The following is a 57,671-nucleotide window of genomic DNA, read 5'->3' as shown; positions in this document are numbered from 1 at the left end:
AGTAGTTCCTTATTTGTTTCTATTTGATTGATAAAACGCACCACTATTTCTTTTGCAGCTTCTAGCTCTGCTTCGTCTGTATTTTCATATTGCAAAATAAGGCGATAATGCCAGTCTGTGATAAAGTTGATGATTGCAGGACGTAGTATGTCCAAAACAGAAAGATGATTCTTTATGAAAAGAAGTGTTTCTTTCCAACCGGAACCTACGGGCAGCAGGATAGAATTGGCCATACCGCTAACATCACTTTCCTTGCAACATGTTGTAATAATATCCATACATCTCTGCATGAATTGTGAATTATTCTCAAGGAGCTCCTTTTCAAAAAGTTTAAAAAACAAGTCGCTGCTATCAGATCTAAAAACTGCCACTAATAACTCATCGGACCAGTATTTTTCAATGCTGTCATCTTGTAATGTAGCTTTGATCAAAACATTTACTTCTTCACTTTCATCATTAAGTAAACTTTCTATCCAAAGGCGAAAGGCCCTTCTGATAGCCGGCTCATTTCCTATAGCAGTGAATAATTCTTTTGGCGTATGATGATCCTCAAATATGGAGGATATGTATCTTTCCAATGCCCAGTCTTCTAGTATATCATGAGTAGGTGCGTATCTTCTATTTAGGTGATCCTGAAAAAGTATTTCATCTTGCTCTAGCATAACTATCGCCTCAGCATCCGCATGAATTGGCTTAGCAAAAAGTTTCATTTCTTTAGCCCTATTCACAGCTATCTCCATGAAGGCTTTTTCTCTCTTGATTGGTAAGCCATTTCTTATATTTGAAGTATCTACGACCAATGCGTCCCACAATTTTGCTTTATAATCAGTCTGTGAAATATTAGAAAAGTCATCTGAACTTTTATTCAGAGCTCTTAATGCAAAATCAAGGTATTTAGGGACAACTAAGAATTTTCTTAGTTGCTGGTTTCTAGTTATGCTTTTGATTTGAGGGAATTTTGCTGATACAATTGCAAGTTCTTCATCAGTAAGAATTGGTACTTCAACTACTTCTAATTGATGATTGGCGAGTTCAAACTTCTGAATGATCAGATCTATAGCATATTTTCGGCATGAACCAATAACTCTTATATCTGGAAAGTCTTTTATTACACTAACTAGCTGATTGAATGCTGATTCAGGATCAGCTTCCAGAAGTTTTTCTAAACTATCAATGAAAAGTACTTTGTTAGGAATTAAGGATATGCAGGAAAAGACGTCTTGAATAGTTTCATTTATACCCTGGCTTGAAAACACATTTGCAATATGAGGTTGATTAAATTGATCTGCTCTAAACACAAACACACTAGAAGTAGGAAAATCATCATTCAGTACATCTTTAATTTCTGCTGATTTGCCTACACCTGGTTTTCCGGTGATAATTGTAAACTGATTGGCGAACAGTGATCTAACTATTGACTCTTTTGTTTCTAATCGATTTAAGTGCAAATCACCAATTGTATTCTTAATGGGTTTAAGGATTGCTGTACTATCGCTCCTTAGCTTAGAGACTGATTTGAAATATGGATGTAGATTCTCTGCGGCAAAATTCTTGTAGAAGTCTTCCTGTCGGATACTATTGGTGGTTGCATTGCCGCCGTCTTTATTTAGCCTAGAGGCAAAACCTAAGATATCATTCCATATTTCTTTCTCGTTCTGGGCTGTGTCCTTTCTTTTAGATAACCGAATTAGATTAAATATATATGATTCGTCTACACTACTCTGATTTAAAAAATCATACTCTAGCACATCAACACATCTTAGGAACTCCCACAGCTCTTTATCTGTGAGGGCAACATTGTCGTTTGCTTCTTGTAAGCAATCCCTAAATACATTTAGCCTCCTGGCTTTTCCTTCAATGCGTGCAACTTCTCTAATGAAGTCTGCTTCCGTTGCATGAGTAACTGCCCAATTGAAAAGTGCCCTCAGATGATTTCTCTCATCTTTGGTTAGTCCATTCTTTACTACGATTAATTTATCCTTGGATCTGTCGAAAATTGCTGTGTTGTTGAAGTCAGCCCAGAAAGCTGCTATTACCTCTTTAAAGATGGTACTTCCCTTAGTGAAGGATATATCATGTTTGATTTGTAATAGTAGCCTGTGTTTTCCTAAGGATGACTGGGCAACGATTAGTAAATCGTCTGTTTGATATCCATGTTTAGTATTTTGAAAACTAACTTCAATGATTTCATTAGCAGTTAAACATGGAGCGTTCCCTCTAATAGCCAGTGTTGTTAAGAATGCAGATTGGACAGATTGTTCGAAATTTGTTCCTCCACCACCTTTTTGAAAGACACTTCCTTGATCCGACATTGAGCTTTATGATTTAACTGCTGAATTCTTATTTTAAAATCGTGCACACAGGCAGCACACAAGGAAGCAAGGTAAAAGTTTTAGTTTTATTTTAACGATATAACTACGGGATTAGCTGAATTCCTCGAAGCTGTAGTTTTGACATCTTTTTGATGATTTAAGCTCTATCCTTACAGTGTAACAGAGGTTGCGGGGATTATTTTAATTATTCTACGCAAATATGCGGAAAATAATGCCGACATTCACCGCATGATCCACTGATATGAGTGTCTACATCTATCAAAATACACACTGGCCTAATTTCACCTGGGAAGAAAGCCGTCTAATAAAACTGCTGGGGGAGGTGCGGTATGTGCAGGGGCGCATTGCTGGTCGTATGGAAGCACTTGGCTTTTCTGTGCGCTCGGAAGCGATGCTTCAAACTTTAACGCAGGATGTTCTTAAGTCTTCCGAGATTGAGGGAGAGTTGCTAAACCTGGAGCAAGTTCGATCTTCCATCGCTAGAAGGTTAGGGATTGATGTTGCTGGTCTTATTCCTTCAGATCGGAATGTGGAAGGAGTGGTAGAGATGATGTTGGATGCGACCCAACATTATCATGAGGTACTTACGAGAGAGCGCCTGTTCGATTGGCAGGCGTCATTATTTCCTACGGGAAGAAGTGGTATGCAGCAGATAGTAACAGGTGCTTGGAGAGATGGAGAGAAAGGTCCCATGCAGGTAGTCTCTGGGCCTATGGGGCGAGAGCGGGTCCACTTTCAGGCGCCTGATGCGGAGAAGGTGGAGAAAGAAATGGAAAGGTTTTTAAACTGGTTTAATGAAGAGATGGATATAGATCCAGTCTTAAAAGCTGGAGTGGCTCATCTGTGGTTTGTGACCATACACCCTTTTGCAGATGGCAATGGCAGGATAGCAAGAGCCATTGCTGACATGCAGTTGGCAAGGGCTGATATGAGTGGGCAGCGGTACTACAGCATGTCTGCTCAGATCAGGAAAGAGAGAGCGGGATATTATGATTATCTAGAGCAAACTCAGAAGGGAGGACTTAATATTACAGCATGGCTAGAGTGGTTTCTGTCTTGCCTGCGCAGCGCATTAGAAGTGGCAGATAATAAGCTGGAGGCAGTCTTGCAGAAAGCTCGGTTTTGGGATAAGCATGTATCCACTTCGTTTAATGAACGGCAGCGCTTGCTCATTAATAAATTGTTAGATGGCTTTGAAGGAAAGCTCACTTCTTCTAAATGGGCGAAGATTGCCAAATGCTCTCAAGATACCGCTGGCCGGGATATTCAAGATTTAATTGTAAAGGGTATCTTGGCAAAAGAAGGAGCTGGGGGGAGGAGTACCAGCTACGTCTTGGTGGGCAACCAGCAGCGAGAGAACTAGTGATAAGAGCCGGTGAAACAGGGGTGAAACAACCGGGTTTTTCCATGGGCTGAAAAATTTCTGAAAATATTTTCTGCTTCACCTGATTTGGACGCGTTTCACCTATGTTTCACCAAAGGGAAAATAAATATTTATAACAAATTGATAATCAGTAAATATAATTACTAAAACAATTCCTGTCGAGGCTACAAAGTTGAGTTTTTTAATTCGAGCCGCTTCAAAAACCTTCGCTAAGGGCCTTTGAAGCGGTTTTTAGTTTCGGCTTGCACATGAACTATACTAATTTTCAACCGCCTCCCGCTCCAGCCACTCTAATTCCCCCGGCAGTTCCTGGTTGTTGAACTCCAGGTGGATCACGCGGCGGTGCTTACTGTTTTCGGTTTTGGAGGAGGCATGCAGGGTAAGGGGCTTCAGCAGGTGTATGCCGCCTTTGTTTACTTTACAAAAGCTGCTCTCTGCACTGTCGCGGAACTGGGCAATTTCTTCATCGCTTAAAATGCTGAAATGGCTCCTGGGGATGATGCGCAAGGCGCCATTCTGCTCATCAGTATCATCCAGATGTATTCGTACGGTGAAGGCACTGTGCAGGTATTCTACAGGTGGGATTACACTCACCAGCCCGGCTTTGTTCGTCCATCCCTTGAATCCATCCATTTCCTTTTTCTCCACCACATTGATGGGCACATCCTGGTGCCAGGTAACGTACCAGTTCGACTGCAGTGGCTTATCGAAGTAAATGGCTTTCGTCAGGAAGTAATCTCCACCGAAGCCTTCCCGAATCAGCGTACAGAGGTTGCTGTTAAAGAGTACGGACTTCAGGTTGGGAATCTCCTTCAGCAGGCTGCGGATGGCAAATAGGTTTTCGCTCCGGGGAAATAGGTCTTCATCTTCCGTTGCCCGGTGGATCATGGAGAGGACCTTTCCTATTTCTCTCTGGGTGTATATATTCTCCAGGATAGCCGAGCCCCGGCGATGCAGCTTTTTCATGCTGCTCTCCAACTCGCTTAGCTTCAGTTCCTTTTCATAGAGCTCGTATGCGTTTTTAAATTTCTCCTGGATACGCCGCTTCAGGCGCTCCGGCTTCAGCACCTTCATGCATTCGCCATAACCCAGGATCTCCCGCTCCAGCTCAAAGTTATGCTTTACCTTCAGCTGAATAACAATGCCGTTCTTACCAGTTTCCAGCAGCTTCTGCGAATGGTGCAGGGGCTTGGTGAGCACATAGGGTGCATTGTAGTTGTCTACATATAGCTCTACCTCCATCGGCTCATCGCCCACATTAACCGTTACACCCAGCACATCGCTGAAGTGGCTCGAAAGATTGTGCGTGGTATTTTCAAGATAGCTAACACCCGATTCCTGAATGCCTATAATCCTGTCCAGTGCCAAGGTGAGCAGGGGCTGGCTTTTTTTCTTGATGCCAAGTACAAACCAGCGGTTGCGGTACTCTTTTAGCAGGTAGGGGTGAAAAGTAAAATGAGAAGCCTCTCTTGCTTTAAAAGACTGGTAGGAAATTTCCACCGCCTGCTTCTTCAAAATGGCCTGGTACAATGCATCGATGTGCTCCAGGCCCTTGAGGTTCTCGTTCTTCTCCAGGTCGATGATGGGTGCCTGTTTGGTTTTGGCGGTGTGAATCCTGTCCTCCAGCCGCTGCACCATGCCGTTCAGCTCATGGAAATGGGTGAAACCCTTGAACTGGCGCAGAATGTTTGCCACCTCGGTTAGCTTGCCCAGATCCTGATCGGTGAGGGGAATGTTGGTGATGGAGTAGTCCGGGTCCTCGTACATGTAATACTTCTTGTCCACCACCACAATGGGTGCGTTGTAGCCCAGCTTATCGCTGCGCATCATCTGCAGGTCCATCTGCACCGTGCGGCGGCTCACTCCTTTGTCGATGCCCTCGTATTCATAGAGCGCCTCCGAGCAGGCTTCTATCAGGTCCTCAAGCGTCCATTGCCGGTAGCGGTTGCGCAGGCAGATATCGAGGGTGCGGTAGCGGATCAGAGCGTTTCGGTTGACGGGCATTTGGGTATGTTTTTGGCGTATGGGTATTGACGGTATGAATGGGTGTATAAAAAACATAGCCCTTGCAGGCAATGCTAAGGTGTGCCGCCCCTTCAGGGCTCAAAGATCCAATCTAATCAGAGCCCTGAAGGGGCGATACATACTAGCATAGCCTGCAAGGGCTATGACTGTGGCGAAGGCCATCAATTCCACACATATCGTTCATCGTATTCCATCTCATATTTTTTTAGAAAGCTTCTAAATTCCTCCTGAAAGCTTTTTTTCCGGTGGTGCTCTTCCTGATTTTTGATATAAGCCGTAACCAGCGGCAGCTGTGAAGGACCCACCGAAAAAGCCCCATAACCATTCTGCCAGCAAAAGCCTTCAAGACTCTTATGCCTGGTTTTAAGCCATTTGGATGAATTAGACTTTATTTTCTCTACCAATTTCATCAAGGCTACCTTTTTAGACAGCAAGCATAAGAGGTGCACATGATCAGTATAGCCACCAATGCACAGTGGATTACATTCCAGCTCATTGCATACACCGCCAAGGTAGGCCCAGAGCTCTTCCTTTACCGGCGAATGCAACAGGGGCTCCCGATGCTTCGTGCTGAAAATAATGTGTATATAGTTTCTTGTAAGTGACTGCGGCATATTTAATGGTATACCTGTAGCATTTATTACAACAATAGAAAATTATTTCCTACTGCGCAAAAACACTGCGTAGTAGCCCTGTAGGTTTGTACCATACTTTCAACCATTAGCTATGAGAACCGAAATCCTAAATGCCCTGCAGCAACTCGAACAGCAACACAACATACGCATCCTGCTGGCCAGCGAAACAGGTAGCAGGGCGTGGGGATTCCCCTCTCCCGACAGCGACTATGACGTGCGCTTTATCTATTGCCATCCGCTGGAGTGGTACCTGGGCATCGACGAAAAGAAGGATACCATAGAGCAGATGGTGGGGGAGCTGGACCTGGTGGGCTGGGACCTCCGCAAAAGCCTGCGCCTGATGCGCAAGTCCAATGCAGCCATGTTTGAGCGTTTGCAATCGCCTGTCGTTTACCTGGAGCAGTCCGGGTTTCGGGAAGAGCTGTTGGCGCTGGCGCCGGAGTATTTCTCCTGCCGGGCGGGCCTGCACCACTACCTTAGCATGGCTTTTCGCTACAGGCAAATCTGCCAGGAACAGGAGGCGGTAAAGCTGAAAGACCTCTTCTACCTGCTGCGCACGAGCCTGGCTTCGCTCTGGATCGTAGAGAGGGGGTACATACCACCCATGGCGTTTCAGCAGCTACTCCCGCTGATCCTGGACCGGGAACTGCAGGCAAAGCTCCTGGCACTGGTGGCCCTGAAAGCCCAGGTAAACGAAAAGTACATGCACCCTAGGGATCCGCAGCTGGAATCCTACGTACAGGAAGTGATGGGCTACTGCGAAACCAGGGCTGCAGCTATGCAAAAAAGGGAGGGATCTTCCGAAGCACTAAACCAATTGTTTAGCAAAATTACGGCAGCCGATGCTGCGGCAGCCGGTGCTGTGACAGCTAAAGCTAAAGAACCAATATGCAAATCACTATAGAGGACCTAAAGGAAAAAGGGCTGCTCCTGTTCGAAAGCATCAGCGGGAGCAGGGCTTATGGTCTCAACACACCTACCTCCGATACCGATATCCGGGGTGTGTTTGTGCTGCCCGAAGCGGCATTCTTTGGCCTGCACTACGTAGAGCAAATCAGCAACGAGAGCCAGGATATTGTGTACTACGAGCTGAAGCGCTTTGTAGAACTGCTGGCAAAGAACAACCCCAACATGCTGGAGCTACTCAACATGCCTGATGACTGTATTCTCTACCAGCACCCGCTTTACAGCCACTTTCGGCAGGAGGACTTTCTCTCCCGCCAGTGTAAGGATGCCTTTGCCGGCTACGCACTTACCCAGGTACGAAAGGCGCGGGGGCTGAATAAGAAAATTGTTAACCCCATAGAACCGCAGCGCAAGTCGGTGCTCGACTTTTGCTATGCCGTACAGGGACAGGGTGCTGTGCCGGTAGAGGTGTTTCTGGAAGAAAAGGGACTGAAGCAGGAATGGATTGGTCTTGCTAAAATTCCGCATATGCACGAGCTCTATGGTATGTACTACAGTCCTGCGGAAAGTTTCAAAGGCATTGTGCAGCGCGAGGGGGCCAATGATATCTCGCTAAGTTCCATTCCGAAAGGGCTGGCTCCACTAGGGCTGATGTCATTCAATAAAAGCGCTTACTCTGCCTACTGTAAAGAATATAAGGAGTACTGGGAATGGGTGGAAAAACGTAACGACGCCCGCTACCAAACCACCCTCTCCCATGGCAAGAAGTACGACAGCAAAAACATGATGCACACCTTTCGCCTGCTCGATATGGCCGAAGAAATAGCCAGGGAAGGAAAGATCCGGGTGCGCAGGCCCAACCGGGATTATTTGCTTCGGATCAAAAAGGGAGATTTCGAATACGAAGAACTGCTGCTGCAGGCAGAGGAGCGCATTGCAGCGATGGATGCACTCTATGCCCAATCCTCCCTGCCGGAAGCACCGGACATGGAAAGGGTGAATAAGGTACTTATAGAAGTACGGAAAAAATTTTACAGTTCCCTTTAGTGCGCAGAAACATTGCGCAGCTGCAGTGTTAGTTTGTAATATGAACCTCACCCAAACCCTCTGACTAGCCGTCCGCCCTAAGGAGAGGGCTTAAACGCCACCTGAAATGCCCACTATCTGTGGCTGTTTCAGTTGGCACTCTCCTCTTCTCCTGGAGGAGAAGGGGCCGGGGGATGAGGTGGTTTAAAAAACCAAAAGCCATGACAAACCAGAAAATAAACGGCAACGACCTATTAGCCATCGGATACGAAGGCAAAGCCATTGGCGAAACCCTGCAAATACTACAAACTGCCTATAAAGGAAAAACCAAAGCCCACCTGCTGGAGCTGCTTCAGCGGGTGCTGGAAACCCCTGCACTCTATAAAAATCACGCAGTGCTGGCGCCCCTGGCCGAGGTACTCCTAATTCCAAAGCCTGCAGAACCCCTGCCGCTGAAGGAAGAGAACCCCTCCTACTCCATCTGGGGAGCTGAAGGCATTGAAGCGGGTGCCCGTAACCAGATGGACATCGCCATGCGCCTGCCGGTTACCATAGCCGGAGCCCTGATGCCCGATGCCCACCAGGGCTATGGCCTGCCCATTGGCGGCGTACTGGCTACCCAAAATGCCGTGATTCCTTATGGCGTAGGGGTTGACATTGGTTGCCGCATGACCATGAGCCTCTACGACCTGCCCGCTCACTTTCTGGAGAAAAAGCGGGATGGGCTGAAGCAGCTCCTGATCGACAACACCCGCTTCGGACGTGCTACCTTTGAGAAACCAAGGGAGCATGCCGTGATTGATCGTCCGGAATTTAAGGAGATCCCCATCATGAAGAGCCTGAAAGACCGTGCCTTCCAGCAGCTGGGCTCCTCCGGCGGCGGCAACCATTTTGTAGAGTGGGGAACGGTAGAGCTGCACGATGCCAACAATGAGTGGGGACTGGAAACAGGTACTTACCTGGCCCTGCTTTCGCACTCAGGCTCCCGCGGACTGGGGGCTACCATTGCCGGGCACTATACCAAGCTGGCCATGGAAACCTGCAAGCTGCCCCAGGAGGCGAAGCACCTGGCCTGGCTCGACCTGGATTCTGAAGCTGGTCAGGAGTACTGGCAGGCCATGAACCTGGCTGGCGATTATGCCTCTGCCTGCCACCACCAGATTCATGAGCGACTGGCGGAAGCCCTGGCTGAGCAGCCCCTGGCGATAATCGAGAACCACCACAACTTTGCTTGGAAAGAAAAAGACGTGGAGGGAAAAGACATCATCGTACACCGCAAAGGTGCCACCCCGGCCGGAAGGGGCGTACTTGGCATCATTCCCGGCTCCATGACCGCCCCCGGCTTTATCGTCCGCGGAAAGGGATTGCCTGCCTCCATCAACTCCGCCTCCCACGGCGCAGGACGTACCATGTCGCGCACCAAAGCCAAAGAAACCATCTCCCCGGAAGCCGTACAACAACAGCTAGCGCAGGCGGGTGTAGATCTTATCGGCTCCGGCCTCGACGAAGCCCCAGGCGCTTATAAGGATATCCGAAAAGTAATGGAATACCAGCAGGACCTGGTGGAGGTGGTGGGCACCTTCTCTCCGAAGATTGTGCGGATGTGCGGAGATGAGAAGTTTATGGAGGTGGATTAGTTATAGCGCCCCTTTTTAAGGGGTGCTATAACTAACCTGAAGATTAAAATTTTAAAAACTGCAATCTAACACCTTTGCTTTTATAGTATTTCTAGGAGTAGAATAGATCTCTGCCTGTTGAATAAGAAAACTTTCCAGCTCGTTCAATTTATTGAAATCTTTATGCGGACATTTCATATTGCTTATATTTTCTTCATGAAACCACCCATGGCCCAACCTCTTTAAGGAACATTAAACGAAACGATTACACGATGCAACTTTTTAACATCCGGAAAACAGCAAACCGTTAACTACAAGGGGATAGGGGTCTGGAAAATGGGCCCTGCTGCTGAATGATATTTTGCATGAGTAAGGTCCGGCTCACGAGTAGCACTAGCAGAACCAACAAGCTGAATAGATTCGGCAGTCATTGGTCTTTTGCAACACAGGCAGAACCTCTCTTGAGCATCATAATTTTCGGGTTCTTTTTTCCATCACCCGTATCCGCTCCAGAAAATATTGGTGAAGTTCTTCAATAAAAGAGAGCGGGTTTTCGTAGGTGGTGAGCACCTGGTAGGTATAAGCACTTTTGAGCTGCTCCAGCTGTTGTAACAAAGCTGCTTTCTTTTTCTTAAGCCCCTCGAGTCTTAGTTTTGGATCTGGTAATTTTACTTCAGTCGCAAAGGCCGGGTTGTTAGCATCTGCAAACATAAGTTGGTGGTAAAAGAGAATCAGTTCCTCCAGATCGCCCCGCTGATAAATGCCGTTAAGCTGGACCGTAAGGGCATGCGCCCGGGCTAAGCGATCGGCTTCACCTGCATGGGCAATTTTATCCGGGTGTACCTGCACCATGGCCTCTTTGTATAGTCTCTTTAATTCGGCTTGTGCTGCCGAGCCGGAGACTGCGCCCTCTTTGTCATTTTTAACGCTCTTCTGGAGCTGGGTCGGTTCTACCCAGTTTTTTCCCCTTTTCTTTTGTTCCAGGCGTTTTGCTTTCTTTTCCTGTTTATGCCGCTTGTACCGCTCGTGGAGCTCCTGCAGCTGTCTCATTTCTTTGCCGAGCCGCTCTTGAATTTGGGCTTCGAAGGCAGCCAAGTTGCTTTTTACGGCCTGCACTTCTCCTTCCAGGGCCTCAATTTCCTGCTGAAGGCCGGAAAAGGAGTCATCGGGCGACGGTTCGTTTTTTATAATTGATAGAGACATTGTTACAATAATAGAGCACTGCCCGCTCTTAGATATTCCTGTTTTTTCAGAGTGGAAGTAGTGGATAAAACAGGTAAGCCTGGTTTTGGTTGCTTTTTTCTAAGCCCTGGCAAATTTTGCATAATTTTTTTCTCTACGCAAAAAGACTGCGCACATGGCCCCAACCTTTGTAAGGAACACTAAACGAAAAGGCCATGCGATTTAACTTTTTAGCATCCAAGAAACAGCAGACGGTAAACCACGAAGGGTCACTGGCCTGGAAAATGGGCCCTGCCGCCGAGCTATACGCTACTGTTGTTACAGCTTCTTTGAGCGATACTTTTTATGAAGCAGCAGATAAGCGACTGGAGCGTATCAGAACGCTGATCCAGTTGAATGATCCCTGCTTTGTGGCAAAGCTGGCGGTGTATGCCCGTACCCAAATGCACCTGCGTAGCATCCCCCTGGTGCTGGTGGTGGAACTGGCGAAGCTGCACAAAGGAGATAGCCTGATAAGCCGTACGGTAGCAGCCGTGGTGCAGCGTGCCGATGAGATTACGGAGCTCCTGGCTTACTACCAGATGAGCAACAGCCGCAGCGGCACCAAAAAGCTGAACCGTCTCTCCAAGCAGCTGCAGAAGGGTCTGGCGCTGGCCTTTACCAGGTTTGATGAATACCAGTTTGCCAAGTACAACCGCGATACTGCTGTGAAGCTACGGGATGCGCTTTTCCTGGTGCACCCCCAGTCCAAAAGCGATAGTCAGCAGGCGCTCTATGATAAGATCGCAGCCAACGCCCTGGCTACTCCTTACACCTGGGAAACCGAGCTGTCGGCCCTGGGCCAGCAGCCCTATGAAAGTGCAGAAGCGAAAACCGCTGCCTTTCGGGCAAAGTGGGAGGAGCTGATCGACAGCAATAAGCTGGGCTATATGGCGCTGCTGCGCAACCTGCGCAACATCCTGGAAGCGGGGGTGTCGGGTGATCATATGCAGAAAGTGTGCAGCTACCTGTCTAACGAGCGGGCGGTTGCAAACAGCAAACAGTTACCTTTCCGCTACCTGGCAGCCTACCGGGAGATCGGACAGCTGGCCTCCGGCTACACCAGCCTGGTGCTGAATGCGCTGGAAGATGCCGTGCAGTTAAGCATCCGTAATCTGAAAGGATTCGGCTTAGATACGGCTGTGGTAGTGGCTTGCGACGTCTCCGGCTCCATGCAGCAGCCCATCAGCAAAAAGAGCAAGGTGCTGCTCTACGACATCGGCCTGATGCTGGGGATGCTCCTGCAAAACCGCTGCCAGAACGTGGTTACCGGCATGTTTGGCAATAGCTGGAAAATTATCAACCTGCCCCAGCGCAGGGTGCTGGCCAATGTGCAGGAGTTCTACCGCCGCGAAGGCGAGGTAGGCTACGCCACCAACGGCTACCTGGTGATCCGGGACCTGATCAAGCGTAAGCTGAAAGCCGATAAGGTCATACTCTTCACCGACTGCCAGTTGTGGGATAGCAGGGGATGGGGAAACCATATTGCCGAAGAGTGGAAGAAGTACAAGCAAATAGCTCCTGGCGCACGCCTGTACCTCTTCGACCTGGCAGGCTACGGCCATGCGCCCATAGACCTGAAGAACAACGATGTGTTCCTCATTGCCGGCTGGTCGGACAAAGTGTTCGACGTGCTGGAAGCCATAGAAGGAGGTGGCAGCGCTCTGGCTGCGATTGAAGGGGTAGAATTATAATTAAAATGCATGGCCCTTGCAGACTACGCGTCCCGGACCATGCTAGTTATATGCCGCCCCTCCAGGGCTCGGAAATGTTTCGCATCAGCAAGCCCTGTAGGGGTGGCATAATTAAGCATGGTCTGTAAGGGCCATGCATCATGCACAGCATGATAACAAAAACAGGAGGTGCCGTAGGTGCGTGTTACTTCGGTTAATCCTTATGGGCTAGCAGGTTCAAGTCCTGCACGCTCTTATGAGCGTAAACATGTGCCGCCTGTAGCCCTCCTGTTTTAAATATTTGAAAAGAGTGGTGCCGTAGATAAGAGGTACTTCGATTTAGGTTCGTGGGGTCGCCAGTTCGAGTCTGGCCAGTGTTCTTTGGAATACTGTAGCTCAGTGGTAGAGCACATTGTTCTCTTGTCGCCTGTTGCCCACTTTTTTCAATTTTTTAGGCATTTTGAAATGAACGGTGCCGTAGATTAGAGTTACCGGGCCGCGGCGGCTTCGCTGGGGTCCGGAAGTGCAAGGTTCGAATCCTTGCTTATCATACTAGATATGAGAATAGTGTAGAGGTTAACACGCCGGAGAAAAAGTCTCTTATCGATAGTAGCCCGTTCTTTTCAATAATAATGAGGTAAGTTTGAATACTAAGATAATTGGTGTCATAATGGTCGTTTTTGCGAGCGTAGCGCGGCAATCTGGTATCTATATGATGAATTTTCAAATGCTTAGTCGTTCCTCCTACTAATGAAGAATTTAGTAGAAGCTTACCAGATGTAGACGCCAGATTGCTTCGTCCTGACGTCCTCGCAAAGATGAGGCCGGTGGTTATTATGAGCTTGTCAGGAAAACTACAAGCTTCTATAAAAACACGTGATTAATTGCAATGATAACTATAGTACAATTTATTAGTGAGGCTTTGAATTTAGCGGTGCCGTAGGCGGGAGTTACTTCGGACCATGAGGTTGTAGCCGGGTGGCCGGTGCCATAAAAATCCTACCAGCAGATATTGCTGCTGTAGCTCAAAAGAATAGAGCACATGACAATAGTCTCCTGCCGTTTGTTGCCCGCTTTTTTATTATTAATTTTTAATGCTAGATCATGCTACTCACCATTACCACCACACATCAACCCGCTACCGATCTTGGATTTTTACTCCATAAGCATCCCGACCGCCTGCAGTCGGTAGAGCTCGCGCATGGGAAAGCCCATATCTTCTATCCGGAAGCAGGAGTGGAAAGATGCACGGCTGCCCTGCTGCTGGACATAGATCCGGTGAGCATGGTGCGGGGAGCCCGTAATATGGGTGGTGATTTTGCGCTGGGGCACTATGTAAACGATCGGCCCTATGTTGCCTCCTCATTTATGAGTGTGGCCATCACAAAAGCCTTTTCTTCTGCCCTGAACGGACAGTGCAGCAAAATGCCAGAGCTGGCGCAGCAAGTGCTGCCGCTGGAGGCGAAGGTGGCGGTGCTCCCGGCACCCAAAGGTGGTGAAATGCTGATCCGGCGCCTGTTTGAACCACTCGGTTATAACGTACACCTGGAACCCCATGTGCTGGACGAGACTGTGCCGGGCTGGGGCAACAGCAAGTACTACACACTCACCCTTTCCCACACCCTACGACTGCAGGAGCTGCTGCAGCATCTTTATGTGCTGATCCCTGTGCTGGACAATGATAAGCACTACTTTGTGAGCCAGGGGGAGATCGATAAGCTGCTGGAAAAAGGAAAGGGCTGGCTGGAGAACCATCCCGAGCAGGAGCAGATCATCCGTCGGTACCTGCTGAACCTGGGCTCCCTGGCACGCCAGGCAATGGAGCGACTGGCAGACGGCCAGCTGGAGGAGGAAGTGGAGGAGGATAGTCCGCTGGAGCAGAGGCGACAGACACTTCACCAACAGCGGCTGGAGCAGGTGCTGGAAGAGCTGAAAAAGAGCGGTGCCGAGCGAGTAATCGATCTTGGCTGTGGCGAAGGAAAGCTCCTCCGCATGCTGCTCAAGGAAAAGCAGTTCAGGCAGATCACGGGTGTAGATATTTCCATTGCCGAACTGCGCAAAGCGAAGCAGCGCCTGCATTGGGATGAAATGGCGCCCAGGCAGCGGGAGCGCATCGAACTGATGCAGGGGGCACTCACCTATCGTGATAAGCGCCTGGCAGGATATGATGCAGCGGCCATCGTGGAGGTGATCGAACATCTGGAGCCCAACCGGCTAAAGGCTTTTGAACGTACTGTCTTTGAGTTTGCCAAACCCAAAACAGTAGTGCTCACCACCCCCAACAGCGAATACAATGTAAAATGGGAAACACTGGAGGCTGGCAGCATGCGGCACACCGACCACCGCTTTGAGTGGACCCGGCAGGAGTTTGAAAACTGGTCCACTGGCGTAGCAGATAGGAATGGGTACAGGGTACGCTTCTCCCTTGTAGGTCCGGAAGAGGAAGAGGTAGGTGCGCCTTCACAAATGGCGGTTTTCGAGCTGGTCAACCATTCAGAACATGTGGCATGAAATCAAAGGGCAGCTGAAGGTGTTTGGAATTATCCTGCTGCTGCCGATCATTATCCCGCTTGTACTTCTGTTCGTATTGGTATTTTTCCTGATCATCCTTCCATTAGATTCAGTTGAGAATCACAAGCGAAAAAGAAAATTAAACAGCTTTTTACAAGAAAATGATTGCACCTACTTCTTCATCTATAGCAGCGGAAGAAAGAAAGCATCCCTCTGTGAAAAACATATTCTTCCAACCATCGCTCCGGGGGTAAAGGTGGTAAAGTTTGATGGATTGAAGTTCGACAGTTTCTTTATCCCTGAAGTGTACTACCAGGTAATAAATCCCTCCGAAAAAGGCTATCCCCTGGTAGGAAAGATCGAAGAGGGAAAAGTTTACACGGCTTCCCTGAAGGAAGAGTTTTCGGAGCTGGTACTGAACAATAAAAACAAAGATGTAAACAGGTTCCTAAACCTGCTGCACTTAAAAATGGAGGCTTTATAACATGACAATAAAAATACCCGAACTGTCCCTTGTCACCCTTGTCGGCATTTCCGGTTCCGGCAAAAGCAGCTTTGCCCGAAGGCATTTCCTGCGCACAGAGATTGTTTCCTCCGACGAATGCCGTGCGCTAGTATCAGATGATGAAAACAACCAGGCGGCTACTGCAGATGCTTTTGAGCTGCTGCATTACATTGTAGCCAAACGATTAAAGCGTGGTCTGCTCACGGTGGTAGATGCTACCAACATTCAGCAGGAGTCACGCCAGAAGCTGGTGGAGCTGGCAAAGCAGTACCACTGCCTGCCCGTAGCCATTGTGCTGGACCTGCCCGAAAAGGTGTGTGAAGCGCGCAACAAGGAGCGTCCCGATCGCAACTTTGGTGGCTATGTACTGCGGCAGCAGCAATCCCAGCTGCGCCGCTCACTCAAACACCTGAAGCGCGAAGGCTATCGCCATATTTATGTATTGAAATCAGAAGAAGAGGTAACTGCCGTTACGGAAATTATTCGTGATCCACTTTACAATAATAAAAAGCACGAAACCGGTCCCTTCGATATCATTGGAGATATCCACGGCTGCTACGATGAGCTGGAGGAGCTGTTGCAACAGCTGGGCTATAGCATTGAGCGGGTGCCGGAAAGGGGAGGAAACTGGGGCTTTGCCGTTACGCCCCCCGAAGGCAGGCGGGCTATCTTCCTGGGAGACCTGGTAGACCGTGGTCCAAAATCGCCACAAGTGCTGCGGCTGGTCATGAGCATGGTGAAGGAGGGAACTGCCCTTTGCGTGCCTGGTAACCACGACCTGAAGCTGCATAAAAAGCTCACCGGCAAAGATGTGCAGGTGAAGCACGGACTGGCCGAAACCCTGGCACAGCTGGAGGGAGAAGATCCTCGTTTTGTGTCTGAAGTAAAGGAGTTTCTATATAGCTTAGTGAGCCACTACGTATTGGATGGCGGCAGGCTGGCCGTGGCACATGCAGGCATACGCGAAGAAATGCAGGGCCGCGGATCCGGGGCCGTACGCTCCTTCTGCCTCTATGGCGAAACCACTGGCGAAACGGATGAATTTGGGCTACCCGTGCGTTACAACTGGGCTTCAGAATACCGGGGCAAAGCAAAAGTAATTTACGGCCACACACCGGTACCAGAGGCAGAGTGGTTCAACCGCACCATCAACATCGATACCGGCTGCGTGTTTGGCGGCAAACTTACCGCCCTGCGCTATCCCGAAGAGGAGTTGGTGTCAGTACCTGCAAGGGAGCAATATGCTGATCCGGTACGTCCGCTCGACTGGAACCAACAGCAAAAAGCGCTAAGCCATCAGCAGGAATATGACGATCTGCTGGATTATGAAGATGTATCAGGCAAACGTATTGTGCAGACCCAGCTGCGGCACAACATTACCCTGCGTGAGGAGAATACCGCCGCTGCCCTGGAGGTGATGAGCCGCTTTGCCATCAATCCGAAATGGCTCATCTACCTGCCGCCTACCATGTCGCCCAGCGAAACCAGCAGCAGGGCCGAATACCTGGAGCACCCGGAGGAGGCCATTGGCTACTACATGAAGAAGGGCGTACAGCAGCTGGTGTGCGAAGAAAAGCACATGGGCTCCCGGGCCATCCTAATCATCTGCAAAGACGAAGAGGCTGCTCTGCGCCGCTTTGGGGTGGAGGGCGAAGGCATAGGCGTATGCTACACCCGCACCGGCCGCAATATGTTCAACGATTCGTTGCTGGAGCAGGAGTTCCTGAAAAGGGTGCGGGATGGGCTGACAGAGGTAGGCTTTTGGGAAAACTTCAGCACCGATTGGGTGTGCCTGGATTGCGAGCTGCTGCCCTGGTCGGCGAAGGCACAAACACTCATCCGCGATCAGTATGCTGCCGTAGGGGCTGCTGCCAAAGGAGCACTGGCCGAAGTGGAAAGCGTACTGCGCCAGGCGGTGGAACAGCGGAACATCGATGGTACAGAACAGCTGCTGGCCCAGGTACTGCAGAAGCAGCAGCAGACCCAAAAGTATGTGCAGGCCTATCGGCACTACTGCTGGCCTGTAAGTTCTGTGGAGGACCTAAAGCTGGCACCTTTCCATATCCTGGCTACGGAGGGTGCTGTGCATACCGATAAGCCCCACACCTGGCACATGGAGCAGATCCATGCCCTTTGCAAAGGTAATGAGCAGCTCCTCCTGGCTACTCCTTATAAAGTAGTAGACACCAGTAATGTGGAAAGTGTGCAGGCTGCTATCGACTGGTGGACGGAGCTTACCAGCAAGGGAGGCGAAGGCATGGTGGTAAAACCCCTTCAGTTCATCCCCTTTGGAAAAGGAGGTTTGCTGCAGCCAGCAATTAAATGCCGGGGTAGTGAATACCTGCGCATCATCTACGGACCGGAGTACGACCTGCCCGAAAACCTGGAACGCCTCAGGAACCGTGGCCTAACCGGCAAACGCTCCCTGGCACTGCGGGAGTTTGCACTTGGCCTGGAGGCCCTGCAGCGCTTTGTGCAGAAGGAACCACTGCGGGTAGTGCACGAGCGGGTATTTGGCGTGCTGGCGCTGGAGAGCGAAGAAGTAGACCCGAGGTTATAGCCAAAAGGAAGCAGCCGGAGTTAAGCCGGCTGCTTTTGCTTTCCCCGAGATGCTGTGTATGTAGGTTTCCGGAGGTGAGTTAGCTTTTAGTAGAATCTCTTTATTAGAAAAGTAAAAAGATTTTAGCTGCCTCCTAACAATATAGTAACGGTAAAATTTTTACTTTTATGGCTCTACTAAAGGTATGTTTCGCCTTTAGTGAAATTGGGCAAACCATGGCCAGTGGTATTGTTTAGCATCCAGGAATGCAGCAATAGCCACCAGGGCTTCCATAAACCTGTTAACTATACAATTAAACTCCTCCTCAGATGAACGAAAATGAAAAATCACTATCAGGCAGTCCTGTCTATCGCTATGAGCATGTACAGCCTAAGGAATTCACCCCGGCCATAGGTGATGGAGAAAATATCGAAGCTATTTCCAACCATATCGAAAAACATGTCGGTACAATAGCCTCGGTATTCCACGAGATTGTTTCTGACCTGGTGCATATTGATGTACACTGGGTAAAGCCCAGCGCCTCCTTTCCGTTTCATACGCTAGTTACCTCGGGCATGAGCGATAAACCCATGACTGTTCCGGAAGGGATGGAGGAGCACCAATATGCCGAACTGTGCATCCTGCTTCCGGCAGACTGGGAGATAAACGGAGATGGTTTAAAACTGATGGAGGAGGTGTTCAGAGACGAGAAAAATTACTGGCCCGTTCGCTGGTTAAAAATTATAGCCAGGTTCCCGCATGAATATAATACCTGGGTAGGTTGGGGCCATACCATACCAAATGGCGAAAATGCTGCTCCTTTTGCAGAAAATACTGCGCTGGGCTGCATGCTGCTGATGCCGGCTGTTAGCCTGCCAACAGAATTCTTGGAGTTAAAGATAAACGACCATAAAACCATTAATTTCTATTGCCTTTACCCGCTCTATAAGGAAGAAATGGAATATAAGCTTAACAAAGGAAGTGATGCACTCCTGGGTAAGTTCGAAAAGTACAACATTAGCAATGTGGTAGATATTAACAGGCCCAACACCTGCAGGAAAAAGGGTTTTCTGGGACTGTGGTAGACACCCTGGCGCTGCTTAGTATAAATAAGTAGCGCCCTTCTTTAAGCGGTTCCACGCTCCAGAGTTCAGGAAATTTAAACTTTCGGATAAGTACCCGGTACGTATATAGGGTATAGTCTGTAATGAAATTGGTTTAAATTCTCTGAGTATGTATAAAGGAATGGAAAGTAGCTGGAGCATCGCCAAAAAAACCTTCAAGGAGTTTTTTAATGATAACCCCCTGGATTATGCAGCCATCATTGCGTTTTATACAATCTTCTCGCTACCCGCTGTACTCATCATCACCATACGGATTGCCAGTGCCGCCTTTGGCGAGGAGGCGGTAAAGGGGGAGATTGAAAGCCAGATCAGTGGTATCATCGGGAGCGATAGTGCAGAGCAGGTACAAAGCATCATTCAAAATGCCGGTCAGTCGGAAGCCAGCACCATTGGCACCATCATTGGCGTATCTGTGATGATCTTTAGTGCTACCACCGTATTTATTGCCTTACAGGATGCACTGAACGCCATGTGGGAGGTGGAAGCAAAACCTGAAAAAGGATGGCTTAAAGTAATCATAAACCGGGTGCTGTCGCTGGCCATGGTGGTGAGCATGGGCTTTTTGCTGTTGGTTTCCCTGTCGGTAGATGTATTGCTGGGCCTGCTTAACGACTACCTGCAGCAGGAGTTGTCGGGCGTTGCCGTATACCTGATCACCGCAGGCAACTTTGTGGTGTCCATCGCCATCAGCATTATTATATTTGCTATCATATTTAAGGTGCTGCCCGATGCTAAAATACGCTGGAAAAATACCTGGGTAGGGGCCACAGTCACGGCAATTTTATTTACAATCGGGAAGTTTGTCATCAACATTGTTTTACAACACGACCCCATGGCCGATACCTATGGGGCTGCCGGCGCCCTGGTGATGATCCTGGTGTGGGTGTATTATACCTCTATTATTTTCCTGTTCGGTGCCGAGTTTACACAAGTCTACTCCAGGTATTTCGACAGGGGAATAAGACCTTCTGATCATGCTGTGAAAGTAGAAACCAAAAAGGTGGAAACAGACCATGACGGCAGCAAAAAAGAGGTAAGCGGGAAAAAAGCCGATAAATTCTGAATGGCGAGATTGCCTTATTTCTTTAAGGCAGGTGCAACTAAAGCAATCACGCAGCCCCTGCGGGGCTGTCCCGTTGCAGCGGTACAACAATCGGCTTTACCGGGGGCATTGATCAGGAGGCTGGCACCGGGACAGACTGCAAGCGCTGGAGCCGGGTCCTTAGTATCAACGCTGTGTGTTTTTTAGCTCAATCCACACTTTTTAGCAGAATTTGTCTACAAGCTGTTGAGGCTTTCCGCAATGCTGCTGATGGCTGCCAGATGGCCTTAATTCTCTAGCGTATTGGTTTTGAGTTGCTTAAGCTGCCGGGCTGGTTTTTGGCATGGTCTTTTCCTATTGCTCTGCCAGAACCATTATTTTTTAAATTAATCAGTTATGAAAAAGACAGCATTAACTTTTGTAGCAGTAGCTTTTGGAATGGGTGTGGCATTTGCACAAACAACTCCTCAAACCGATCAGCAACAAAATACCGGGCAGTCGATCAGCGTAGATAAAATGTCTGATAAGCCGGCTGAGGCTCGCAGCATGAAGGTAGAAGAACTGCCTGCAGAAGTTCAGGCGAACCTGAAAGGCGATGCCTTCAAAGACTTCACCGTTATTTCAGTAGCAGAGGTGCAGTCGCAGGCACAGACCGGAACGCCGGCTGCTGCTCAGTACCAGATAGCTATGGTAGAGAAAAGTGCGGCAGGAGCCACTGAGCCTACCCTGGTGGTGCTGTTTGATGAGAAAGGAAAAGAGGTTTCCCGTCAGACACCTGCCGCTATGAAGCAGGAAGAATAGAAGTTTGATTCAAAGCATAAACCGCCAACCTTAGCCAGGGGAAAAGACCCTGAATTTTAAGGTAATTACTCCTGAGATTGATTTTTTGCAACCATAGAGCGAAGCCCTTTTCTGGTGCTTCGCTTTTTTTCCTTTATACAAATAACACTCACTAAAGCGCAATCCGGAAATTAAGCTGTAGAAAGGAGGGAGTACCGGCAAAAGACAAATAGAAGATAAGAACTGATAGAAATTAAATCCTACTCCAATGGCTAAAATACAAAAGATTCTGTTCGTTGATGACGATATGATTTGCACATACCTTAATGTAACCCTGGTGGAAGGATTAGGAATAGCAAAAAGAGTGGAGTCTCTGCATGGAGCAGAAGAAGCCCTGGAATACATACAGGAGCACTACTCAGGTAAAACTGCATATCCTGCCGGGCATCCCGATTTGATATTTCTTGATATCAAAATGCCTGGTATGGATGGGTTTGAGTTTCTGGAAGAGCTGGACAAGCTAAAAGGGGTTGACAAAAGCAGGTTTCTGGTTATTTTGCTAACCGCCTCCTTAAACCCCTGCGACCAGGAAAGGGCAATGTGCCACAGCGACAAAGTATTTACATGCCTTGCCAAACCGCTGGCCGAAGAAGATGTAAAAAAGCTTCTGCAGGGTATGCTGAAAACAAGATAGACCAGGGAGGCCGGGCTGGCAGGCGCTTACTACCTTATTTTGTACTTACGTACCGGCCTAACAAATCCTTTTGCAGATGGCTGTAGCCTTAGGACCTCTTGCATATTTTGCTTTTGCATGGCCTTGCCGGAGCTGGCAAAGCTGCAATGCTACTCTCTTAAGCTGATACACCTGCCGTAGCACCTGCTCAGCAGCCCCGTCGCCTCAACAGAATAAACCATACTTGCATGTGCTGGCTTAGGGTGGTAGTGAACTCTTGTCCGGAAATAAAACATTCATATGCACTTCCTGTTCTTTAAACAGAGGGTAAGTGCCTGTGTAGCTTTACCCTGACAATATTTTTTCACATAAACCGGAAAGAGATTTTATGCTGGCAATGAATTACCGGGGCCCTCAGCGGGTCCGCATTGATAACATGCCAATGCCCGAAATACTGCATCCCGAGGATGTTATTGTGCGGGTGTTGCGCTCCTGTATTTGTGGTTCTGATCTGCACCTGTACAACGGCAATGTGCCTGATACCCGTGTGGGCACAACCTTTGGGCACGAGTTTGTTGGAGAGGTGGTAGAAGTAGGCCCCGATGTACAAAAGCTGAAAGTAGGCAACCGGGTAATAGTACCCTTTAACATTGCCTGCGGAAAATGTGCCTTTTGCAAGCAGGAGCTCTATGGGAATTGCCATGAAGCTAACCCCCAGGCAACAGCCGTAGGAGGTATCTTTGGTTACTCTCACACTGCTGGTGGTTATCATGGTGGTCAGGCAGAATATGTGCGTGTGCCCTATGCCGATGTAGGCCCAACTATTATACCAGAGGGTATGGACCTTGATGATGCGGTAATGCTTACCGACGTAGTGCCTACCGGTTACCAGGCCGCCGAAATGGGGGGCATTCAGAAGGGGGATACCGTAGTGGTCTTCGGTGCCGGGCCTATTGGCATTATGGCTGCAAAATGCTCCTGGCTCTTTGGTGCCGGCCGTGTTATTGTGATTGATAAAGAAGATTACCGGCTGGAGTTTGCCAAGAACTATTCAAATGCCGAGGTCTATAATTTTAAATCGCTGGAAGATCCGGTGGTATTTATAAAAAGAACAACCGACTCACTAGGTGCCGATGTTTGTATCGATGCTGTTGGCGCTGAAGCAGCCGGCAGCGCCATGCAAACCATTACCGGCAGAAAACTGCTGCTGCAGGCAGGTTCAGCCACGGCGCTACACTGGGCTATCAATTCAGTTAAAAAGGGAGGGATCGTTTCTGTTGTAGGGGTGTACGGACCAACGGGTAACCTGGTGCCAATTGGCAACGTGGTGAACAAAGGCATTACCATCCGCGCCAACCAGGCATCGGTAAAACGCCTGCTGCCAAAGCTTATCGACCACGTGCAGAAAGGTGTGATCAATCCAAAGGCGCTGTTAACACACCACATTCCTTTAGAAGAGATATCTGATGCTTATCGCATTTTTGCAGATAAGCTGGATAACTGTATCAAACCTGTTCTTATTCCACCCTCTGTCAGATCCTAAAGAAGAATGAATATGAAAAATACAACTGACGATTATAAGCAGATTAAAGGCTGGGGCATAGATGCAGATCAGAAAAACGATCCTACTTACCCCATGAAAAAACGTACCGACGATGAGCACAAAGGCTACAGTTGGGACAGGCCACCGCAGCAACCCATAGACATAGAAGTGCTGCATTCAAACGAGCGGCCAAATGTTACGGCTGTGTTTGGTACCTCGGTGCCACCAAGCGGACTTAGTGGTATGATCCGTCGCCAGGCGTTTAAGTATGGCGAAGGTAGCTTCGGCCACTGGATTCCTCTTATGCTGGCCGATCGTGTTAATGTTGTGGAAGGCATTGTAGATGACCTGGCGCACGGCAAAATTCCCAATATTTTTGCAGAGCAGGGCATGAAAGCAGAGTTGAAACACAACCCCGTGGGCTTGTTTCAGAAGTTTGCAATAGGAGCCGCAATTACCGCCGCTACGGTAATGCTGCTCACACGTAAGAAGTAACAATGCCGGCTTTACCGGATTTGCCCTGTGCCTGTATAACAAATGGCAGGCAACACAAAACCCGGCAGGTTTAACACCTGCCGGGTTTTGTGTTGTTAATGCTTACCGCTGTAGCCTTCAGCCCTGCTGATTTTATGACTTTGGCTGGTTTTACCCTATGGGTAGTGCTGGCTTTAAAGCAGTCTCTTCTTTTTAATCTTTTGTTAGCTTTTAAGCTTTACGTGCTGATTTTTAAAGGACTACAGTGTAAATGAGCGGGCTGGTGCCCCAATGTTACGTAAAAATCTATACACCAATAGGAGAATATTATTTTTTAGATTTACCCGATATATACCTGAAAGTGGGTATTGATTCCACAACCAGATAGCCCTACCTTTCACCTATTCTTTAACGCAAACTAATTTTTTTATGCAGCAGCTATTACAACCTGTTTCCAGAAAGGCGTACAGCCCCTCATCTGGTGGAGCTGTATGTAAAGTGGATAAAGCGCTGAGCGAGGAATCAGTGGAAGAAAAGATGGATCATACACCTTGTGAAAAACATACCTATAACAGGGATACAGCTGCGGGAATGCTTAGTATGTCTCCTGTACCCCTTTCTCTGCAGGGAGGTGTGTGGTTAGAACTGGTAAATTCAGGGCCCATGCAGCTTATTCATGCAGTCATTTACAGCAAGCACAGCAAAGCGCTTGTTAGTAAAGGCTTTGTGTTGCCACAGGGTAAAAGCAGCTTTTTCTGGAGTCTCGATAATGTTCTCTGGCCTAACGGAACCTACGAGTTAGTTATCAGGTCTGAAAAGCAAATGATCCGGAGAAAGCTTACCAAGTAGCATGCTTTGCAAGAATCTGTACTGCAGCTAAGGTAATCAAATGAAAACTTTTGCCCCGGAGTAATTCTGCCGGAATTCAGTAGGGGTGCAGCCATTCTTTTTCTTGAATACCCTGTTAAAGTAGGAGAGGTTGTTAAAGCCGCAGTGAAAGGAAACCTCGGCTACAGTCTGGGTGGTGTCGATTAGCATGCGCGATGCATGCCCCAGCCTTATTTCATTTAAGCTTTCAATAAAGGTTCTGCCGGTTCTTTTCTTGATAAAACGGCTGAAAGAAACTTCAGGCATGTTTACAACACCGGCTACATCTGCCAGCGATATGTCTTTGCTGTAGTTTTTCTGCATAAACTCAAATGCCTGTTCAATGCGGCGGCTGTTGTAATTGAACTGGTCATTGGAAAAAGATGCGTTCGATAAAGATCTTAAATGGCCGGAAACAGACAGGTCGTGCAGAATAGACATAAGCTCCAGTACAGAATCAAAGCCGCTTTTGGTGGTAAGCAGCTCTATGCGGTCTTTAAAGGCACGGGCTGTTTCGGCAGTAAAAGCAATACCCCTGGCAGAGCGCTCCAGGAGCGTTCGTACGTGGCTTAGCTGGTTTCGCTTCAGAAACTTTTCATCGAACAGATCGCGGTGAAACTGTATGGTAATTTCATGGATTTCGCTACTGCTGCATTCATGCGTAAACCAGCCATGCGGAAGGTTGCTGCCTACCAGCACCAGGTCAACCTCATCGATAACTTCAACATTGTCTCCCACAATACGTTTGGCTCCGGGCGCATTCAGCACAAAGTTGAGCTCAAACTCTTCATGGGTATGCAGCGGAAAGCTAAACTCTTTTTTTATCCTCTTAAAAAAAGTGAAGCAGTCACTTGCGTTAAGGGGCGTAATCTCCCTGTAGATGCTGCGTAACTGGTTAGGCATAGGGCAGTGTTAAATAAGTATTAGTTGGTTGGTGCATCAAATTAATAATTTTAACCCGGATGTTCTACAGTTAATATAGATTCTGCCTCTGTTAAGCCTGGTCTTACAGAAGTTTAGTGCTGATCTTTCCTTTTTTGCATCATGGTTTGCTTGTTGCTTTTTTATGCTGGAAGAGCTGCTTCAGTCAATGAAATGATAAAATAGTATTAATGTACTGAAGGCAGCGGTAGGTATCTTTGGTGGTGTATACAAGGCTGTACTATCGGCAGGAGGCAGGTAGTTGCATTGTAAAGCTGAAGGAGGATAATTGATACGGCAGGCCCATCTGTAATGTGTTTCCGGAGGGACCTGTCAGAAAATCTTACATCAGCCGGTACAGCAATTGTTTATCATGCTTTTCTGCCATAAATAGTATGCTGCATAAACTACAAGTTAACATATTACACATGCACAGGATACTCTTACTCCTTCTGATGAACATTGCTGTTTTTCAGGGTCTTATTGCGCAAACGTTGCCGATTGATCCCAAAGCAACACCAGAAACCAAAAACCTGTACCTGAACCTGCAGCGGCTGGCTAAAAAAGGTATTATGTTTGGCCACCAGGATGATCTTGCCTATGGCATAGGCTGGAAATACGAGCCCGGCCGCTCAGATGTAAAAGAGGTGGTAGGAGAGTACCCTGCAGTTGTGGGCTGGGACCTGGGCCACCTGGAGCTGAAGAGGCCTGTGAACCTCGATAGTGTTCCATTCGATGCCATGCGCAAATTTGCACAGCAGGTATACTCCCGTGGTGGCATCAACACCTTTAGCTGGCACCCCAACAATCCTGTAGATCCTAGCAAAGATACCTGGTTTCAGCAGGATTCTACCATTAAGCGTGTATTTGCAGATCCCGCTCTTATGGCGCGTTATGATGCCTGGCTCGATGAGGTGGCTGCATTCTTCAAAAGCCTGAAAGGTCCAAAAGGAGAGGCCATCCCGGTAATATTCAGGCCGCTGCACGAGCATACCGGCAGCTGGTTCTGGTGGGGCCGCGGCCACAGTACCGTAGAGGAGTATACAAAATTCTGGCGCTACACCGTAGATTACCTGCGCAATAAAAAGGGGGTACATAATGTACTCTATGCCTACTCTCCCGATAGGTTTGCCTCCCGCGAAGATTACCTGGAGCGCTACCCCGGCGATGGGTATGTTGACATCCTGGGCTTTGATATTTACCACCGCCCCAACCCCAACGATTCCATAGACCATTTTGTGGCCAACACCAGGCAAATGGTACAAACCCTGGCCGAAATCGGCAAAGAGAAAAATAAAGTGATCACGCTTTCTGAAACCGGCCTGGAGCAGCTGCCCCATGCCGACTGGTGGACCAACACCCTGTTGCCCATAGTAGAAGATACCGGCTTATCCTATGTGCTGGTTTGGCGAAATGGCCGCCCCGATCACTTCTATGCGCCTTACCCGGGCCAGGCCAGTGCCGAAGATTTTAAGAAGTTCTACCAGCTGCCCAATGTGTTCTTCCAGAAAGATGTGGCGGCAGAGAACCTGTACAGGAAGCCGGCTAAATCAAAAAAAAGATCTAAGCTGTAAGCGCTGCGTCTGCCCTTCTATAAAAAACTCTATTAAGAAAACTGATGACTTTATCACTGCTTGATATCAGCATTATTGTTCTTTACCTGGTTGCAGTTGCCTCCATTGGTCTGATCATGCAAAAGCGTGCACAGGGCGACAAAGAGGCTTATTTGCTGGGTGGCCACACCCTGCCCTGGTATGCGCTTGGGGTATCCAATGCCTCCGGTATGTTCGATATTTCCGGCACCATGTGGATGGTAATGCTGGCTTTTGTCTATGGCTTTAAAAGCATCTGGATTCCCTGGCTGTGGCCCTCCTTCAACCAGGTTTTTCTGATGATGTTCCTGGCTGCCTGGCTACGCCGCTCTAATGTTACCACCGGTGCCGAATGGATGCTCACCCGCTTTGGCAGGGGCAAGGATGTAAATGCCTCGCACACCATTGTGGTGGTGTTTGCCCTGCTAAGCTGCCTGGGTTTTCTGGCCTATGGCTTTATTGGCCTTGGTAAGTTTGTAGAGATCTTTATCCCCTGGTCTTCAGTACAGCCCTACATTCCCTTTACGGTTGCACCAGAATATGTGCCCCACTTCTACGGTCTGCTGTTTACCTCTTTTGCAGTCTTTTACTCCATTTTGGGTGGTATGTCCAGCATTGTATGGGCCGATGTGCTCCAGTACATCATCATGACCATAGGTGCGGTGGTAATTGGCGTTATGGCCATGAACAACCTGCAGACTGCCTCCCTGAACGTGCCGGCAAACTGGTACACGCCTTTCTTTGGCATGGAGCTCGATCTGGACTGGTCTGGCATTATTGAAGATGCCAATGCGAAGATCATGGCCGATGGCTACTCGTTTTTCGGGGTTTTCTTTATGCTGATGCTCTTTAAAGGGGTGCTTGCCAGTCTGGCCGGGCCTACGCCTAACTACGATATGCAGAAGATCCTCTCTACCCGCTCTCCGCAGGATGCCGCAAAAATGAGTGGTTTTGTGTCGCTGGTGCTCATTCCCACCCGCTACCTGATGATCATAGGCTTTACAGTGCTGGCGCTGCTTAATTATGATACGCTTAACCTGAAGGGAGCCAACGGTGTTACCGATTTTGAACAGATACTGCCTGCTGCCATTCTTAACTTTGCACCGGTGGGTATTATGGGACTTATTCTGGCAGGCTTGCTGGCGGCTTTTATTGGTACCTTTGCCGGTACGCTTAATGCGGCCCAGGCTTACCTGGTAAACGATATTTACCTTCGCTATGTAAACCAGGATGCCTCAAACACACAGGTAACCAGAATGAACTACCTTACAGGTGTTGTGGTGGTGCTGGTGAGTGTGGTGCTGGGTTTTCTGGCTAAAGATGTGAACAGCCTGCTCCAGTGGATCGTATCCGGCCTATATGGTGGTTATATCGCTTCTAACGTGCTCAAGTGGTACTGGTGGCGCTTTAACAGCAGTGGCTTCTTCTGGGGTATGCTGGCAGGCGTAGCGCCGGCGCTTATCTTCCCCATGCTGCCTTACTTTCAGGGCGTGCTGCCCTTGAACTACTTCCCGCTGCTGCTGGTGCTTTCCCTGGTTGGTAGCATAGCAGGTACGCTGCTGGCGCCTCCAACACCCATGGAAACCCTCAAAAGCTTCTACCGGAATGTACGCCCCTGGGGTTTCTGGGGTCCGGTTAAAGCGGCGGTTATAGAGGAAAATCCGGCATTCCGACCCAATAAGAGCTTCTGGCTCGATGCCTTTAATGTAGTGATTGGCATTGTTGGGCAAATGTGCTTAACCCTGCTGCCCTTTTACCTGGTGATGCAGATGTTCACCGAGCTGCTGATTGTGCTGGCAATTCTGCTGGTGTGTGGCGTGATACTCAAGAAAACCTGGTGGGATAAGCTCGATAGCAACGAAGTATCAGGCAACCCAAGCAGCAGCTCACCCCTTCCTAAAAACAGGGACAAAAGCAATATGAAAGCAGCCTAAGCCCTGCCGGAGCTTTAGCATACCAAAAAGAAAGAATCTCTGATAACATACTGATTTAGAAACTTTAGTCACATGAGCAATACAACCTTTAACGAAAGACTACAGCAGTTACAAAGTGCGCACCAGGCACTGGTAAACCGAAAAAATAAAAAAGAGGCGCTGGGCAATGGAGTCTACGACCGCTACGAATATCCAATCCTAACGGCACAGCATGCTCCCCTTTTCTGGCGCTACGATCTTAATCCCGAGACTAACCCTTACCTGATGGAGCGTTTTGGGATCAATGCAGCTTTCAACTCTGGTGCCATCAAGCTAAGGGGTAAATACCTGCTGGTGGTAAGGGTAGAGGGTGCCGACCGTAAGTCTTTCTTTGCCGTGGCCGAAAGCCCTAATGGCGTAGATAGCTTTAAGTTCTGGGATAAGCCCGTTACCATGCCCGAGACTTCAGTACCTGATGTAAACGTATACGATATGCGCCTCACACAGCACGAAGATGGCTGGATTTACGGCCTTTTCTGCACAGAGCGTAAAGACCCGGCGGCTAAAAGAGGTGATGAATCATCGGCCATTGCGCAATGCGGCATTGCCCGTACCCGCGATCTGGTTACATGGGAGCGCCTGCCAGACCTGAAAACTCCCTCTCCGCAGCAGCGCAATGTAGTACTGCACCCGGAGTTTGTAGGGGGCAAATATGCTTTCTATACCCGTCCGCAGGATGGTTTTATTGAAGCCGGTTCAGGTGGTGGTATTGGCTATGGTTTTTCCGATTCTATTGAAAATGCGGTAATCGACCAGGAGCTGATCGTAGACTATAAGCAGTACCACACCATCAACGAAGTGAAGAACGGCCAGGGACCAGCGCCCATCAAAACTGAAAAAGGCTGGCTGCACATGGCCCACGGTGTGCGTAATACAGCCGCAGGCTTGCGCTACGTGCTCTACGTATTCCTAACCAGCCTGGAAGATCCATTCAGGGTAATACACAAGCCAGCAGGTTATTTTATTGCACCCGAGGGCGAAGAGCGGGTGGGCGATGTATCTAACGTTGTGTTCTCCAATGGCTGGATACTGGATGAGGATGGAACCGTATTCATTTACTACGGCTCTTCTGATACCCGCATGCATGTAGCTACTTCTACAGTAGAGCGCCTGCTGGATTATACGCTCAATACCCCGCAGGATGGCCTTCGTTCCGGCGCTACGGTAGAAAGGCTTAACCAGCTGATTGATAAAAACCTTGATTACCTGGGGGCAAACAAACAGGTGTTAACCAGTAATAGTATTGCCTGATGAATAAGGCAGAAGGGTCTGTACTTACGCCTGTATTACAACGCTACAGCGCCGAGGCCGGGGCAGAGTTGCAAAGAATACTGCAGTTCTGGCAGCAGCAGGCGCTGGACGAAAAGCATGGGGGTTTTGTCGGACAAATGGATCATAACGGGATTGTAAATCAGGATGCTCCGAAAGGGGGCATCCTGAATGCCCGTATCCTCTGGACCTTTTCGGCTGCTTACCGGCATACCACTGATCCGCAGCACCTGCAGCTGGCAGAGCGCTCCTTCGAGTACCTGCTGAAGCATTTTGTGGATGAGGAGTGGGGCGGTATCTACTGGGAGCTGGATGCACAGGGCAAGCCCCTGAAAACCCGTAAGCAGATCTATGCACTGGCTTTTGCCATCTATGGCTTAAGCGAATTCTACAGGGCCACCAAAAACGAAAGGGCCCTGGTGCTAAGCCGGGAGCTCTACCGCTGGATAGAAAAACACAGCTTCGACCGGGAGCATGGCGGTTACTTTGAAGCCTTCAGCCGCGAAGGTGAGTTGCTGGACGACCTGCGCCTAAGCCCCAAAGATCGTAACGATCCTAAAACCATGAACACCCACCTGCACATACTGGAGGCCTATGCCAACCTGTACCGCATCTGGCCAGATGGGCAGCTGGCCCAACAGCTGGAGTTGTTAATTGAGGTGTTCCTGGATCGCATTATAGATAGCCGCACCGGCCACATGAACCTGTTCTTTACGGCAGAGTGGAAAGTTACTGCCGAGCTGGTTTCTTACGGCCACGATATTGAAGCTTCCTGGCTGCTGCAGGAGGCTGCAGAAGTGCTGGGGAATGGAGAGTTACTGCAGCGTGTGAAAAGGGTAGCTGTGCAAATGGCACGTGCCACCGAAGAAGGCCTGCAGCCCGATGGCAGCCTTTACCACGAGTTGGATCGTGAAGAGGGGCACTACGATACACACCGCGAGTGGTGGGTAAGTGCCGAAGCCATGGTTGGGTTCCTGAATGCCTACCAGCTTACCGGCGAAGCTAAGTTTCTGGAGCAGTCGCTCAATTCCTGGAAGTTTGCGCAAAAGCATTTCCTGGATAAGGAAAAGGGCGAATGGTTTTGGGGTGTGTACGATGACTACAGCCTGATGAAAGGAGAAGATAAAATAGGTTTCTGGAAGTGCCCCTACCACAACTCACGTGCCTGCATGGAAGTAGTGCACCGCTGCAAAACTATTATGGATAGCTAGAATTAATTCTCTAAGCTCGCTCCTCTTCCAGGGAGCTAATTTTGTTAAGAAATGCGCGAGTAGCAAAGGTTTAGGTTAGTAACAATCCTGAAGAGATAAAATGATTAGAGCAAACAAGGCATTAACACAAGAACCGCTAAGGGGGTGGCATTTTTCCTGATAAGATTAATTCAATAAAAGGGGAGGGAGCTTAACATCATTATAATAGCGAAAGAATAAACCCTTTCGCTATTTTCGTTTTTATAGACTGATGCTTAAACGTACAATGCTCTTGCACCTGCATATACAGCAGCCGTAAACTATTTTTAAAACTGCAATCCTTTTTTAACATGATAAATTATACCCCCAATCCTGATCGCTACGAAGCCATGCCCTACCGCCGCTGTGGCCGCAGCGGGCTAAAACTGCCGGCCCTGTCGCTGGGCCTGTGGCATAACTTTGGCCATGTAGACAGGCTGCAAAATGCCAGAGGTATACTACAGCTGGCGTTTAGCAGTGGCGTTACCCACTTCGACCTGGCCAATAACTATGGTCCTCCTTATGGTTCTGCAGAAGAAAACTTCGGCCAGATCCTTAAAAAAGACTTTGGCGGTTATCGCGATGAGCTGATCATCTCCAGCAAGGCTGGCTACGATATGTGGGCAGGGCCCTATGGCAACTGGGGCTCCAAGAAGTACCTGGTGGCCAGCCTTGACCAAAGCTTAAAACGCATGGGGCTGGAGTATGTAGATATTTTTTACCACCACCGTCCAGATCCTGAAACGCCGCTGGAAGAAACCATGGGTACTCTCGATCTGATGGTTCGGCAGGGCAAGGCCTTATATGTAGGTATCTCTAACTACCATCCCGAAGAGGCGGCAAAAGCCTTTAAGATACTGAAAGAGCTGGGCACCCCCTGCCTCATTCATCAGCCAAAATACTCAATGTTTGAGCGTTGGGTAGAAAAAGAAGGCCTGCTGGATCTGCTGGAGCAGGAGGGGGTAGGTTGTATTCCTTTTTCTCCCCTGGCCCAGGGCATGCTTACCGATAAATACCTCAATGGCATTCCGGCAGATTCGCGTGCCGCAAAAGCTCATGGCCATTTGCAGGAAAATAACATCACCGAAGATAAACTAAACAGGATAAAACAACTAAATGAGCTGGCGCGGGAGCGCGGGCAGTCGCTGGCGCAAATGGCGCTGGCCTGGTTGCTGAAAGATGAGCGCGTTACATCAGTACTTATTGGGGCAAGCAAGCCAGAGCAGCTTACAGATTCGCTGCAATGCCTGAATAACCTGCAGTTCAGTAACAATGAGCTGGAGCGGATTGAAGGGATTTTAAGAGGAGAAGGTGAGCAGGCTTAATGCTACAGGGCTGAACCACACCTGACAGGTTTTCAAAACCTGTCAGGTGTATAACGGTACGGTATAGTGATTCAGCTGTAGGATATTTGATGCAATACCAGGGGTCTACTGCATTGCAATTTCCCAGTTGTCGGTACGGAAGGCAGAGGCGGGGAGTCCCTCCTTGTTGAACAGCTTAGGTTCTGCAGTATTGCTCCAGGCAAAACGAACAGCTGCCGGATCTTTTACACCCCTGGCGCTTACCACAATGGTATTGCCGTCTATTTTAGCCCTGGCTGGCACAAATTTCTGGTCTGGCCCGGCTATTTCGAAGAGGGTAAGTTCTTTGCCTTTGCTTACCAGGCCATTTTCGGCATGGTCAAAGTAAAGCCTGATTTTGTTGCCTTCTTTTTTCATCTCGCGGTAGAGCGGACCGGAAACAGGGCGGTCTTTTATGCCATAGGTCTGGTTCAGGGCAATGTTGGCAAAGCGTTTTCCTACATCCAGTTTGTTGCGGGGGTGTATGTCGTCAATGTTACCAATATCACTGGTAACAACCATTCCTGTTTTGGGTACAGAGAGGGTTTGCCGCTGCTCGTCGCGTACAATTACCCCTTCATAAGGCCTGCCATATTTATAGGGTGCTATCTGTGCAAAATAGAAGGGAAATTCGTAGCCCCATTGTGCCCGCCAGTTTTGAATTAGCGCTGTGAGCACTTCGGAATAGGCATGCGGCACCGCAGTGTTAGACTCACCCTGGTACCACAATGCGCCCGCAATCTGGTAAGGAATAAGAGGGGCAATCATGGCATTGTATGCTTTGCCGGGCTTTACCGGACCCCAGGGTACTTCCTGTAGTTTAGCTGCAGCTTCGGCTAAAAAAGGATTATCTTTAATTAGCTGTGCCTGCATCCAGATTTCGGCCGGGGTGCCGCCCCAGCTGCTGTTGATGAGCCCGATGGGCACATTTAACTCCTGGTGAAGCTCCCTGCCAAAGAAATAGGCCACTGCACTGAAATACTGCATTGTTTCAGGTGTGGCTACCACCCAGTTGCCGCCCAGGTCCAGCTGGGGGCCATCGGCTGTTCTGTGCTCTACTGAAAAAAAGCGGATCTGCGGGTAGTTCGCTTTGGCAATTTCTTCCTTATCGTTATCAATGCCCATGCTTGCGTTCCATTCCATATTCGACTGGCCGGATACCAGCCACACCTCGCCAATCAGCACATCGCTGAATCTAATAGTATTGTACCCTTGTACTGTTAGGGTATAAGGACCGCCAGCTGCCGGTGTTTGTAATTTAACCTGCCATTTGGCATCCGTATCTACCTTGGTTTTTACTGCATTGCCGTTCCAGCTGCCGCTAACGCTTACCTCTTCGCCGGTTTTACCCCAGCCCCAGATGGTAACAGAAGCATTTTGCTGCAGTACCATATGATCGGCAAAAATGGAAGGCAGGCCAACTGCAAAAAGGGAGCTTAAAGGACTCATGGCTGCAAAGAGCAATAGTGCTAAATATTTTTTCATTTTCAGGAAAGGTATACTCGGTGTATTGAATATTGATGTTTGATGCTGTGTGTAGCAGGAGGTGTTAAATCAGGCTGTTTTTTCTGCGTTTTTCCAGCGTTACAATAATGGATATGGTAAGACCCACCACCGCTACCAGGGCAAACGAGGCTCTAAGGCTTAGCAGGTCGGCAATAAAACCAATAAGCGGCGGCCCTAACAGAAAGCCAAAATAGCCAAGAGTAGCCACCATGGCAAGTGCTATGCCCGGAGAAAACTTCTTGTTCTTTCCAACTTCGGTATATGTAAGCGGTATAACAGACGAGGTGCCTGCGCCAATCATAAAAAAGCCAAGTATGCCTGTGATCAGGTAGGGAAAGGCAACGGCAATCACCAACCCTCCAAATATAAGGCAGCCACTTACCTGTATGATGGAACTGCTGCCATAACGGTTGGTAAACCTGTCGGATATAAGCCTGCCCAGGGCCATGGTACCCAGAAAAGCCATGTAACCGGCAGCAACCATTCCTTCCTGTGCCTGTATTACCTGTTTAAAATATACCCCGCTCCAGTCGAACATACAGCCCTCGCAAATAAGCCCGCAAAAGGCAATACTGCCCAGGATCATCAGGTGTCTGTCGGGCTTTTTGAGCACAAACTTGCGGCCTGCTCTTTCGTCTGTTTCTTTGGTGAGGTATTTATAAGATAAGCTTAAGAGCGCCATCACAACAATGGTAACAGACACAAAGTGGGTAACAATGCTTAGGTCCAGCCACAAGGCCAGGGCGCCAAGGCCGGCACCAAAAAAACCTGCAAGGCTCCAGAGGCCATGGAATGATGCCATGATCACCTTTCCGTAACTTTTTTGCACCACCAGCGCCTGGGCATTTACAGAAATGTTGATTAGGTTAGAAAACATCCCAAATAATAGTATGCCTGCTACCAGCACGCTAACAGTGGGAGCCATCCCCAGGATCAGCAGGCTTAGGCTAAAACCAGCGATGCCGGCTACGGAGGTCATTCGGCTCCCGTGCTGGTCTACCAGGTAGCCCGAAAGCGGCATGGCAAAAAGAGAGCCTACCGGCCTTACCAGCAACAGGGCGCCCAGTTCGCTGTCACTTAGCTCAAAAAATTCTTTTATATCAGGTATGCGTGATGCCCAGGTGGCAAAGCACAGCCCGCTTTGAAAGAACAGGGCGCTTAAGGCAATACGCTGCTTTGTTTTTAATTGCATGCAGTATGGTAATCGGTTAAACTAATTAAGTCTAACCCATCTTCAGGAAAGACTGTTGCAGCAGCTGCTCCGGCAGCTTTTTGCAGTGCAGGTGTGAAAACCAGATTCAAGCGTTTGCGCAGGTTTATTAAGCCCTTTACTACAGTTGGGTGTACATAAAAATTTTGGCAGGCCTACATTAATAATAGAGCCTAAACAAACATAGTATGCCGGGGTAGCAGCATTTTTCTGTCAATATTAAGCCTGTAGCAACTGTATGCTGAATTTTATGGCTTTTCTGCGAAAATTGCTGTTTGCAAAATTGCTCATTTTGGGCAAATGTCTGTAGTTTAGGAAGCATTTTTACAAGAGCCGGAATTCTCTGGTAATTTTTTAAATCTTCAGGCGCTGAAAGATACGAATGCCTGTTTTTAAATATTTAGACCTCTAAGCGATAAAGCATGAGAAATAACTGACAGAAGAGCACTTAATAACCAACCATACACAATTTACAACCAACCTTTATGATGAAGCGCAGAAGCTTATTTTTGTTACTATCGGCTGTGGTGGTGCAGGCGTGCAGTACAAGCACGCCCCAGCAAACCACTACCCAGGCACCAGCGGTAGATACCGTTGCAGCTGCCCCCCTCGATGAAATTGGCCGCATGCTGGCCGATATGACCATTGAGGAAAAGGTAGGGCAGATGACCCAGGTTACCATTGACCTGATCCTGCAGGATAACTCTACCACAGCCATTGATCCTGTTAAACTCCGCAGGGCTATTCTGGAGAAAAAAGTAGGATCTATCCTGAATGTAAAGGGGCATGCCTATACTGCAGAGCAATGGTATACCATCCTCACTGCCATACAGGATGTGGCGGTTAAAGAATCCAGAAGCCGTATTCCGGTAATTTATGGCATCGATGCCATCCATGGCGCCAACTACATAGAAGGCTCAACGCTGTTTCCCCACAACATTGGCATGTCGGCCTCGCGCAACCCTGAGCTGGTGCGGCAGGCTGCAAAAATCACTGCTGCCGAAACAAGAGCTGTGGGCATACCCTGGAACTTTGATCCTGTGCTGGACATTGGCCGGCAGCCCCTGTGGCCTCGCTTTGAAGAAACCTTTGGCGAAGATGTATATCTGGTAAAAACCATGGGCTCGGCTGCCATCAGGGGTTACGAAGAAGATGGACTGGAAAGCAACACTGCCGTAGCCTCCTGCATGAAGCACTTCCTGGGCTACTCTTTACCGGCAACAGGCAAAGACCGTACCCCTTCCTACATTCCTGAAACCATGCTGCGCGAGTATGTACTGCCTCCGTTCAAGGCGGCGGTAGAGGCAGGTGCCTCTACCGTAATGATTAACTCAGGCGAGGTAAATGGCGTGCCGGTGCATGGCAGCAAGTACTACCTTACAGATATTTTGCGTGGCGAGCTTGGTTTTGAAGGTGTGGCAGTATCTGACTGGGAAGACGTAATTCGCCTGCACACCCGCCACCGCATTGCCGCTACTCCTAAAGAGGCTGTTCGCATTGCTGTAGAGGCCGGTCTCGACATGAGCATGGTGCCAGTAGATTACTCTTTTTACGACCTGCTGGTAGAGCTGGTAAAAGAAGGTACTATATCTGAAGAAAGAATAGACCTGTCGGTGCGCCGCATCCTGGAGCTTAAAAGAAAGCTGGGTCTTTTTGAAAACGCATATCCTAATCGTGAGCTGGCAGCACAGCTGCGCCTGGCAGATTACGATAGCACCGCCTACCAGGCTGCACTGGAAACGCTTACCCTGCTGAAGAATGACAACAATGTATTGCCGCTTGCAAAAAACACAAAGGTGCTGGTAGCCGGCCCAACGGCAAATAACCTGGGTAGCCTGCATGGCAGCTGGTCTTACATCTGGCAGGGAACCGACGAAACCCAGTATCCCGAAAGAGCAAAAACTGCCCTACAGGCAATAATTGATAAAGTAGGTAAAAACAATGTGGTGAGCCGGGTTACCAACGATTTTGCCGCCGCTGCCAACTACGATGCTGCCCAGCTAAAAAGAGACGCCAGGGGAGTAGGTGCAATTATCCTGTTCCTGGGTGAAAAAGCATATGCAGAAAGTCCGGGTGTTATCGACGACCTTACCCTGGACGCAAACCAGCTGGCCCTGGCCCGTGCTGCAGCAGAAACCGGTAAGCCGGTGGTGCTGGTGCTGCTGGAAGGCCGTCCGCGGGTAATTTCTTCCATAGAGCCTAATATGTCGGCAGTGCTCATGGCATACCGCCCGTCTACCTATGGAGGTCCGGCCATAGCAGATGTGCTGTTTGGCGATTACAACCCAAATGGTGTGCTTTCATTTACTTATCCGCGCAATACGGGCGATGTGGTGCTTTATGATTACAAAGGCACCGAAAGAATTCGTGAAGATGTGCCCAATACCTATGGTGATGCCGGCTTTAACCCCCAGTGGACGTTTGGCCATGGCCTGAGCTATACTACTTTCCAGTTCTCGGACCTGACCGTTAACAAACAGAGCCTGAACATGTCGGAAAATGTTGAGGTGCAGGTGCGGGTGAGAAATACTGGTAATCGTGCAGGTAAAAAAGCAGTAGAGCTTTACAGCTTTGACCAGTATGCCAGCGTTACCCCAAGTGCCAGAAGGTTAAGAGCTTTCACAAAAGTATCACTGGCGCCAGGCGAGGAGCAGGTAGTGAATTTCACGCTTACGCCACAGGATCTGGCCTTCATTAACCAGCAGGGCGAGTGGGTAACAGAGCCCGGCGCTTTTGACCTGATGGTGGGAGATCAGAAAACTACAATCAATTACGTTCAATAAACAATAAAATCTGATAAGCAAAAAAGCCCGGCATCTCCGGGCTTTTTTGCTTATAGAAGCTTTTTGAGGCGTATTATCTGATTTTCAGCTTTTTAATTTCTGCTCTTGTTGTGAGAATTTGCAATAGTGGTAATATGTTTTGAAATCTTTTCACCGAACTATTTCTTTCAATAATCAGTCTTTGATATGGTTTTTAGGGAAAGAATTGTTAAATTTCATACTACTAACATTATCAGAGCTCCTGTGCCTAAAGGTTTAGTAAGCGTACTTCTCACAGTTTTATTTGGTCTAGGAAATGTATTGCATTTACAGGCAAATGAGCCTGAGCAATACAAATTTTCGCTTATTGATATCAACGATGGTTTACCTCATAACCAGGTAAAGTGCTTTCTGAAAGACAGCCGGGGCTATTTGTGGATAGGTACTGCTGCGGGGCTTACACGCTACGACGGCTACCGGCTCAAGGTGTTTCGTTACGATTCCAGTAACCCGGCTACCATCAATGGCAATAATATTCTTAAGCTGTTTGAAGATCCTGCCGGTAAAGTGTGGGTGCAGACAACCTTTGGCTTTAGCGTGTTTGATCCCGAAACAGGAAAATTCTTCAGAGATTACAAAGAATACCTGGTCAGGTTTAAGCTGCCCGCGCCTGATGTTGAAGATATCATAAAAGATGCTGCCGGTAATTACTGGTTTGTGCTCACCGGCAATGGTTTAGCGCGTTACAATCCTTCCAGCAATCAAACTGTGGCAGTTCGCCACAAGCCCTTCGACTCGCTTAGTCTTGGCACCAACCACGTGGCTTCCATTAGCAATGATGCACATGGTAATCTGTGGGTAGTTCACCGCAACGGTGTACTCGAAAAAATGGATGGTAAAACCCTCCGGATAGTGGAGCGGAACACCAAAATTGCAGAAAATTACAGCCACGGGCTCTATCTCTATAGCATTCTGATAGACAGTGACCACGACATATGGGTGTACAGGCCCGGTGATGGTGATGGTACATTTCTCTACCGGCCTTTTGATAAATCAGTCACCCATATTCATACAAAATCTCCAAAGCTTAGGCTGAATAATAACCAGGTAAGAGGGATAGTTGAAGAAAAGCAGGGCGTCATCTGGATTGCCACCGATCATGACGGTATCAACGTTATCGATAAGCGTGCGGGGCAGGTCTATTATATTCAGCACAACAGCGAAGTTAATAAAAGCCTGGTACACAATGGCATTCACTCCCTGTACAAAGACGACCAGGGGATTATATGGGCAGGTACTTTTAAAAATGGTGTAAACTATTACCACCCCAATATTGTCCGCTTCCCACACTATAAGCATCAGCCATCCCTAAGCAGCAGCCTGCCTTACGACGACATCAATGCTTTTGCAGAAGATGATAAAGGAAATTTATGGATAGGCACTAATGGTGGCGGGCTTATTTACTTTAACCGTACAGAGGGCACCTATACCCGTTACAGGCATGACCCGGACAACCCCCAGAGCCTTGGCAATAATGTAATTGTAAGCTTGCTGATTGATTCCAATAAAGAACTATGGGTGGGTACCTACCTGGGAGGGCTGGACAGGTTTGATGGCAAAGTCTTTACGCATTATAAGTACCAGCCCAACAATCCGAATAGCCTGTCAGACAATAATGTGTGGGAACTCTTCCAGGATTCAAGGGGCATTATTTGGGTAGGTACACTGCATGGGGGGGTAAACCGCTACGATCCCCAGATTGATGGCTTTCACCGTTCGCAGCTAAAAGGAGGGGAGTTTACCCTGCATTTTGATTATGTTTCTTCCATCAGTGAGGATCATGAAGGAAGGATATGGGTAGGGGGTGGTTACGGAATAGAAATATTTGACCTCTACGAAGGAACGAGCACTTATATTTCTCACGATCCGGCCGTGCCTGGCAGCCTGCTAAGCAATAATATCACATCCATTCATCGCGATCAGAACAAAAATCTGTGGATAGGCACAACCGAGGGTATCGATTTTTACGACAGGCAGACAAAATCCTTTATCCATTTCACAGAAAAGGACGGGCTGCCCAGCGATGCTGTTATTGCTGTTCTGAGTGATGCAAAAAATAACCTCTGGCTAAGCACCTCTAATGGGGTGGCTAATATTATTATACCGGCCGGAAAGGATAAGCTGGATAAAAAAGAAGTAATTATTCAGAACTATGATGAGGCAGACGGACTGCAGGGAAGGTCTTTCAACGAAAATGCCGCCTACACTACACAAAAAGGAGAGATCATATTCGGGGGTGTAAACGGCTATAATCTTTTTCATCCCGATAAAATGGGGAGCAATGCTTATGCCCCTAAAATTGTGTTTACCAATTTTTTGCTGTTCAATGAAAATGTAGAAATAGGAGCGCTTGTGAACAAGCGGGTAATTCTGCAGAAAAGCCTGTCAGATGTGCAGGAAATTACCCTCAACCACGATGAAAATGTCTTTTCAATTGAATTTGCTGCCCTCAACTTCTTCCATCCGGAAAAGAACAGGTACAAATATAAGCTGGAGGGTTTCGATAGAGACTGGGTAACAGCAGATAATAAAACCAGGAGGGTAACCTACACCAACCTCGATCCGGGAGAGTATGAGTTTAGAGTTCTGGCAGCAAACAACGATGGGCACTGGAATACCGAAGGTGCCAAAATAAAGCTTAGCATACTGGCTCCTTTCTGGAAAACCAATGCGGCATATGCGGCATATGTACTTATTGTACTGGCGCTCATATACCTGGGCCGTCACTTTATGCTGCAAAGAGCAAGATCTAAGTTTGAAATTGAGCAGGAAAGAAGGGAGGCCCGCCAGCTGCATGAGCTGAATATGATGAAGATCAGGTTCCTGACAAATGTTAGTCATGAGTTCAGAACGCCCCTGTCGCTTATTTTAGCACCTGTAGAGAAGCTAATGAGCAACAGTAATGTTCAGGAGCCGGAAAAGCAGTACGAGATGATCCACAGGAACGCAAAGAGGCTGCTGAACCTGGTAAACCAGCTGCTGGACTTTCGTAAGCTTGAGGTGGATGGGGCAAACTACCACCCTTCAGAAGGAAACGTAATCAAGTTCATTGCCGAATCTGTAAGCTCTTTTTCCGACCTGTCTGAAAAGAAGAATATCTCCCTAAGCTTTGAAACAGCCATTCCTGAGTTTCATACCTCTTTTGATATGGATAAGCTGGAAAAGATACTGTTTAACCTGCTTTCCAACGCTTTTAAGTTTACGCCTGAAAATGGAGAAATAAAGGTAGAAGTTAGCTGTCTTGAAAGTAGTGAATCAACTGCGGCTGGGGAGGGCAAAACACTGCAGATAAAGGTAAAAGATACTGGCATTGGAGTGCCTAAAGATAAGCAGGGCAAAATTTTTGAAAGGTTTTTCAGAAATGATGTGCCCTCGAGCCTGGTGAACCAGGGAAGCGGCATTGGCCTGTCCATTACAAAAGAATTTGTAAAGATACATGGCGGTACTATTGAGGTAGAGAGTGAGCCCGGAGAAGGCAGCTGCTTTACCGTTTCGATCCCGGTAAAAGAGATTAGATCCTGCCAGTTTGCTGCCAGCCTGCAGCAGGAGCGGCAGGAGCTGGAGATTCCGGAAGCCCTGGCCGATGAGGGGCTGTTAAAGCAGGCTGCAAAATTGCATACTGCCGATAAACAGCCAGTGGTGCTGCTGGTGGAGGATAATGAGGATTTCCGCTTCTACCTGAAAGATAACCTGGGCATCCATTTTACCATTATTGAAGCTAAGAATGGTAAAGAAGGCTGGCAAAAGGCACTCTTTTCCATGCCAGACCTGATTGTGAGTGACCTGATGATGCCGGAGCTGAATGGTATAGAGTTCTGTAAAAAAGTAAAAGAAGATAGCCGTACCTCCCATATTCCCTTTGTGCTGCTAACAGCGCATACTGCAGAGGAGCAAAAGCTGAAAGGCCTTAATATTGGTGCTAACGATTACATCACTAAGCCTTTCAACTTCGAGATTCTGCTCTCCAGGCTGCGCAACCTTATTGTGCAGCGCCAGCAAATGCAGCAGGTTTTTGAAAAGAAAATTGGTGTGCAAACCAGTGAGGCAGACATTGTTTCGCTGGATGAAAAGCTGATACAGCGGGCTGTTAAGATAGTGGAGGATAGCCTGTCAGATCCGGATTTTTCTGTTGAAGTGCTCAGTAAAGAGCTGGGCATAAGCAGGGCGCATCTCTATAAAAAGATGGTTTCTATTACAGGCAGCTCGCCGGTAGAATTTATCCGGAAAATAAGGCTGCAGCGGGCAGCGCAGTTTCTGGAAAAGAGCCAGCTTACGGTGGCGGAAGTTGCCTACAAGGTGGGCTTCAACAATACCAAATACTTCTCCAAGTATTTTAAAGATGAATTTAACATGCTGCCCTCCTTATATGCAGGGCGAACAGTGAACAATGGCAGCAGTGCTAAATAAAAAATACATTGCGCAGCTGTAAAAATGTATCAGCCTTGTTGCAGCAGCAGAGAGGTGCGGCAGTCTGATACATTGGTGAGGTTTCCAGAATAATAACATCCGGGATTTATCTGTAAAATTAGCTTGCTTTAGGTATGCATTATTAAAGTGCGGAAGCTAAAGAAAGCACAGGAGCTGATGGAATAGTAAACGATTGATGGGTAAGATTTTAAAAATTACAGATTTTAGAATCTGGTCTGCGGGGAGTGAAAACCATGAGAAAAAGCGCTCAATTTAACGAATTAAGCAGGTGTAGACATTTTAACCCTACATCTGAAACATTTTGTACGGATGGGGTAAAGACTACTGCTTATATTTATAGAACGCAAACGTTTGCTAGTTTCTCTGAATAGAAGCTGTAGCGTGTAGTTTAAAGTGATGAAAAAATATAGATCTATTTGCTTGATTATGAAACAGCTGGCGACAGGCTCTTCCGGACTATATACTATATATAGTACTGACAGTATAGAGGGTCTTTTATTTTCATAAACAGCAAACGTTTGCAGCGCATTGGTTAAGCCTATATCATAAATAAGTAGAAACAACCTTTTACATATGTATATCACCAAACCAACCAACTTAAATGATGCTTCAAACCAATACTGCCCCATAGCCGGCACAAACCAAACTAGTTACAATCAAACCAACCACTCCTTGGTGTAAGGGAGAAACAAGCTACACTAAACTAAAAATCGTATGAAGAAAAGCTTACTGCTGATTATGCTGCTCTTTCTCTGTGGAGCAGTATATGCACAACAAGCCGTCAAGGGGCGCGTGACCTCTAAGAGTGACGGAGAGGGGATTCCCGGAGCAACAGTTGTTGTAAAAGGAACTTCTACAGGTACAGTTACAGATATCGACGGCAATTACTCATTGCAGGTACCCAGCGGCAATGCCACTCTGGTGTTTTCATTCACAGGCTACGTAAAGCAGGAGGTTGCTGTAAATAACCGCAGCAACATTAATATAGATCTGGCCGAAGATGTGGCCGTTCTGGATGAAATTGTAGTAACTGGTTATGGAGACATCAAAAAGGCAGATATGACCAGTGCTCACGTAAAAGTGGGTGCAGAAGAAATTCAGAAAACGGTTAACACCACCATTGAGCAGGCTATTCAGGGTCGTGCAGCTGGTGTGTATGTTACCCAGAACTCCGGTCAGCCTGGTGGTGGTATCTCTGTAAACATCAGGGGTGTAAACTCAATCAATGGCAGCACCGAACCTTTATATGTAATTGACGGGGTTCAAATTCCAGGTCAGTCGGTATCATTTGGTGCCACCAGCTCAACTAACCCGCTGGCTGGTCTTAACCCTGCTGATATCGAATCTATGGAAGTATTGCAGGGACCATCTGCTACTGCAGTTTACGGTTCCAGGGGTACAAACGGTGTAATTGTTATTACAACCAAAAAAGGTAAAAGCGGCGACACTAAAGTATCATACGGCTTTCAGCACAGCATCCAGACGCCTCCACAGGATATGGATGTAATGAACCTGCAGCAGTATGCCCAGATGGTAAAAGAATTTAATGCACTTGAAGGTGGTGAAACACCGCAGGAATTCCTTGATCCTTCTATCTTAGGTGAAGGCACCAACTGGCAGGATGAGCTGTTTAGAACAGCCCCTATGAACAAACACCAGTTAAGCCTGAGCGGTGGTGGCGATAAAACCACTTATTATCTGTCAGGAGAATACCTGCAACAGGAAGGTATTGCAGTAGGATCAGGATTTGACCGTTACTCCCTACGCCTGAATGTTGATAACCAGGCCCGCAAGTGGTTGAACATTGGTGCAAATATCAACTTCAGCCAGACTGAAGAAGACCTGACCACCAGCCAGGACAACATCATCCAGACTGCCCTGCGCCTGCCTCCTCACATTCCGGTTAGAGCTATTGATGGCTCATGGGGTGCAGGTAGTGCAGATCCTAACTCTCCGGAACGCTTTATTCCGGTAAACCCTATTGCCATTGCTACGCTAAACACCAATGAGCTGACCAGAAGACAGTTTTTGGGTGGTATCACAGCTGCGGTAGATATAATTGAAGGACTGCAGTTCCGTACCTCTGTAAACACTAACCTTGGCTTTGGTAACAACGTTTACTTCCGTCCTAAATACAGACTGGGCTACAACGAAAACCCTACAACCAGGCTTAGTGAAACATCTTCACTGAATACCTACTGGAACTGGAACCAGCTTGTTCAGTATCAGAAGCAGCTTGGCCGCCACAGCATCAACGTAATGGCAAGCCATGAATCTCAGGCTTCTACCTGGAAGAACCTGGGCGCAGAGATCTCTAACTTTGTTACCGAAGAGGTTATTGACCTTAACTTTGGTGATATTACCACAGCACTCAACAGCGGTGGCCAGGGCGACTGGGCTATGGAGTCTTACCTGGGTAGGATTATCTACAATTTCGACGAGAGATACATTCTGCAGGGTGCTGTCAGAGCAGACGGTTCCTCTAACTTTGGTCCTGAAAACAGATGGGGCTACTTCCCTTCAGTATCTGCAGCATGGAGAGTTTCTGAAGAAGGATTCTTCAATGTTCCATTCATCAATGATTTCAAGCTAAGGTTTGAGACAGGTCTTACCGGTAACCAGGGTGGCGGACAGTACATCTACAGCTCCCTGAACCCTGTACCCAGTGGCTTTGGTACTTCTTACATGCCTAGCAGGTACGGAAACCCTAACCTTCAGTGGGAGAGTACTTTAACGAACAATATTGGTATCAACCTGTCACTGTTTAAAAACAGAATTCAGCTGGAAGCCGACTACTACATCAAGAACACTGATAACCTGCTGCTGGAAAACCCACTGCCAAACGTTATTGGTACGGGTAGCTCTCCTGGCGCGCCAAGTGCTCCGTTCGTAAACATCGGTTCTCTTCAAAACAAGGGATGGAGCTTTGCCATCAATACCATTAACATCGATAAAGGTGGCTTTACCTGGAACTCAAACCTGAACCTTTCCGGTTTCAAAACAACTATCGAGGAGTTTGCACTACTGAGCGCTCATATTGATCGTACCTCCTGGTGGATGAATAACTGGACGCAAAGAGCTGTAGTAGGCGAATCGCCCTGGTTGTTCAGAGGCTATATTATAGAAGGTATTTTCCAGTCTGTTGAGGAAATCGAAAGCAGCCCTCGCCCTGTTGACAACAATGGTGAACTTCTTCCTGTATCTGTGGATGATATCTGGGTAGGTGACTACAAGTTCAAAGATGTGAACGAAGATGGCATTATTGACCACAACGACATTACCAATATTGGTAATCCATGGCCAAAAATGTTTGCTGGTTTCACCAACAACTTCTCTTATAAAGGTTTCGACCTGAGCATTCTTATTACCAGTACTATTGGTAATGATATCTACAACTATGTAGCCTTCCAAAATACGAATCCTAATAATGTTAACCTTAGGAATAACATGATGGTAGAGGCGCTGGATTATGCAAAAATTGCCTACGCAGATGATGATGTAGACCAGGAGCGCCCATACCTGTTAAACCCGGGAACCGAAATAGCCAGGTTGAATATAAATGGTCCTAACGACAACTTCAACAGACATTCATCAAGGTATGTGGAGGATGGTTCGTTTGTAAGGCTGAAGAATGTTAGCCTTGGCTATAACCTGCCAGCTAAACTGCTTCAAAGGTCAGGTTTTATCCAGGGTGCCAGAATTTCCTTCAGTGCACAGAACGTTGCTACGATTACCGGCTATACCGGCTATGATCCTGAAGTGGGTGCTTATGTTGGTCGTGATGTACAGGCTACTAACCAGGCGATTGGCGTTGACAACGGTCGTTACCCTTTAACTCCTGTCTATTCATTTAGCTTAGGAATTGATTTCTAATTGAAAAGATCAAGAAAATGAAAACAATAATTCATAAAAATATTCTGAAGGGCATGTTTATGGCACTTGCCTTCAGTGTGGGGTGTTCCGATGACTTTCTTGAAAGACCACCCAAAAACTCCCTGATTGACGCTACCTATTATCAAACAGATGAGCAGGTACTGGCAGGTACAGCTTTCCTTTACAGCAGGGTGTGGTTCGACTATAACGACCAGGCTTCATTTGCATTGGGCGATTTTCGCGGAGGTACAGCATTCTCTGCCTGGAATAACCGCGATAACGTAGAGTTTAACACCACTGCCAACACGGCAGCAAATGGTAACGCATGGCGAGCATTCTTTAATGTGGTGGGTCAGTCAAATACCATGTTAAAGAACATACAACAGTTTGCTGGTCCTGAAGTAACTCCACGTATCAAAAACCAGGCACTGGGCGAATCAAGGTTCATGAGAGGCATGGCTTACCAGTACCTGGTAATGAACTGGGGTCCTGTTCCCATTATTGAGGATAACACTCAGTATCTGAACGGTGAATCAGTATACAGGAATACTGAAGCCAGCGTTTGGAGGTTTATCACCAAAGACTTAAGGGCAGCCGCAGAATTGTTACCGGAAACTCCTGTACAACCTGGCAGGGTTACCCGCTGGTCTGCAGAGGCTGGCTTGGCCAGAGCATATCTGACCAGGGCTGGTGTGAGTGAAACAGGCGAGTCTACCGGCAGCAAAAACCAGGTTTTCCTGGATAGCGCCATGTACTATGCGCAACGTGTAATCAATGCACCAGGTTATGACCTGCTGGAAGATTATGCAGACCTGTTCAAGGTAGACTATGCAAACGGAATCAGTTATGATAATAATCCTGAGTCTCTGTTTTCGCTACAGTGGGTTCACCCGGGCGGCTGGGGCTCACAAAACAGCACCCCTGCGTACCTTACTTATAATGCCGAAATTGCCAATGGCGATGGCTGGGGTGGCGACGTTGGAGCCACCGAATGGATGCTGAATTTGTACGAAGGTATGGAGGATAATGGCTATACCCAGGATGAAAGGCTAAAAGCCACCTTTATGCTGCCAGGCTTCAGGTACCCTGAAGTAATGCGGGCAACCACTGTTAATGGCGAACCAGCTACTATTCCTTTGGTATATCCTTTTAGTGGTACAGACCAGAATTATGCGGCGGTTAAAAAGTACATAACAGGAAAAACAACTCCTGAAAATGCTGCACAGCAGAGCTATGGACATGATACATACATGATCAGGCTTGCCGAAATGTACCTGATCTATGCAGAGGCAGCGCTGGGTAACAGCATGTCAACTTCAGATCCACAGGCTATTGAATACTTTAATGCCGTTCATACAAGGGCTGGTCTGCAGCCGGTGTCTGGTTCAATAACTTTCAGGGAAATTTTCAATGAGCGTATCAAAGAGTTTGCCATGGAAGCAATGGCCTGGTATGACCTGGTAAGATTATGGTACTGGAATCCGCAAATGGCATATGATATCATCAATGAGCAGGATCGTGGCCTGTTCTTTATTGAGCCAGACCAGATGCCAAACCCTACTTCATGGGAATTCACAGATACGGAATGGTATGAGTTCAACAATGCCAATGCAAGTGGTGCCAATTTCAGGCTGCCAATTCCGGCAACTGAAATGAGCAGCATGCCATCCCTGGGAGAGGCAGCAGTAGATTATTATGCTGAGTAATCGGGTTTCATTTTAAGTAAAAGAATATCATGATATTAAAATATAAATCCATTTTGTTCCTGGTCATCGCATTTGCGATGGCCGGAATGTTTGTCTCCTGCTCAGATGATGATGCTGTGGGAGAACCCAGGATCGATTATGTAAGGGTAACCACTCCTGAATCAAGTGATTCGCTGCTGGTTGCTGCTTATCAGGGTAGTACGATCGCAATTATGGGGCAAAACCTGCAGGGGGCACGTGAGATCTGGTTTAACGACCAGAAAGGTGCCCTGTCCCCAACCATGATTACGAATACAACGATCATCACACAGGTGCCTAATACCATACCTGAAGAAGTTAATCATAAGTTGGTACTTGTGTTTGGTGATGGTTCTACTTTGGAGCACAACTTTGAGGTAGCAGTTAATGAACCAGTAGTGAGCAGGTTAGTAAATGAATATGCTCTGCCAGGTGAAACTGTACTCATCAGAGGTAACTACTTCTATGAGCCGGTTACCGTTACATTTAGCGGAGGTGTTGCAGCCGAAGTACTAAGTGTTAACGATGATAACACCATCATTGAAGTGGTAGTGCCGGAAGGTGCAGAAAGAGGCCCGGTTACGGTTGCTTCCAACTTTGGGGAAACAGAGTCCGGTTTCTGGTACATGGATAACAGGAATATCATTGCAAGCTTTGATGTTCCTATGGTAACTAACGAAAGGGGCGTATGGCACGGACCTGCTTATATCGTGGCTTCTGATCCTGTAATTCCAAATATCAATGGAAAATTCATCCGCATCAACCAGCAGTTAGGCGCCTGGGCATGGTTTGAAATGTATGTTGGCGAAGGTAGTGGTGATATTGGCCAGGAAACCAGGAACATTCCGGCAGATGCTATTGCAAACCCTGATGATTACGTGCTGAAGTTTGAAGTTAACACCCTTGCCCCATTAACAGGTGCAAACATCAGAATGTATATGGGAGCTGACATGCCAGGAGAAAGAAATGACATTTCTTACAACTGGACACCAAACCTTCATACACAGGGCCAGTGGGAAACAGTAAGCATTCCTTTCAATGAATTCCTTCAGGCCAACAATAACTTTGGCTACAGCGATACTGGCTATGATGTATCTTTCCATTTTAGTGGCCCAAATCCTGTTAATGCAAACTTTGGTTTGGACAACATACGTGTAGTACCCGTTGCGGCTGAGTAATAGTTTTATTAAAAGATATCAAGATGAAAAAATTATTTAGTATAAAGCTATTAATGCTTGTTTGCCTGGTGATGTCGCTTGGCATCCTGACTTCTTGTGAGGATGATGAAGCAGTAGACACGGGAAGAATAGAGTTGTTAAGTTTTGGCCCGACTGGTGTAGAACATGGGGAAGAGATCCGCCTCATAGGCCGTAACCTGAACAAGGTTGACGCTGTTGAATTTACCGGCGCAACAGTGCCAAAGTCTGAATTTGTTCAACAATCTTCAGATCTGATTATAGTGGTGGTTCCTGTTGATGCCTGGGAAGGTAAAATTACCCTTAAGTCTGCAGAAGGAGATGTAGTATCAAAAACCGATCTTGGTTTTACTGTTGATATTGCCTCTGCTACTTTCAGCCCGGAAGCAGTGAAGCCGGGTGAAAACCTGACGCTTACAGGCGACTATCTTAATTTCGTTAATGAAGTTTATTTTACCGGTACCAGCGAAGCCGTTACAGAATTTGTAAGCCAGACTCGTACAGAGTTGGTTGTTACAGTGCCTATGACTGCTGTTACAGGTAAAGTTACTTTATCTGATGGCAAAGAAAGACCAGTACGTACTGTGATAGAAGATGTAGCTGTTATTCTGCCAACAGGCACTGCTGTTTCTCCAGACGCGGTGAAGCATGGCGAAGACCTTACAATCACAGGAACTGATCTGGACCTTGTGCAGGAAGTAATATTCACCGCAGTAGGAGAGGGATTAGTATCCACTTTCGTTAGTATGTCAGAAACAGAACTGGTGGTAACAGTACCTGACAATGCTTCGAGCGGGGCTATTACCCTGGTAACTTATTCAGGTGTTGAAATACCTGTGACTGAAGAACTGAATGTTATTCTGCCTGCAGCTACTGCCTTAACACCAACACCTGTAGAGATTGGCGCAAACCTGACTATCACAGGAACTAACCTTGATCTGGTAAGAGAAATCAGGTTCCCTGGCGTTACAGATGCTGTTTCAGATTTTGTGAGCCAGTCTGCAACTGAAATTGTTGTTACAGTTCCGGAAGGTGCTATCAACGGGGCGCTGAGGTTTATCACATTCAGAGACTATGTTGTAACTTCAACTGTTCCTTTTAAAATTCCGGGAGAAGGCCCTGCGCCGCTGGCTTATGCGCTATACAAAGATGCTATGGAAAATGGATGGCAGGATTGGAGCAATGCTGCAGATTTAGCCAACACTGAAAATGTATTTGATGGCAGCAAAGCCATTAAACATACCTTTAGCCCATGGGGTAGCTTTGGTGGTGGTTTCTGGCCAGATGCGGCCCCTGCAGGCAACTACTCCGAATTTACCATGTGGGTGTACGGTGGCGCTGGAACAGACGGGAAGAATATAAGACTTCTTGTTAACCCGGGCTCCTGGGATGACTATGTAACTGTTACACTACAGGAAGGTAAGTGGGTTGAGTTTACAGTTCAGCTTGATACCTTTACAGACAGCGCCGGAAAAACTGATCCTGCTACCTTCAGTGATATTCGTATCCAGGCTGAAGATTTCACAGGAAGCGTATGGTTTGATTTCATAGGCTTTAGGTAGGCCAAAATATAGCTACAAGTAATTGACAGATTTTAAAGCCCCGGCAGTATTGTTGGGGCTTTATTTTTTGCTTACAGCTGTGTTTCCAACCAAATGCTGTACTGGCTTAGTTTCCGGTTCAGTGTTTGATTTACCGGCAACAGGCTGATAAATAAGTATCAGGCAGGTTAACATCTTTAAAAACTACCTATAGCGTGCTAATGCCTGATAGGCTATAAAGAGTATTAATAAACAGAGAAAACTTTGATAAAATAGTACTACCTCATCCATCAGTTTTACTTGTAGATTTATAAAGTCTGATAGTCCCTTTTCAACCTTATACCAAGGCTGTAACAATGAGAGAATTAACTGATTCGAAATTGGCCCCTACCATATGAATAATAACTTTACCCATTTACTCTGCTTCCTTTGTTTGTTGTTGCTTGCACCGCAATTGTGGGCACAAAAGCTGGAGGCTGAAAATGCCACACTTTCCGGTGGTGCTGCCAGGGTAGCCTGTTCTACTTGTTCCGGTGGTTTTGCTGTAGAGCAGAAAGAGGGTAATCTTGCGTTCAGTGCAAGCATTGCCCAGGAAGGCTTCTATAACATTATCTTAAATGCTGCGGCCCCTGGCGGAGAAAAAACGAACATCATCACAGTCAATGGCGTGTCTGCTGATTTTTACCTGGCAAAAAATAACCAGTATCAGAATCATAAGATCGTTAACACACTAAAATTACCAGCCGGCCAGCACACGATTGAAATCAAAAAGTCCTGGGGCTGGATCAATATTGATTACATAGAGCTGGAGAAAGTTGCTGCTTCAGACCGCTTTAACCTCAATCAAACGCTGGTTACGCCTAATCCTACGCCTGAAGCCACTGCTTTGTATAACTTTCTGCTTGATAATTACGGCGATAAGATCATCTCCGGCGTAATGACGCTCAGCAGCATGGATGAGGTAAACTGGCTGAAGCAAAATACAGGTAAAGAACCAGCCCTGGTTGGACTGGATTTTATGCACAGCGGTCGTGCCTACAATTGGTATAATGATAAGGAGCCAATTCAGGATGCTAAGGCCTGCTACGACAGAAACGGCATTCCTGCACTGATGTGGCACTGGAGAGACCCTTTACGCACAACAGAGGAGTTCTACACTCAGTCCTCCTCTAAGCCAGAGGGCACTACTTTCGATATCTCCAGAATTTCAGATCCAAACTCTGCTGAATACAAGGCAATGCTGGCCGATATCGACTTTATTTCAGGATTATTGAAGGAACTACAGGACCAGCATGTGCCCGTAATCTGGAGGCCCTTGCACGAAGCAGCAGGTGGTTGGTTCTGGTGGGGAGCTAATGGACACGAGCCTCTCAAAGCCTTATGGCACCTGATGTACGACAGAATGGTAAACCACCATGGATTGCGTAACCTGATCTGGGTGTGGACCAGAGAGCCCGGAGATGAGGCCTGGTATCCCGGCGATGAATATGTTGATATTGTGGGGCGTGACATTTACAAAGACGGCGACCACAGTTCACATGCCATTGAGTTCAATAACATGAATGCACTGTATGGGGGCAAAAAGATGATAACCCTTAGTGAAGTAGGATCTTTCCCAGATGTTGATAACCTGATAGAAGATGGAGCAGGCTGGTCGTGGTACATGCCCTGGTATGGTGGCTATACGCGCGATAGCTTTTACAACTCACTGAGTCTCTGGAGAAAAATGTTTGCACATGAGTACGTAATTACCCTGGATGAAATGCCTGATCTGAAGACTTATGAAAGACAGGACCCTGCAGAGCCGGAACAACCGCAAGAGCCGGAAGAGCCCCAGCAGCCAACAGGCATAAATGACCAGAAGCACTCTTTTAAGGCATATCCAACCCTTATTGATAGAGACCTTTATGTAGAGGGCGAGAGCCTCATAAAGTCCATTGCTGTCTATAACACACTGGGTGTTATGCTGCGGCATCAAAACGTTTACAAAGATGCTGCAATAGTTTCTTTCGCTGGCCTAAATGCGGGTTTGTATATCGTGAAGGTAAATGGGGAAGAGACGCTAAAAGTGGTGAAAAAGTAATACTAAGGAACTTGCTATACCTCCAGTGTTCAATAAAAAGCTATAACATATAAATTATATTCAATGAGCAGAATATTATCTGTAGTAGTATTAAGTATTGTGTTGTTTCTCTTTTACACATCTGTGGCTTATGCACAATCAGCCATTAAAGTTGCCTGTATAGGAAACAGCATCACAGAAGGGTATGGCCTGGAAACCACCTATCCGCAGGCACTACAGCAACTGCTGGGTGCACAATACGAGGTGCGTAACTTTGGTGTAAGCGGGCGTACACTGCTGAAAAAAGGTGACTACCCCTACTGGAACGAAGCCAAATACCAGGAGGCGCTGGCCTGGAATCCGGATATTGTGGTGATAAAACTAGGTACTAACGATTCCAAGCCCCAGAACTGGCAGTACAGCAAAGACTTTGTGAAAGATTATGTGCAGCTGGTGAAATCATTCAAAAAGCTGCCTTCAAAGCCAAAGGTGTACATCAGCTATCCAATTCCGGTGTTTGAAGATAAGTGGGGAATTACCGAAGAGGTGGTAAAAAATGAGATCCTGCCTGCCATCCGGAAAGTTGCACGCAGAACAAGAGTGGAAACCATAGATCTGTATACGCCATTTGTTGGCAAAGCAGCTTTAACCTACGATGGTGTTCACCCTACTAAAGAGGGGGCGGCGCTGCTTGCCAGTGAGATATATAAAGCCTTACAATCTGCTAAAACAGTCAGTATCCGCTAAGTAAACAAACCCTGCTTAAGTAGGTTCGAGTCAGCACCAATAGCATATCCGGGCCTCAGCTGCGCTGTGTTCATGAAGCTGCATTCACAAATATGTAGTTCAACCAACCAACACCTCTAATGAAAAGGATATTCTTTATTCTGGGCATGCTTGTGCTCTCCGGAGCCGCCTACGGGCAGGGAAACAGGCTTAACAAAGACAGCCTCAAGTACGATGGGCTGGCGCTTACACCGCCCATGGGCTGGAACAGCTGGAATAAGTTTGCCTGCGATGTAGACGAAAACCTTATCCGCGAAACAGCCGATGCCATGGTGGCAACAGGCCTTAGAGATGCCGGCTACATCTACATCAACATAGACGATTGCTGGCACGGACAGCGCGATAGCCTGGGCTTTATTCAGCCCGACCCAACACGCTTTCCATCTGGCATGAAAGCCCTGGCCGATTATATTCACTCTAAAGGCTTAAAGTTTGGTATATATTCAGATGCAGGCTGGGAAACCTGTGGTGGCCGCCCAGGCAGCCGTGGCTACGAATTTCAGGATGCGCAGACCTATGCCAGCTGGAATGTAGATTACCTGAAGTATGACTGGTGTAATACCGAAGGACTGAATGCCGAAGGTGCCTACATGACCATTGGTGCTGCCCTTAAAGATGCTGGTCGGCCTGTGGTGCTAAGCATCTGTGAGTGGGGTAGCGACGAGCCCTGGAAGTGGGGGCCAAAAGTAGGGCACTTATGGCGCACCACCGGCGATATTTACAACTGCTTTGACTGTGTGGAAGACCATGGCACCTGGAATTCCTGGGGTGTACTCCAGATTTGGGATAAGCAGGAAGGTCTTCGCCAGTATGCCGGGCCCGATCACTGGAACGACCCTGACATGATGGAGGTAGGCAACGGCATGGCCGTGAATGAAGACCGAGCTCACTTTAGCATGTGGAGCATGATAGCAGCTCCGCTGATTGCCGGTAACGACCTGCGCAACATGTCGAAAGAAACCATCGACATCCTCACCAACAAGGAAGTTATTGCGTTAAACCAGGATAAACTTGGCATCCAGGGATTCAAACATCAATCGCAGAACGATATGGAAATATGGTTCAAGCCACTGGATGGAGGCGAGTGGGCTGTTATGTTCCTGAACAGATCCCAGTCTCCGCAAAAGATAGAATTTAACTGGGCAGTCCAGTAGGTTAAAGACGAAATATTCAACAAATCTCCCAACTTTGGCAGCACAACCTATCATGTGCGGAATCTGTGGACGAAGAAGAACGCCGGTAATACCAAAAAAGCATTCAGAGCAGAAGTTCCTGCCCATGATGTGGTAATGCTGCGCCTTAGCCAGCCTACAGCCAGAAAATAGAAAAATAAGGAATACCAAAGCTTTACGAAAGTTTGGTGTGTGATCTGTGATCAAGAAGCCCTGGCAGGCCTGTCAGGGCTTTGCTATGTCTGCTACATGCTGAAGTTATGACAGGTTATTTGTGTAACTGTATAATTTTCAGGTATTTATTCAAGGGCGTGCCACCATTAATAAATGAACAGGGGAACTACTTAGGGAGCAGGGTGAGTTATGCCGGATAACAGCAATTGTTTAAGTATAATACACTAAAAGTGAGGTAAAATTGCTATTTTGGAGGCTTCACTAGTACGTGGTTTTGTTGTAGCCGTGCATTGTTTTTCAGTTGAAGATTTAAGCGAGTAAAATGCAGTCTTATAAAATAATTACCCCTTTTTTTGTTGCCTTTGCCCTGCTTGCTGCCTGCCAGCCACAGGCCAGTAAAGAAGAGGAAGTGGTAAGTGCAGGGGTTGAGGGGGCAGATACAACTGAAAAACTTTTCAAGCTGCTTTCATCAGAAGAAACTGGAGTTACTTTCAATAATACGCTCACCGAGGGTCCTAACGGTAATATCTTAAAATACCAATACTTTTTTAATGGCGGCGGTGTAGCGGTAGGCGATCTCAATGGCGATGGGCTGCAGGATATTTACTTCTCCGGTAACCAGGTTTCTAACCGCCTGTACCTGAACAAGGGAAAACAGGCATCTGCTGCCCTGCAGTTCGAAGATATTACCGCACAAGCAGGTGTTGGTGGCCGCGATGGCGGCTGGAAAACCGGTGTAAGCATGGCCGATGTAAATGGCGATGGGCTGCTGGATATTTATGTGTGCTACTCGGGCTATATTCCTGATGAAGACCGCATCAACCAGCTGTTCATAAACCAGGGGCCAGATGATAAGGGTATGCCCACCTTTAAGGAGCAGGCAAAGGAGTACGGCCTGGCCGATATGGCCTACAGCACCCATGCCACCTTCTTCGACTACGACAGGGATGGCGACCTGGACATGTTCCTGCTTAACCACAATCCCCACCTGTTCAGAAGCACCGATGATGTAAGCATCCGCCAGGCCCTGAAGAAGACTGAGCCCATGATGCGCGTAAAGCTTTACCGCAACGACAAAAGCGCAAACGGTACACCTGCGTTCACAGATATTTCTGATAAAGCAGGCTTACCCGCTTCGGCCTTCACCTATGCCCTGGGGGCCGGTGTAGCCGATATTAACAGCGATGGCTGGCCGGATATCTACCTCTCCAACGACTATTCTTCTCCAGACTACCTCTTCATAAACAACAGGAACGGCACTTTCTCAGATAAGCTGCAAACCAGCATGGGCCACACTTCCCTGTTCTCCATGGGGAGCAATGTGTCTGATATCAACAATGATGGTCTGCCGGATATTTTTGTGCTGGACATGCTGCCTGAAGATAACCGCCGCCAGAAGCTGCTCTTCTCGCCAGATAATTACGAGCAGTTCGATATGTTTGTGCGCGTAGGCTTCCACTACCAGTACATGCGCAACACCCTGCAACTGAACACAGGCGTAGATGAAGACGGAGTACCCCTGTTTAGTGAGGTAGGGCAGCTGGCCGGTATCTCCAACACCGACTGGAGCTGGGCTCCTCTTTTTGCCGATTATGACAACGACGGCTGGAAAGACCTCTTCGTGAGCAACGGCTTTCTCAAAGACCTCACCAACCTGGACTTCATCAAGTTTACCAACACCTATAACCAGAAGCTGTCAAAAGGCGGATCTTCTCCAGGCAGAATCATGAACGTTCTGGCAAACATGCCCTCTACCAATGTAAGCAATTACATCTACCGCAATGAGGGAGGCGAGCGTTTCAGTAACCAGGGCCAGTCCTGGGGAATGGATGTATCCTCAAACAGGAATGGAGCAGTGTATGCAGATTTGGATGGAGATGGCGACCTGGACCTGGTGGTAAACAACATCAACAAGCCAGCCTTCATCTACGAGAACAGGGCCAGTGAGCAGCGCTCCCACCACCACTACCTGC

Annotated in this window: 36 protein-coding genes and 1 pseudogene (1 of these 37 running past the window's edge); 30 read left to right on the top strand and 7 right to left on the bottom strand. The window is 47.8% G+C overall.

The features are described from left to right. A protein-coding gene (locus tag KWJ01_RS01040; protein WP_224994412.1) for an AAA family ATPase crosses the window boundary here: on the bottom strand, window positions 1-2,312 show its 5' end (the start). Its footprint begins 2,713 nt before the window's first position; only the first 2,312 of its 5,025 coding nucleotides appear in the window; the start codon lies at window positions 2,310-2,312; the stop codon falls past the left edge of the window. A 262-nt stretch (window positions 2,313-2,574) separates the two neighbouring features. Here KWJ01_RS01040 and KWJ01_RS01035 point away from each other — a divergent pair, with 262 nt between their 5' ends. Next, complete coding sequence (locus KWJ01_RS01035) at window positions 2,575-3,696, top strand: Fic family protein (protein WP_224994411.1); 1,122 nt, start codon at window positions 2,575-2,577, stop codon at window positions 3,694-3,696. A gap of 279 nt (window positions 3,697-3,975) precedes the next feature. Here KWJ01_RS01035 and KWJ01_RS01030 read toward each other — a convergent pair whose 3' ends face one another. Together KWJ01_RS01030 and tnpA are read right to left on the bottom strand one after the other, a co-directional pair. Beyond that, window positions 3,976-5,721: a WYL domain-containing protein gene (locus tag KWJ01_RS01030; RefSeq protein WP_224994410.1), complete on the bottom strand. Its 1,746-nt coding sequence runs from the start codon at window positions 5,719-5,721 to the stop codon at window positions 3,976-3,978. Between the two features lie 182 nt (window positions 5,722-5,903). Next, window positions 5,904-6,356 carry an IS200/IS605 family transposase gene (tnpA, locus tag KWJ01_RS01025; RefSeq protein WP_224994409.1) on the bottom strand — a complete coding sequence of 151 codons (453 nt, stop codon included), beginning with the start codon at window positions 6,354-6,356 and terminating at the stop codon, window positions 5,904-5,906. 112 nt (window positions 6,357-6,468) lie between these two features. Here tnpA and KWJ01_RS01020 point away from each other — a divergent pair, with 112 nt between their 5' ends. From KWJ01_RS01020 to KWJ01_RS01010, 3 genes are all read left to right on the top strand, one after another. After that, window positions 6,469-7,281 carry a nucleotidyltransferase domain-containing protein gene (locus KWJ01_RS01020; protein ID WP_224994408.1) on the top strand — a complete coding sequence of 271 codons (813 nt, stop codon included), beginning with the start codon at window positions 6,469-6,471 and terminating at the stop codon, window positions 7,279-7,281. Further along, entirely contained in the window at window positions 7,266-8,330 is a 1,065-nt protein-coding gene (locus tag KWJ01_RS01015; RefSeq protein ID WP_224994407.1) for a DNA polymerase beta superfamily protein, read from the top strand. Before KWJ01_RS01020 ends, KWJ01_RS01015 begins: the two co-directional genes overlap by 16 nt. Window positions 8,331-8,530: 200 nt before the next feature. Then, window positions 8,531-9,946, top strand: a complete 1,416-nt coding sequence (locus KWJ01_RS01010) for an RtcB family protein (RefSeq protein WP_224994406.1) — start codon at window positions 8,531-8,533, stop codon at window positions 9,944-9,946. A gap of 447 nt (window positions 9,947-10,393) precedes the next feature. Here KWJ01_RS01010 and KWJ01_RS01005 read toward each other — a convergent pair whose 3' ends face one another. Continuing rightward, the gene (locus KWJ01_RS01005; RefSeq protein ID WP_224994405.1) at window positions 10,394-11,128 is read right to left on the bottom strand and encodes a hypothetical protein; all 735 of its coding nucleotides are present in this window, start codon (window positions 11,126-11,128) and stop codon (window positions 10,394-10,396) included. Window positions 11,129-11,322: 194 nt separating this feature from the next. On the opposite strand from KWJ01_RS01005, the gene KWJ01_RS01000 reads away from it, so the two are divergent. From KWJ01_RS01000 to KWJ01_RS00950, 11 genes are all read left to right on the top strand, one after another. Beyond that, window positions 11,323-12,840: a TROVE domain-containing protein gene (locus tag KWJ01_RS01000; protein ID WP_224994404.1), complete on the top strand. Its 1,518-nt coding sequence runs from the start codon at window positions 11,323-11,325 to the stop codon at window positions 12,838-12,840. A gap of 1,083 nt (window positions 12,841-13,923) precedes the next feature. Then, window positions 13,924-15,330 (top strand): 3' terminal RNA ribose 2'-O-methyltransferase Hen1, encoded by a 1,407-nt coding sequence (locus KWJ01_RS00995; RefSeq protein ID WP_224994403.1) that lies wholly within the window; start codon window positions 13,924-13,926, stop codon window positions 15,328-15,330. Continuing rightward, a complete protein-coding gene (locus KWJ01_RS00990; RefSeq protein ID WP_224994402.1) occupies window positions 15,320-15,814 on the top strand; it encodes a hypothetical protein in 495 nt (164 codons plus the stop codon). The genes KWJ01_RS00995 and KWJ01_RS00990 overlap by 11 nt, the downstream gene beginning before the upstream one ends. Window position 15,815: 1 nt before the next feature. Next, a complete protein-coding gene (locus KWJ01_RS00985) occupies window positions 15,816-18,395 on the top strand; it encodes a polynucleotide kinase-phosphatase (RefSeq protein WP_224994401.1) in 2,580 nt (859 codons plus the stop codon). 308 nt (window positions 18,396-18,703) lie between these two features. Continuing rightward, a complete protein-coding gene (locus KWJ01_RS00980; RefSeq protein ID WP_224994400.1) occupies window positions 18,704-19,459 on the top strand; it encodes a suppressor of fused domain protein in 756 nt (251 codons plus the stop codon). A gap of 148 nt (window positions 19,460-19,607) precedes the next feature. After that, entirely contained in the window at window positions 19,608-20,561 is a 954-nt protein-coding gene (locus KWJ01_RS00975; RefSeq protein ID WP_224994399.1) for a YihY/virulence factor BrkB family protein, read from the top strand. 375 nt (window positions 20,562-20,936) lie between these two features. After that, on the top strand, window positions 20,937-21,341 hold the full coding sequence (locus KWJ01_RS00970) for a hypothetical protein (RefSeq protein ID WP_224994398.1): 405 nt from the start codon (window positions 20,937-20,939) through the stop codon (window positions 21,339-21,341). Between the two features lie 247 nt (window positions 21,342-21,588). Then, complete coding sequence (locus KWJ01_RS00965) at window positions 21,589-22,014, top strand: response regulator (protein ID WP_224994397.1); 426 nt, start codon at window positions 21,589-21,591, stop codon at window positions 22,012-22,014. A gap of 367 nt (window positions 22,015-22,381) precedes the next feature. After that, window positions 22,382-23,536, top strand: coding sequence for a zinc-dependent alcohol dehydrogenase (locus KWJ01_RS00960; protein ID WP_224994396.1), 1,155 nt, complete (start codon window positions 22,382-22,384; stop codon window positions 23,534-23,536). A gap of 12 nt (window positions 23,537-23,548) precedes the next feature. Beyond that, complete coding sequence (locus tag KWJ01_RS00955) at window positions 23,549-24,031, top strand: hypothetical protein (protein ID WP_224994395.1); 483 nt, start codon at window positions 23,549-23,551, stop codon at window positions 24,029-24,031. A 408-nt stretch (window positions 24,032-24,439) separates the two neighbouring features. Beyond that, a complete protein-coding gene (locus KWJ01_RS00950; protein ID WP_224994394.1) occupies window positions 24,440-24,859 on the top strand; it encodes a hypothetical protein in 420 nt (139 codons plus the stop codon). Window positions 24,860-24,895: 36 nt separating this feature from the next. On the opposite strand, the gene KWJ01_RS00945 is transcribed toward KWJ01_RS00950, so the two are convergent. Further along, window positions 24,896-25,780, bottom strand: coding sequence for an AraC family transcriptional regulator (locus KWJ01_RS00945; RefSeq protein ID WP_224994393.1), 885 nt, complete (start codon window positions 25,778-25,780; stop codon window positions 24,896-24,898). Window positions 25,781-26,226: 446 nt separating this feature from the next. On the opposite strand from KWJ01_RS00945, the gene KWJ01_RS00940 reads away from it, so the two are divergent. The 5 genes from KWJ01_RS00940 to mgrA all read left to right on the top strand — a co-directional run bounded on the left by KWJ01_RS00940 (window position 26,227) and on the right by mgrA (window position 33,186). Further along, window positions 26,227-27,372, top strand: coding sequence for a glycoside hydrolase family 26 protein (locus KWJ01_RS00940; RefSeq protein WP_224994392.1), 1,146 nt, complete (start codon window positions 26,227-26,229; stop codon window positions 27,370-27,372). A 44-nt stretch (window positions 27,373-27,416) separates the two neighbouring features. Beyond that, the gene (locus KWJ01_RS00935; RefSeq protein WP_224994391.1) at window positions 27,417-29,324 is read left to right on the top strand and encodes a sodium:solute symporter family protein; all 1,908 of its coding nucleotides are present in this window, start codon (window positions 27,417-27,419) and stop codon (window positions 29,322-29,324) included. 72 nt (window positions 29,325-29,396) lie between these two features. After that, a complete protein-coding gene (locus tag KWJ01_RS00930) occupies window positions 29,397-30,614 on the top strand; it encodes a glycosidase (protein WP_224994390.1) in 1,218 nt (405 codons plus the stop codon). Beyond that, entirely contained in the window at window positions 30,614-31,843 is a 1,230-nt protein-coding gene (locus KWJ01_RS00925) for an AGE family epimerase/isomerase (RefSeq protein ID WP_224994389.1), read from the top strand. Before KWJ01_RS00930 ends, KWJ01_RS00925 begins: the two co-directional genes overlap by 1 nt. 329 nt (window positions 31,844-32,172) lie before the next feature. Further along, a complete protein-coding gene (mgrA, locus tag KWJ01_RS00920) occupies window positions 32,173-33,186 on the top strand; it encodes an L-glyceraldehyde 3-phosphate reductase (RefSeq protein ID WP_255650984.1) in 1,014 nt (337 codons plus the stop codon). Between the two features lie 105 nt (window positions 33,187-33,291). On the opposite strand, the gene KWJ01_RS00915 is transcribed toward mgrA, so the two are convergent. Further along, window positions 33,292-34,689, bottom strand: coding sequence for a sialate O-acetylesterase (locus tag KWJ01_RS00915; protein ID WP_224994388.1), 1,398 nt, complete (start codon window positions 34,687-34,689; stop codon window positions 33,292-33,294). 64 nt (window positions 34,690-34,753) lie between these two features. Next, the gene (locus tag KWJ01_RS00910) at window positions 34,754-35,902 is read right to left on the bottom strand and encodes an MFS transporter (protein WP_224994387.1); all 1,149 of its coding nucleotides are present in this window, start codon (window positions 35,900-35,902) and stop codon (window positions 34,754-34,756) included. Between the two features lie 503 nt (window positions 35,903-36,405). On the opposite strand from KWJ01_RS00910, the gene KWJ01_RS00905 reads away from it, so the two are divergent. From KWJ01_RS00905 to KWJ01_RS00860, 10 genes and pseudogenes are all read left to right on the top strand, one after another. After that, window positions 36,406-38,703: a glycoside hydrolase family 3 N-terminal domain-containing protein gene (locus tag KWJ01_RS00905; protein ID WP_224994386.1), complete on the top strand. Its 2,298-nt coding sequence runs from the start codon at window positions 36,406-36,408 to the stop codon at window positions 38,701-38,703. Window positions 38,704-39,003: 300 nt separating this feature from the next. Further along, window positions 39,004-43,149, top strand: coding sequence for a two-component regulator propeller domain-containing protein (locus KWJ01_RS00900; protein WP_224994385.1), 4,146 nt, complete (start codon window positions 39,004-39,006; stop codon window positions 43,147-43,149). 735 nt (window positions 43,150-43,884) lie between these two features. Further along, on the top strand, window positions 43,885-47,043 hold the full coding sequence (locus KWJ01_RS00895) for a TonB-dependent receptor (RefSeq protein ID WP_224994384.1): 3,159 nt from the start codon (window positions 43,885-43,887) through the stop codon (window positions 47,041-47,043). A gap of 17 nt (window positions 47,044-47,060) precedes the next feature. Next, entirely contained in the window at window positions 47,061-48,749 is a 1,689-nt protein-coding gene (locus tag KWJ01_RS00890) for a RagB/SusD family nutrient uptake outer membrane protein (RefSeq protein WP_224994383.1), read from the top strand. Window positions 48,750-48,778: 29 nt separating this feature from the next. After that, window positions 48,779-49,945 carry a glycan-binding surface protein gene (locus KWJ01_RS00885; RefSeq protein ID WP_224994382.1) on the top strand — a complete coding sequence of 389 codons (1,167 nt, stop codon included), beginning with the start codon at window positions 48,779-48,781 and terminating at the stop codon, window positions 49,943-49,945. Between the two features lie 23 nt (window positions 49,946-49,968). Further along, a complete protein-coding gene (locus KWJ01_RS00880) occupies window positions 49,969-51,525 on the top strand; it encodes a hypothetical protein (protein ID WP_224994381.1) in 1,557 nt (518 codons plus the stop codon). A 373-nt stretch (window positions 51,526-51,898) separates the two neighbouring features. Continuing rightward, a complete protein-coding gene (locus KWJ01_RS00875; protein WP_224994380.1) occupies window positions 51,899-53,587 on the top strand; it encodes a glycosyl hydrolase in 1,689 nt (562 codons plus the stop codon). 63 nt (window positions 53,588-53,650) lie between these two features. Then, window positions 53,651-54,313 carry a GDSL-type esterase/lipase family protein gene (locus tag KWJ01_RS00870; RefSeq protein ID WP_224994379.1) on the top strand — a complete coding sequence of 221 codons (663 nt, stop codon included), beginning with the start codon at window positions 53,651-53,653 and terminating at the stop codon, window positions 54,311-54,313. Window positions 54,314-54,432: 119 nt separating this feature from the next. Next, window positions 54,433-55,677: pseudogene (locus KWJ01_RS00865) on the top strand (glycoside hydrolase family 27 protein). Window positions 55,678-56,020: 343 nt separating this feature from the next. After that, window positions 56,021-57,671: VCBS repeat-containing protein (locus KWJ01_RS00860; protein ID WP_224994378.1), on the top strand; the 1,651-nt coding region annotated here is incomplete at its 3' end.

Origin of the sequence: Cesiribacter sp. SM1 (assembly GCF_020178975.1) — a bacterium.
Classification (GTDB): Bacteria; Bacteroidota; Bacteroidia; order Cytophagales; family Cyclobacteriaceae; genus Cesiribacter.
The sequence above is the reverse complement of the archived record's forward strand: the minus strand, read 5'-3'. Positions and strand labels throughout refer to the sequence as shown.

What these genes read in the sequence shown, in the direction of transcription:
- KWJ01_RS00965 (WP_224994397.1), top strand. Translation starts at nt 21,589, where the DNA reads ATGGCTAAAATACAAAAGATTCTGTTCGTTGATGACGATATGATTTGC.
- KWJ01_RS00895 (WP_224994384.1), top strand. Translation starts at nt 43,885, where the DNA reads ATGAAGAAAAGCTTACTGCTGATTATGCTGCTCTTTCTCTGTGGAGCA.
- KWJ01_RS00990 (WP_224994402.1), top strand. Translation starts at nt 15,320, where the DNA reads ATGTGGCATGAAATCAAAGGGCAGCTGAAGGTGTTTGGAATTATCCTG.
- KWJ01_RS00930 (WP_224994390.1), top strand. Translation starts at nt 29,397, where the DNA reads ATGAGCAATACAACCTTTAACGAAAGACTACAGCAGTTACAAAGTGCG.
- KWJ01_RS01020 (WP_224994408.1), top strand. Translation starts at nt 6,469, where the DNA reads ATGAGAACCGAAATCCTAAATGCCCTGCAGCAACTCGAACAGCAACAC.
- KWJ01_RS01005 (WP_224994405.1), bottom strand. Translation starts at nt 11,128, where the DNA reads ATGTCTCTATCAATTATAAAAAACGAACCGTCGCCCGATGACTCCTTT.
- KWJ01_RS00960 (WP_224994396.1), top strand. Translation starts at nt 22,382, where the DNA reads ATGCTGGCAATGAATTACCGGGGCCCTCAGCGGGTCCGCATTGATAAC.
- KWJ01_RS00915 (WP_224994388.1), bottom strand. Translation starts at nt 34,689, where the DNA reads ATGAAAAAATATTTAGCACTATTGCTCTTTGCAGCCATGAGTCCTTTA.
- KWJ01_RS00905 (WP_224994386.1), top strand. Translation starts at nt 36,406, where the DNA reads ATGATGAAGCGCAGAAGCTTATTTTTGTTACTATCGGCTGTGGTGGTG.
- KWJ01_RS00940 (WP_224994392.1), top strand. Translation starts at nt 26,227, where the DNA reads ATGCACAGGATACTCTTACTCCTTCTGATGAACATTGCTGTTTTTCAG.
- KWJ01_RS00985 (WP_224994401.1), top strand. Translation starts at nt 15,816, where the DNA reads ATGACAATAAAAATACCCGAACTGTCCCTTGTCACCCTTGTCGGCATT.
- KWJ01_RS00935 (WP_224994391.1), top strand. Translation starts at nt 27,417, where the DNA reads ATGACTTTATCACTGCTTGATATCAGCATTATTGTTCTTTACCTGGTT.
- KWJ01_RS00925 (WP_224994389.1), top strand. Translation starts at nt 30,614, where the DNA reads ATGAATAAGGCAGAAGGGTCTGTACTTACGCCTGTATTACAACGCTAC.
- KWJ01_RS00885 (WP_224994382.1), top strand. Translation starts at nt 48,779, where the DNA reads ATGATATTAAAATATAAATCCATTTTGTTCCTGGTCATCGCATTTGCG.
- KWJ01_RS00955 (WP_224994395.1), top strand. Translation starts at nt 23,549, where the DNA reads ATGAAAAATACAACTGACGATTATAAGCAGATTAAAGGCTGGGGCATA.
- KWJ01_RS01035 (WP_224994411.1), top strand. Translation starts at nt 2,575, where the DNA reads ATGAGTGTCTACATCTATCAAAATACACACTGGCCTAATTTCACCTGG.
- KWJ01_RS01015 (WP_224994407.1), top strand. Translation starts at nt 7,266, where the DNA reads ATGCAAATCACTATAGAGGACCTAAAGGAAAAAGGGCTGCTCCTGTTC.
- KWJ01_RS00950 (WP_224994394.1), top strand. Translation starts at nt 24,440, where the DNA reads ATGCAGCAGCTATTACAACCTGTTTCCAGAAAGGCGTACAGCCCCTCA.
- KWJ01_RS00875 (WP_224994380.1), top strand. Translation starts at nt 51,899, where the DNA reads ATGAATAATAACTTTACCCATTTACTCTGCTTCCTTTGTTTGTTGTTG.
- KWJ01_RS00910 (WP_224994387.1), bottom strand. Translation starts at nt 35,902, where the DNA reads ATGCAATTAAAAACAAAGCAGCGTATTGCCTTAAGCGCCCTGTTCTTT.
- KWJ01_RS00970 (WP_224994398.1), top strand. Translation starts at nt 20,937, where the DNA reads ATGAAAAAGACAGCATTAACTTTTGTAGCAGTAGCTTTTGGAATGGGT.
- mgrA (WP_255650984.1), top strand. Translation starts at nt 32,173, where the DNA reads ATGATAAATTATACCCCCAATCCTGATCGCTACGAAGCCATGCCCTAC.
- tnpA (WP_224994409.1), bottom strand. Translation starts at nt 6,356, where the DNA reads ATGCCGCAGTCACTTACAAGAAACTATATACACATTATTTTCAGCACG.
- KWJ01_RS00880 (WP_224994381.1), top strand. Translation starts at nt 49,969, where the DNA reads ATGAAAAAATTATTTAGTATAAAGCTATTAATGCTTGTTTGCCTGGTG.
- KWJ01_RS00890 (WP_224994383.1), top strand. Translation starts at nt 47,061, where the DNA reads ATGAAAACAATAATTCATAAAAATATTCTGAAGGGCATGTTTATGGCA.
- KWJ01_RS00995 (WP_224994403.1), top strand. Translation starts at nt 13,924, where the DNA reads ATGCTACTCACCATTACCACCACACATCAACCCGCTACCGATCTTGGA.
- KWJ01_RS00980 (WP_224994400.1), top strand. Translation starts at nt 18,704, where the DNA reads ATGAACGAAAATGAAAAATCACTATCAGGCAGTCCTGTCTATCGCTAT.
- KWJ01_RS01010 (WP_224994406.1), top strand. Translation starts at nt 8,531, where the DNA reads ATGACAAACCAGAAAATAAACGGCAACGACCTATTAGCCATCGGATAC.
- KWJ01_RS00945 (WP_224994393.1), bottom strand. Translation starts at nt 25,780, where the DNA reads ATGCCTAACCAGTTACGCAGCATCTACAGGGAGATTACGCCCCTTAAC.
- KWJ01_RS00975 (WP_224994399.1), top strand. Translation starts at nt 19,608, where the DNA reads ATGTATAAAGGAATGGAAAGTAGCTGGAGCATCGCCAAAAAAACCTTC.
- KWJ01_RS01030 (WP_224994410.1), bottom strand. Translation starts at nt 5,721, where the DNA reads ATGCCCGTCAACCGAAACGCTCTGATCCGCTACCGCACCCTCGATATC.
- KWJ01_RS01000 (WP_224994404.1), top strand. Translation starts at nt 11,323, where the DNA reads ATGCGATTTAACTTTTTAGCATCCAAGAAACAGCAGACGGTAAACCAC.
- KWJ01_RS00870 (WP_224994379.1), top strand. Translation starts at nt 53,651, where the DNA reads ATGAGCAGAATATTATCTGTAGTAGTATTAAGTATTGTGTTGTTTCTC.